General features: G+C 69.9%; 33 protein-coding genes (1 of these 33 running past the window's edge). 8 read left to right on the top strand and 25 right to left on the bottom strand.

Annotated elements, in window-relative coordinates; translation table 11 throughout:
• Positions 1 to 120 precede the first annotated feature (120 nt).
• Complete coding sequence (locus tag ACFVJX_RS02825) at positions 121 to 2,241, bottom strand: type IIA DNA topoisomerase subunit B (protein WP_384125168.1); 2,121 nt, start codon at positions 2,239 to 2,241, stop codon at positions 121 to 123.
• Positions 2,242 to 2,679: 438 nt separating this feature from the next.
• On the opposite strand from ACFVJX_RS02825, the gene ACFVJX_RS02820 reads away from it, so the two are divergent.
• Positions 2,680 to 2,913 (top strand): hypothetical protein, encoded by a 234-nt coding sequence (locus tag ACFVJX_RS02820; protein WP_024489001.1) that lies wholly within the window; start codon positions 2,680 to 2,682, stop codon positions 2,911 to 2,913.
• A gap of 103 nt (positions 2,914 to 3,016) precedes the next feature.
• Here ACFVJX_RS02820 and ACFVJX_RS02815 read toward each other — a convergent pair whose 3' ends face one another.
• From ACFVJX_RS02815 to ACFVJX_RS02785, 7 genes are all read right to left on the bottom strand, one after another.
• A complete protein-coding gene (locus ACFVJX_RS02815) occupies positions 3,017 to 3,847 on the bottom strand; it encodes a S1 family peptidase (protein ID WP_384125166.1) in 831 nt (276 codons plus the stop codon).
• A gap of 132 nt (positions 3,848 to 3,979) precedes the next feature.
• Positions 3,980 to 5,527, bottom strand: a complete 1,548-nt coding sequence (locus tag ACFVJX_RS02810) for an RNA polymerase sigma factor (protein ID WP_384134629.1) — start codon at positions 5,525 to 5,527, stop codon at positions 3,980 to 3,982.
• A 321-nt stretch (positions 5,528 to 5,848) separates the two neighbouring features.
• Positions 5,849 to 6,736, bottom strand: a complete 888-nt coding sequence (locus tag ACFVJX_RS02805) for a FadR/GntR family transcriptional regulator (RefSeq protein WP_384134627.1) — start codon at positions 6,734 to 6,736, stop codon at positions 5,849 to 5,851.
• A gap of 160 nt (positions 6,737 to 6,896) precedes the next feature.
• Positions 6,897 to 8,855 (bottom strand): ATP-binding cassette domain-containing protein, encoded by a 1,959-nt coding sequence (locus ACFVJX_RS02800; RefSeq protein WP_384134624.1) that lies wholly within the window; start codon positions 8,853 to 8,855, stop codon positions 6,897 to 6,899.
• Positions 8,856 to 9,065: 210 nt separating this feature from the next.
• Positions 9,066 to 9,830 carry an NUDIX domain-containing protein gene (locus tag ACFVJX_RS02795; protein WP_384134621.1) on the bottom strand — a complete coding sequence of 255 codons (765 nt, stop codon included), beginning with the start codon at positions 9,828 to 9,830 and terminating at the stop codon, positions 9,066 to 9,068.
• Between the two features lie 237 nt (positions 9,831 to 10,067).
• Positions 10,068 to 11,369: a DUF4192 domain-containing protein gene (locus ACFVJX_RS02790; RefSeq protein ID WP_384134618.1), complete on the bottom strand. Its 1,302-nt coding sequence runs from the start codon at positions 11,367 to 11,369 to the stop codon at positions 10,068 to 10,070.
• Between the two features lie 469 nt (positions 11,370 to 11,838).
• Entirely contained in the window at positions 11,839 to 12,462 is a 624-nt protein-coding gene (locus tag ACFVJX_RS02785) for a class I SAM-dependent methyltransferase (protein ID WP_384134615.1), read from the bottom strand.
• 62 nt (positions 12,463 to 12,524) lie between these two features.
• Between ACFVJX_RS02785 and ACFVJX_RS02780 the strand changes: the two genes are divergently transcribed.
• On the top strand, positions 12,525 to 13,187 hold the full coding sequence (locus tag ACFVJX_RS02780) for a TetR/AcrR family transcriptional regulator (RefSeq protein WP_384134612.1): 663 nt from the start codon (positions 12,525 to 12,527) through the stop codon (positions 13,185 to 13,187).
• Between the two features lie 221 nt (positions 13,188 to 13,408).
• Here ACFVJX_RS02780 and ACFVJX_RS02775 read toward each other — a convergent pair whose 3' ends face one another.
• Entirely contained in the window at positions 13,409 to 15,568 is a 2,160-nt protein-coding gene (locus tag ACFVJX_RS02775; RefSeq protein ID WP_384134610.1) for a RecQ family ATP-dependent DNA helicase, read from the bottom strand.
• A 496-nt stretch (positions 15,569 to 16,064) separates the two neighbouring features.
• Between ACFVJX_RS02775 and ACFVJX_RS02770 the strand changes: the two genes are divergently transcribed.
• On the top strand, positions 16,065 to 16,694 hold the full coding sequence (locus tag ACFVJX_RS02770) for a hypothetical protein (protein WP_384134607.1): 630 nt from the start codon (positions 16,065 to 16,067) through the stop codon (positions 16,692 to 16,694).
• A 129-nt stretch (positions 16,695 to 16,823) separates the two neighbouring features.
• Here the strand turns inward: ACFVJX_RS02770 and ACFVJX_RS02765 are convergent, their stop codons facing one another.
• From ACFVJX_RS02765 to ACFVJX_RS02755, 3 genes are all read right to left on the bottom strand, one after another.
• Positions 16,824 to 17,444 (bottom strand): hypothetical protein, encoded by a 621-nt coding sequence (locus ACFVJX_RS02765; RefSeq protein WP_384134604.1) that lies wholly within the window; start codon positions 17,442 to 17,444, stop codon positions 16,824 to 16,826.
• A 60-nt stretch (positions 17,445 to 17,504) separates the two neighbouring features.
• A complete protein-coding gene (locus tag ACFVJX_RS02760; RefSeq protein ID WP_384134601.1) occupies positions 17,505 to 18,215 on the bottom strand; it encodes a ribonuclease HII in 711 nt (236 codons plus the stop codon).
• Between the two features lie 220 nt (positions 18,216 to 18,435).
• Complete coding sequence (locus ACFVJX_RS02755) at positions 18,436 to 19,062, bottom strand: TetR/AcrR family transcriptional regulator (protein WP_384134598.1); 627 nt, start codon at positions 19,060 to 19,062, stop codon at positions 18,436 to 18,438.
• Between the two features lie 252 nt (positions 19,063 to 19,314).
• Here ACFVJX_RS02755 and ACFVJX_RS02750 point away from each other — a divergent pair, with 252 nt between their 5' ends.
• On the top strand, positions 19,315 to 20,868 hold the full coding sequence (locus ACFVJX_RS02750) for an MFS transporter (RefSeq protein WP_384134594.1): 1,554 nt from the start codon (positions 19,315 to 19,317) through the stop codon (positions 20,866 to 20,868).
• 154 nt (positions 20,869 to 21,022) lie between these two features.
• Here the strand turns inward: ACFVJX_RS02750 and ACFVJX_RS02745 are convergent, their stop codons facing one another.
• The 4 genes from ACFVJX_RS02745 to ACFVJX_RS02730 all read right to left on the bottom strand — a co-directional run bounded on the left by ACFVJX_RS02745 (position 21,023) and on the right by ACFVJX_RS02730 (position 25,292).
• Entirely contained in the window at positions 21,023 to 22,540 is a 1,518-nt protein-coding gene (locus ACFVJX_RS02745) for a DUF4153 domain-containing protein (protein ID WP_384134632.1), read from the bottom strand.
• Between the two features lie 487 nt (positions 22,541 to 23,027).
• Complete coding sequence (locus ACFVJX_RS02740; protein ID WP_384134591.1) at positions 23,028 to 23,924, bottom strand: ADP-ribosylglycohydrolase family protein; 897 nt, start codon at positions 23,922 to 23,924, stop codon at positions 23,028 to 23,030.
• A gap of 10 nt (positions 23,925 to 23,934) precedes the next feature.
• Positions 23,935 to 24,594, bottom strand: coding sequence for a histidine phosphatase family protein (locus ACFVJX_RS02735; protein ID WP_384134588.1), 660 nt, complete (start codon positions 24,592 to 24,594; stop codon positions 23,935 to 23,937).
• Between the two features lie 92 nt (positions 24,595 to 24,686).
• A complete protein-coding gene (locus tag ACFVJX_RS02730) occupies positions 24,687 to 25,292 on the bottom strand; it encodes a YdbC family protein (RefSeq protein WP_384134585.1) in 606 nt (201 codons plus the stop codon).
• A 240-nt stretch (positions 25,293 to 25,532) separates the two neighbouring features.
• On the opposite strand from ACFVJX_RS02730, the gene ACFVJX_RS02725 reads away from it, so the two are divergent.
• Positions 25,533 to 26,069: a TerD family protein gene (locus tag ACFVJX_RS02725; protein ID WP_384134583.1), complete on the top strand. Its 537-nt coding sequence runs from the start codon at positions 25,533 to 25,535 to the stop codon at positions 26,067 to 26,069.
• Positions 26,070 to 26,165: 96 nt separating this feature from the next.
• On the opposite strand, the gene ACFVJX_RS02720 is transcribed toward ACFVJX_RS02725, so the two are convergent.
• Positions 26,166 to 29,069 (bottom strand): vitamin B12-dependent ribonucleotide reductase, encoded by a 2,904-nt coding sequence (locus tag ACFVJX_RS02720; RefSeq protein ID WP_384134579.1) that lies wholly within the window; start codon positions 29,067 to 29,069, stop codon positions 26,166 to 26,168.
• Between the two features lie 160 nt (positions 29,070 to 29,229).
• Entirely contained in the window at positions 29,230 to 29,742 is a 513-nt protein-coding gene (nrdR, locus tag ACFVJX_RS02715; RefSeq protein ID WP_384134576.1) for a transcriptional regulator NrdR, read from the bottom strand.
• Positions 29,743 to 30,263: 521 nt separating this feature from the next.
• Here nrdR and lexA point away from each other — a divergent pair.
• Positions 30,264 to 31,058 (top strand): transcriptional repressor LexA, encoded by a 795-nt coding sequence (gene lexA, locus ACFVJX_RS02710; protein ID WP_123462787.1) that lies wholly within the window; start codon positions 30,264 to 30,266, stop codon positions 31,056 to 31,058.
• 84 nt (positions 31,059 to 31,142) lie between these two features.
• On the opposite strand, the gene ACFVJX_RS02705 is transcribed toward lexA, so the two are convergent.
• The 5 genes from ACFVJX_RS02705 to ACFVJX_RS02685 all read right to left on the bottom strand — a co-directional run bounded on the left by ACFVJX_RS02705 (position 31,143) and on the right by ACFVJX_RS02685 (position 39,400).
• A complete protein-coding gene (locus ACFVJX_RS02705) occupies positions 31,143 to 33,113 on the bottom strand; it encodes an ATP-dependent DNA helicase (protein WP_384134572.1) in 1,971 nt (656 codons plus the stop codon).
• Between the two features lie 50 nt (positions 33,114 to 33,163).
• Complete coding sequence (locus tag ACFVJX_RS02700; protein ID WP_384134569.1) at positions 33,164 to 35,188, bottom strand: IucA/IucC family protein; 2,025 nt, start codon at positions 35,186 to 35,188, stop codon at positions 33,164 to 33,166.
• A 60-nt stretch (positions 35,189 to 35,248) separates the two neighbouring features.
• Positions 35,249 to 35,974: a GNAT family N-acetyltransferase gene (locus tag ACFVJX_RS02695; protein ID WP_384134566.1), complete on the bottom strand. Its 726-nt coding sequence runs from the start codon at positions 35,972 to 35,974 to the stop codon at positions 35,249 to 35,251.
• A 124-nt stretch (positions 35,975 to 36,098) separates the two neighbouring features.
• Positions 36,099 to 37,991 (bottom strand): IucA/IucC family protein, encoded by a 1,893-nt coding sequence (locus tag ACFVJX_RS02690; protein WP_384134563.1) that lies wholly within the window; start codon positions 37,989 to 37,991, stop codon positions 36,099 to 36,101.
• 29 nt (positions 37,992 to 38,020) lie between these two features.
• Positions 38,021 to 39,400, bottom strand: coding sequence for a diaminobutyrate--2-oxoglutarate transaminase family protein (locus ACFVJX_RS02685; RefSeq protein ID WP_384134560.1), 1,380 nt, complete (start codon positions 39,398 to 39,400; stop codon positions 38,021 to 38,023).
• A gap of 372 nt (positions 39,401 to 39,772) precedes the next feature.
• Between ACFVJX_RS02685 and ACFVJX_RS02680 the strand changes: the two genes are divergently transcribed.
• A complete protein-coding gene (locus tag ACFVJX_RS02680; protein WP_384134557.1) occupies positions 39,773 to 40,996 on the top strand; it encodes a trypsin-like serine peptidase in 1,224 nt (407 codons plus the stop codon).
• A gap of 159 nt (positions 40,997 to 41,155) precedes the next feature.
• The gene (locus ACFVJX_RS02675; RefSeq protein ID WP_384134556.1) at positions 41,156 to 42,328 is read left to right on the top strand and encodes a trypsin-like serine peptidase; all 1,173 of its coding nucleotides are present in this window, start codon (positions 41,156 to 41,158) and stop codon (positions 42,326 to 42,328) included.
• Between the two features lie 102 nt (positions 42,329 to 42,430).
• Here the strand turns inward: ACFVJX_RS02675 and hflX are convergent, their stop codons facing one another.
• Both hflX and ACFVJX_RS02665 read right to left on the bottom strand, forming a co-directional pair.
• Positions 42,431 to 43,951 carry a GTPase HflX gene (gene hflX / locus ACFVJX_RS02670; RefSeq protein WP_384131300.1) on the bottom strand — a complete coding sequence of 507 codons (1,521 nt, stop codon included), beginning with the start codon at positions 43,949 to 43,951 and terminating at the stop codon, positions 42,431 to 42,433.
• A 133-nt stretch (positions 43,952 to 44,084) separates the two neighbouring features.
• Positions 44,085 to 44,774, bottom strand: partial view of a M1 family metallopeptidase gene (locus tag ACFVJX_RS02665; RefSeq protein ID WP_384131303.1) — the 3' end only. 774 nt of this gene lie beyond the right edge of the window; the window shows 690 of its 1,464 coding nt (coding positions 775-1,464); the start codon falls outside the window, past its right edge; it ends in the stop codon at positions 44,085 to 44,087.

Raw genomic sequence — 44,774 nt, 5'->3', positions numbered from 1 at the left:
TTGTTTATACGACACGGGGTCTGGGGTGGGGCTCGGGGGTTTCGGGGGGGGGGCGCCGCCGTCCCCCCCGGGGGGGGGAGCCCACGGCTCCGGTGTCCTGCGTGCCCGGCTGCCCGGGGCTCAGACGTCGATGCGCGAGCGGTCCAGCGTGGCGGCCGAGCTGGTGATGAACTCCTTGCGGGGCGCGACCTCGTTGCCCATCAGGAGATCGAAGATCTGCTCGGACGATTCCAGATCGCCGATGTTGATCCGCCGCAGGGTGCGGAAACGCGGATCCATCGTCGTCTCGGCCAGCTGGTCGGCGTCCATCTCGCCGAGGCCCTTGTAACGCTGGATCGAGTCCTTGTACCGGACGTTCTTGCGCTGGAGCTCCAGCAGACGCTGGCGCAGCTCGTTGTCCGAGTACGTGTAGATGTACTTGTCCTGGCCCTTCTTGGGCTGGACGAGCTCGATCCGGTGCAGCGGGGGCACCGCGGCGAAGACCCGACCCGCCTCGACCATGGGCCGCATGTACCGCTGGAAGAGCGTGAGCAGGAGGATGCGGATGTGGGCGCCGTCCACATCGGCGTCCACCAGCAGAACGATCTTGCCGTAGCGGGCGGCGTCGATGTCGAAGGTCCGGCCGGACCCCGCTCCTATGACCTGGATGATCGCGCCGCACTCGGCGTTCTTCAGCATGTCGGAGACGGATGCCTTCTGAACGTTGAGGATCTTGCCGCGGATCGGCAGCAGCGCCTGGAACTCACTGTTCCGGGCCAGCTTGGCGGTGCCGAGCGCGGAGTCGCCCTCGACGATGAACAGCTCGCTGCGCTCCACGTCGTCGCTGCGGCAGTCGGCGAGCTTCGCAGGCAGCGAGGAGGACTCCAGAGCCGTCTTGCGGCGCTGCGCGTCCTTGTGCTGCCGGGCCGCGATCCGGGTGCGGGCGGCTGCCACCGCCTTCTCCAGCACCGCCCTGGCCTGCGCCTTCGCGTCACGCTTGGTGGAGGTGAGCTGTGCCTTGAGCTCCTTGGCCACGACGGCTGCGACGATCCGGTTGGCCGCCGAGGTGCCGAGCACCTCCTTGGTCTGTCCCTCGAACTGCGGCTCCGCCAGCCGTACGGTCACGACCGCGGTGAGGCCCTCAAGCGCATCGTCCTTGACGATGTCGTCCTCCGCGACACGGAGCAGCTTCATGGAGCGGAGCACCTCGTTGACCGTCTTGGTCACGGAGCGTTCGAACCCGGTCACGTGGGTGCCGCCCTTGGGGGTGGCGATGATGTTGACGAAGGACTTGAGGTTGGTCTCGTACCCGGTGCCCCAGCGCATCGCGATGTCCACGGCCAGCTCACGGGTGACCTCGGTCGCCGTCATGTGACCGCGCTCGTCGAGTACGGGCACGGTCTCCTTGAAGGTTCCCTGGCCGGTCAGACGCATGACGTCGCAGACGGCCTTGTCCTGCGCGAGGTACTCGCAGAACTCGCTGATGCCGCCGTCGAAGCGGAAGGTCTCCTCGGTCTTGCCCTCGCCGTTCAGCCCCCGCTCGTCGCGTACGACGATGGTGAGGCCGGGGACGAGGAAGGCCGTCTGGCGTGCCCGCTGGTGGAGCGTGTCCAGATTGAGCTTGGCGTCCTTGAGGAAGATCTGCCGGTCGGCCCAGTACCGCACCCTTGTACCGGTACGCGTCTTCGGGACGCGCTTGCCCTTGAGCAGCCCGCTGGCCGGGTCGAAGGGGCTGTCCGGCCCCTGCTCGGTGAACATGCCGGGGACCCCGCGGCGGAAGCTGATCGAGTGGGTCGCACCGTGGAGGTCGACCTCCACGTCGAGCCGGGCGGAGAGGGCGTTGACGACGGAGGCGCCCACGCCGTGGAGACCGCCGGAGGCGGCGTACGCGCCACCGCCGAACTTGCCTCCGGCGTGCAGCTTGGTCATCACGACCTCGACGCCGGACAGGCCGGTCTTGGGCTCCGCGTCGACGGGGATGCCGCGGCCGTTGTCACGGACCTCGACGGAGTTGTCGTCGTGGAGGACGACCTCGATGTGGTCGCAGTAGCCGCCGAGGGCCTCGTCGACGGAATTGTCGATGATCTCCCAGAGGCAGTGCATGAGGCCGCGGCTGTCGGTGGACCCGATGTACATGCCGGGGCGCTTGCGTACCGCTTCGAGCCCCTCGAGTACGAGCAGATGCCGCGCGGTGTAGTTGGAACCGTCTCGGTCTGCTCCGGTCAGCAGCGCAGTGGACGGCACGGACGTATCGGCGGTCACGCGGTTCGCTCCTCGCTGAATTTCATTTGGGGCCCAGTGGGTAACGGGCTCGGCTTCGGTTGCCGCTGAGAGCGTACCGAGGCCTGGTAGAGCGGGTGTAACGCCACCCTCGGAGAACCCTCACACTAGTCCAGCCTCGCATGCGCGTTCGATCCTTCGTCGGAGTGACGTGCACATCACGTTCCCTTCCAGGCATGAACCATTTAGGCTCCGGGCACGTCCTCATGAACAAGCCGGCAAGCCAGCCGGGCGGACGGACCCACCAAGACAAGCAACGCGAAACCGTAGCGCCACGCAATACGGCACATTCGCCGCGAACCGGCAACAGACAGCCATCCCGAGAAGAAGTTTCGAAGAAAAGCCACGAGCGGGAACGTTTTCGGCCTGGTTGGATGTTGACCCTGGTACGACAGCTCGTCGAGCTAGAGAAGAGGCGACGTGACTACTGTTCTGACCCCCGCGAGCCCGCTGACCGCAGCAGACCGCTGTGACCGTTGCGGCGCCCAGGCCTACCTGCGCGTCGTCCTGATCAGTGGCGGTGAACTGCTCTTCTGCGCCCACCACGGTCGCAAGTTCGAGCCGGAACTCAAGAAGATCGCCGCGGAAATACAGGATGAGACGGACCGACTGACGGCCGTGCAGGCCCAAGCCGCCGAAGAGGAACAACACTGACACCTCGCATCCACGACGAGCCAGGGGCCGGTCCCGGACCGACCGACGGGCGGCTCCCTCCACAAGAGGGAGCCGCCCGTTCTCGTACCTGGATCAGGGACGCTCAGTCGGCGTCCGCCATCCACTCGACGGCGGCGGAGATCCGGGTGTAGACCCCGGGGCTCCCGGCGCGGCCGCAGCCGCTCCCCCAGGACACCAGCCCGACAAGCCGCCCCTGGGCCACCAGCGGCCCTCCGCTGTCGCCCTGGCATGCGTCGTACCCGCCCTCGGATTCGCCCGCACAGAGCATCGCAGAGGCCACGTACGTGCCACTGCTGCCTCCCGGGTAGGCCTGCTCGCACGAGCTGTCCGGAAGGATGCTCACTTTCGCGGACCGGAGTGACGAGGCGTAGTCGCCGCTACCCGTGGTGTCACCCCACCCGTAGACGACCGCGGCCGTACCGGCCCGGTACCCGGAGTCACCGGCTTCAGCCATCGGGATCACGCTCTGTTCGGGCAAGGCCTCGGCCAGCGTCAGCACCGCGACGTCCCCACTGTTGGTCGTGGCGTCGAACCCGGGGTTGACCCACGTACCGCTCACCGCGATCTCCTTGCCGTCGGAGCCGTTCAGCTCGTCCCGGCCGGAGATGATCCGCAGATCGCGCACCTGGCCGACATCGACACCGAGCGCCTCCCTGCTGAGGCAGTGCGCGGCCGTCAGCACTTTCTTCGGCCCCACCGCCACGGCTCCGCAGAACTGACCGGCACGGGCGCCTCCGAACCGGTCACGGCTGGAGAGCGCCACCACCCACGGACTGTCCTTGACGTGGGCGGGCTGTCCCCCGATGACGATGCTGTCCGCGACCGCCGGTACGGGGGACGCAAGCGGTATCACGGCCGCGGCGGCAGTAAGGGCGAGGGCCCCGCTCATGGTGCGGACGACGGTACGGGACATGCGTGCTCCTGACTCTGTGATGGACTGTGCCTACCCAGAGTTATTCCGCTGACGCGGATCCGCACCCGCACATGGAACGAGGGCCCGGAATCCCAGGGGATTCCGGGCCCTCGTTCCATGTGCGCCGGCGACCTAGTCGAGGTAGTCGCGCAGCACCTGCGAACGCGACGGGTGACGCAGCTTCGACATGGTCTTGGACTCGATCTGACGGATGCGCTCACGCGTCACGCCGTAGACCTTGCCGATCTCGTCGAGCGTCTTCGGCTGCCCGTCGGTGAGACCGAAGCGCATGGAGACCACGCCGGCCTCACGCTCGGACAGCGTGTCCAGCACCGAGTGCAGCTGCTCCTGGAGGAGCGTGAAGCTGACCGCGTCGGCCGGGACGACTGCCTCGGAGTCCTCGATGAGGTCACCGAACTCGCTGTCCCCGTCCTCACCCAGCGGGGTGTGGAGGGAGATCGGCTCGCGGCCGTACTTCTGGACCTCGATGACCTTCTCGGGGGTCATGTCGAGTTCCTTGGCCAGCTCCTCCGGAGTGGGCTCGCGGCCCAGGTCCTGGAGCATCTGGCGCTGCACTCGCGCGAGCTTGTTGATGACCTCGACCATGTGCACCGGGATACGGATGGTGCGGGCCTGGTCCGCCATGGCGCGGGTGATCGCCTGACGGATCCACCAGGTGGCGTACGTGGAGAACTTGTAGCCCTTGGTGTAGTCGAACTTCTCGACGGCACGGATCAGACCGAGGTTGCCCTCCTGGATCAGGTCCAGGAAGAGCATGCCGCGACCGGTGTACCGCTTGGCCAGCGAGACCACGAGACGGAGGTTGGCCTCCAGCAGGTGGTTCTTGGCGCGGCGGCCGTCCTCGGCGATGATCTCCAGCTCGCGCTTGAGCTTCGGGGCGAGCTTGTCCGCGTTCGCCAGCTTGTCCTCGGCGAACAGACCCGCCTCGATGCGCTTGGCGAGCTCGACCTCCTGCTCGGCGTTGAGCAGCGGGACCTTACCGATCTGCTTCAGGTAGTCCTTGACCGGGTCGGCCGTGGCGCCGGCGACGGCGACCTGCTGCGCAGGTGCGTCGTCCTCGTCGTCGTCGGAGAGGACGAAGCCCTTGTTCTCGCCCTCGCCCTCCTCTTCCTCACCCTTGCCGGCCTTGACTTCCTCAGTGGCGTCGTCGCCGTCGAGGGCTTCGTCGTCCTGCTTGCCGGCCTTCTTGGAGGCGGTCTTCTTGGCAGCCGTCTTCTTCACGGCGGTCTTCTTGGCAGCCGTCTTCTTGGCTGCGGCCTTCTTCGCAGGGGCGGCCGCGGCGGCTTCATCGGCCACCACGTCCACGGTCTCGGCCGACGGGGCGGCGGTGGCCGCGACGGTACGCGTCACGGTCGTCTTGGCCGCGACGGTCTTGGTGGCGGTGCGCTTGACCGGGCTCTTCGCTGCGACGCTCTTGCGGGCGCGCTTGGACGGCTCCGCGGCACTGACCATCAGCGTCACACCCTCTTCCTCGAGGATCTGGTTGAGGCTGCGCAGAACGTTCTTCCACTGGGTTGGCGGAATCTGGTCAGCCTCGAAGGCCCGACGCACGTCATCGCCGGCGATCTGCCCATCAGCCTTTCCCCGCTCGATGAGCGCCATCACAGATTCGGACTCGGCGATCTCCGGCGGGAGCGTACGGGATGTGCTGGCCGACACGAACAACCTCTCGGAACGATGGAAACGGCTTCCGGCCCGGCCCCGGAGAGGGCTGAACCGACGACCGTCGGCTGGGAGTGTGCCGACGGCGCGGGCTATGCCTCAGAACTGCACAGCGCACTTAATGGCTGCTGTATTCCTTCCGCGACGGTCACCTCTTAAGTCATCGCGCTGTTTCGAGGAGTGTTACGCCCAATCCGCGTGGCCCGAGTCACACCTCATATCCGACGAACGCGACCAGGGGCAACATCCCCCACAATTGTGCCGCCGGACCGCGGGGGCCCGGCGACACATGGCTCGTACGCCCCGTACCGTGCGCGCTCAGTGCTCGCGCGGCGCCGGTACCACTCGCTCCACCTCGAGGTGGACCACGAGCAGTTGGCGCATGGCCGCTTCGGCCCCCGCGGAGTCGCCGGACGCGAGGGCGTCGACGATCCGTGCGTGGTGGCCGAGCGATGCCTCATTGGGGCGGTCACAACCGGTGACCGGACCGCCCGAGACGTGCAGAGCGGCGGAAACGATGCCGGAGAGGTGTTCCAGCATCCGATTACCGGCGGCCTGGATGAGCAGGGCGTGGAACTCCGCATCGGCCCGGGCACAGGTGATCACGTCACCCTGTCCGAGCGCGTGACCCATGATCTCGACCATGTCGGCAAGACGCTGCTGAAGATCCTCGCGGCCATGGCCGGCGGCCAGGCTCGCGGCGAGCGGTTCGATCGTCCACCGGAGCTCGCTCAGCTCGCGGCGCTGATCGTCGCGCTGCGGGCCGAAGGCGCGCCATTCGATGATGTCGGGGTCGAGCAGATTCCAGTCACTGACCGGCCTGACCCGGGTCCCCACATTGGGCCGGGCACTGACCAGCCCCTTCGCCTCCAGCACGCGCAGCGACTCCCGCACGACGGTGCGGGAGACCTCGAAACGCTGACCGATCTCCTCCGGCACCAAAGGCCGGTCGGCACCCAGGTCACCGGAAACGATCATCTGTCCCAGCTGCTGAACAAGTTGGCCGTGCAGGCCTCGGCCGCGACTGGCCGATCCCCGACGGCCCGCCCTGCCGAGTTCGCCGTCGGTACCGTTCCAGGAGCGCCCGGCGGCACGCTCGCCGGCCGGCGCCTCCGCAAAGGGGTAGCGGTCTAGTTCGCCCGGGCCGGCGAGGCCGGAGTCGGCGGTGCGGGCGGCGGTCATCATGGTGTGCGCAAGGGTACTCACGCATCCTTTGTCGGCGCGGCTCAGCCGCCCCTTGAGGTCTTTGGTGAAAAGCACACGAAAGGGTGATCGGCACCCGCTTCCCAATTGACGCCTTATTGGTATAAAACGGGCATTCTCAATGGAGTTATGAGACTTACGGCTTCCCGTCACTCTCGCGTGATCACCAACGCACCCTCCCGCGAAGGCTGGTGAACAGATATGCGCAGATGAGGACTGACAACGACAGGGTCAGTGCAGTACCCACGGGATGCGCGACGACCCGCATCACGGCCAGCACCACCCCGTCCGTCTCGTGCGGCCACCGCAGCCAGGCCAGGTCGCGCAGCCGGCCCGGAAGTCCGCTCATCGAACGGGCGGTCGGCGCCTTCGGCATCCTCTCGACCAGTGGAACCATCAGCACCGGAACGGCGAGCACCGCGGCCACGCCTGCCGCCGTCACCCGGAAGATCCCGGCGGCCAGCAGTCCGGCCCAGGCGCAGCCGACGGTCAGCCCCGACCAACTCACGGCGAGTGACGTCACATTCGACGGCATGCTGATCAAGTCACCGCCGTACACAAGCCGAAGAGACGCCGCCGAGGCCAGTACGACGAGCAGGGCGAGCAGGAGGGCCACACCCGCGGACACCACGAGCTTGGCGAGGAGCAGCCCGAGTCGCCGGGGAACACCGCCCCGGCCGGCGGCGAGTGCGGGGTAACGGAACTCGTCACCGAAGGAGAGCGCCCCGAGCAGTCCCGCACCCAGCGCGGCGGGCGGCAGTGGGAGCAACGACGGCCAGGCGGCAAGCACGTTCGGCAGGGGGGTGCGGCCGTTCCGGGCCAGCAGGACGGAGAGCCCGGCTGAGGCGACCAGCGCGACGGCCATGATCAGCGTCGTGGTCCTGACCCCGAAGAGGCGGCGCAGCTCGTAACGGACCGGGCGCAGCGGGCCGCGGGCGGGGCGCCGCCTGATCGGCGGCGGAAGCTGCGGAAGATCCGGGTCGGGGGCGGGGCGCGGCACTGTGCCGGTCGAGGCGGAGCGCCGTGCGGTACCAGTCGAGGCGGGGCGCCGTGTCGCGCCGGTCGAGGCGGCGGTACCGGTCGCGGCGGGTCGCCTTGCGGTGCCGGTCGCGGATTCACCGCCCGCGAATTCACCGTCCGCGGGGGCGGACTCGTCGGCCGCCCCTGGTGTGACGGGGCCGCCGTCGGGGGCGGGGACGGCACCGAAGTCCGGGCCGGTGCGGGCACCGGCCACCGGGCCCGTATCGCCGGCCGCGCCGACCTCGTCGGCGAGCTGGTGGACGGGCAGCCCGTGCCGGAACGCCGTGTCACCGACCTCCGCGCAGCTGCTGCCGTACACGGAGAGACGGCTGCTGCTCGCCTCGGTGACGATCTCGACGGAGCGCCGGGCCGCGCGCGCCTCACGGCTCATGACCGCGGCGAGGCGGGCCGCGTGCGGGGTGCGGACCGCGACACGGGGGCGGAGACGGGTGCGGGAGAAGTCGGCGGCATCCTGGTCCGCGACGAGACGTCCACCGTCGATGGAGACCACTCGACCGGCCGACCGCGCCGCCTCCTTGGGGTCGCTGGTGGTGTACAGAACGACGCCGCCCCGCGCGGCGTGGGACCGCAGCACTCCGTGCAGCCAGTCGGCCTCACGCGTGGCGAGACCTTCCGTGGGCTCGTCGAGGATGAGGGCGTGCGGGTCACCGAGCAGCGCGGAGGCGAGGGCGAGTCTGCGGTCCATGCCCAGGGAGAGCGAGCCGATGCGCTGGTCCCCCAGTCCGGTGAGCCCGACGGTGTCGAGCAGTTCGTCGGCCCTGGACGCGGGTACCCCCGCCGCGGCGCAGAGCATGCGCAGCTGCCCTCGGGCGGTGCGAACCGGATGACCCGGCACGTCTCCGAGCAGTACCCCCACTTCCCGGGCGGGCTGCGGAACTCGGTGCAGTGGTCTGCCTCGGAAGTAGGTGATCCCCCGGCCCGGCTCGAGTTCGAGCATCAGCCGCAGGGCTGCGGTCTTGCCGGAGCCCGGTGCGCCCAGAAGTGCGGTGACGCAGCCGGAGCCGACTTCGAACGTGAGGTCGTCCACGGCGGGCGGAAGTCCGCGGTGGCGGGCGCTGGTGAGTCCGATGGCCTGGAGCATCGCTTCTCTCGCAGGAGGTGAGACCGCTCGACGGCAGTGGGTACCGCAGCAAGATAACCCGACATATCCGACTTTTTGCGCAGCACTGTATCTACGGGCGTTCCGACTCCCCCGCCCGCGGCCTGTCGGTGCCTGCCCCACACGACGTCCGGGCAGCGCCCGGCGCGCAACCACGTATGCCGCGCACGGGTGCCGGCTCCGTCGAGAGGCTCAGACCTCGGGCCGGAGCATCGGGGGATTGAGCACGGTGGCGGAGCCCGACCTGAAGAGCTGGGCGGGGCGGCCGCCCTGCCTGGTGGTCGTCCCGCCTGCGGGAACCAGGAAGCCGGGGGTGCCCGTCACCTTTCGGTGGAAGTTCCTCGGGTCGAGCACCACACCCCACACCGCTTCGTACACCCTTCGCAACTCGCCGACCGTGAACGCAGGCGGGCAGAAGGCCGTGGCCAGCGAGGAGTACTCGATCTTGGAGCGGGCCCGCTCCACACCGTCGGCGAGGATCTGCGCGTGGTCGAAGGCCAGCGGCGCCCGGTGCTCACCGTCCCGGCCGTACCCGCCCTCCGGCCCGAGCAGATCCTCCACAGGCGCCCAGCGGGCGCTGTTCGCGTCACCGCCCGCCCGGGGAGCCGGAAGATCAGGAGCCAGCGCGAGGTGGGCGACGCTGACGACCCTCATACGCGGATCACGCCGCGGGTCTCCGTAGGTGGCCAGCTGTTCGAGATGGGCGCCGTTACCGACAGCCGGAGCGGCCGGGTCCTGCGCGGACAGGCCCGTCTCCTCGGCGAGCTCGCGCGCCGCGGCGGCACCGAGGTCCTCATCGGCTTTGACGAAACCGCCGGGCAACGCCCACCTGCCCTGGAACGGTGACTCGCCTCGGCGCACCACGAGTGCACAGAGCGCGTGACGGCGCACCGTGAGCACGACCAGGTCGACGGTGACAGCGAAGGGCGGGAAGGTCGACGGGTCGTAGGGCGGCATGCCGTGATCATAGTCGTCTGCCTGACGATAAACACTCCCTTCGTCACGCTCTTGATCCGTCCCGATACCGGCTGCGAGCGTCACGCTCTTGATCCGTCACGTACCGGCTGCGCCCCTGGCATCGGCTGCGAGCCCCGCGCCGGCTGTGGCTCCGACTCGGCCGAGCCCCGACCGCCGCCTCGGCCTGTGCTGCGGGCCGCGCCCGGCCCGCATCCGGCCCGCGCCCCGTGGCTCACGTCATCGGTGGGACCTGGTCCCCCGGCCGCCCTGCATGCGCGACTGTCCGACCCGCCGCCGGCCCACTGTCGTTCCGGGCCTGGCGGATCCCCGCTGCGTCCCGCGCCGCCCGGCGGCCCGCGCCCGGCCGGAACGGGCCCCCGCGACCCGTCCCGCCCGATGGCCGCGCCGTACCGTCCGCGTGGTGCGCTCGCCGCGCAGGCAGCGTCGCAGCGTCTCCGGGTCGAGTCCCTGGTTGCATGCCTCGTGCAGCAGCTGAGCGAAGGTGTAGCCGGGATCCAGCCGCAGGGCGAGGCCCAGCGCGACCCGCGCGGCCGGCTCGTCGCCGGTGGACCACGCGACCCATCCCGCCAGGGTGAGCGGGGCAGCCGCGTGTTCCTCGTACGGTGCGACGCAGCGGCGCGCCAGCGCCCGCCACAGCCGCAGTGCGGACTCCGCCTCGGGGCCCTCCATCCATTCCGCGGCCTTGTCGCGGGTCTCCCGGTCCTGCAGACCGAGAATCACCGCGGCCGCCTCCTCGTGGCTGATGAGCCGGTCGTCGTTGAGGTCGGCGAGCGAGGGCATCACCGCCGGCACCTCCCCGAGGCGCGACATCAGTCGTCGGGCGAGCTCCAAGGTCGAGGCGCTGACCTCACCGCGGCCTTCCTTATCCAGCAGCTTCGGCAGCAGCTCGGCCCCCGCGGAGTCGAGCGCCAGCTGCTGCTCCGTACCCGCCGTGGCCGTCAGGGGCGTCAGCCGCGCCTCCATCTCACGCAGCGATCCCCGCACTTGGATACCTGCGTAGGTGGCGGCCGCCGCCATGACCGAGGTACCGGGCACCGCCATGGGGTTGCCCTCGGCGGGGCAGCACCGGGCGTCGGGGCAGCAATAGGACCAGTAGCGGTTGTCGGAGATGCAGAGCGCTTCGAGCACCGGCACGTCCAGTGCCCCGCACGCGGTGCGCAGCCGTTGGGCGAAGGGTCGCAGACGCTCCATGGTCCGATTGCCCGTCTCACCGTCTGCGGGATCCTGGCAGAGGAAGATGACGATCGCGTCGGGCCGGTCGCCGCGCCGTTCGCTCCCCTTGATCAGGCATTCGGCGAGCTGCTCGGCTACCGATGGCCATTCCTGCGCGGACTGCGGAATGCCGAGCCTGAGCCGCCCGCCGAAGCGGCCCCGGCCGCCGTGCAGGGCGACCATGACCACGCTGTCGTTCGGATGGAATCCCATGAGGTACGGAAGGGCGTCGGCCAGCTCCGCGGGGCCGCGCAGGGTGATCTGCTGCTCGTCGGACGGTCCGGTGGATTCGTGGTGCTTGTTCATGGCATGACCGTCTCGCGCCGGGCAAGAATCCGCGACCCCCTGTGGATAAGTTATCCACAGGCTCCGCTCCGGCAGACGTTGAGTGGGCCCCGGTCAGTACGGCATCTGCCGCGGCCGGGTGGCAGGGACGGGCGGTGGTGAGCGGGCGTACGGCGGATGTCTGTCCGCGCTGCGGGTGGATCCCTTGTGGTCAGGGTGGGATGTCCCGGGCGAAGGTCCGGCTGTCAGGCGCCGCGAAGGCGCTGATAGCAGCCACTTCCCGATGGCTGCGACCACCACCACGGCCTCGTAGCGGACGGCAAGCTTGTCGTATCTCGTGACGACCGCGCGATGTCCATTGAGGCGGTTGATCCCGCGCTCGACAGCACGGCGCTCGCGGTAGTCGGACGGATCGAAAAGCGGCGGTCGTGTACCGCGGGAGCCGCACAGGACGCCGAGGAGGGTGTCCAGATCGGTGTTCTGACGGCCCTCATGCCGCGGCGGTGCGGTGCAGCGTGAACCAGAAGGTCGGGACCGGGTTCGTGCCGGGCGTCACGTCGGTCAGCTGCCATCCGGTGAACCTGGTGCGGAGTTCGTCCGCGGTGACGCCGGAGATCGGGTCGCCGAAGGCCTCGGGTCCGTACCCGAACATCAGCAGCCGTGCGTCTGGGGCGGCACGCGTCGTGAGGCCTGCGGCGTAAGCGTCGCGTCGATGCGGCGGAATGCCGCAGTAGCAGCTCAGGTCGAAGAACAGGTCGTACGGTCCGGGCAGGCCCAACTCGTCGAGCCGGGTGGCGTCCCCGCACAGCACCGCGACGTCCACCCCCGCCGCATCGGCCTTCTCCCGTGCCTGCTTGGCCGCGCGGGCGACGAGGTCGACGGCTGCCACTCGCCAGCCGTGCCGGGCCAGGTACACCGCGTTGGTCCCGGTGCCGCAGTCGAGTTCGAGGACGCGTCCGGGCGCCAGGGCGTCCTCTCCCTCCACCAGGTTCTCCAGCTCGGGCGGCGTGACGCCGCTGTCCCACGGCGGTTCGCCGTCCATGTAGTAGTCCTCCAACGAGCGGCGCACGGCCGCCTCTTGGTCGAGCTCCGCCGCCGTCCGGGTTTCGCGCATCGCCAGCCTCCAAGAACCTAGAGTCGAACTCTAGTGTTGGACTCTAGATATAGGCTCGCGGCATGGACGTGGTCAAGGGATCCGGCAAGCAGCCCGGCAAGCGCCCCGACAAGCGGGCCGAGCGCTCGCGGCGCACCCGCGAGAAGATCGTCGCGGCGGCGCGGGAGTTGTTCGTGGCGCAGGGGTACGGGGCGACGAGCCTTCAGGAGGTCGCGGACCGCGCGGGCGTGGCCGTCCAGACCATCTACTTCGTCTTCGGCACCAAGCGTGCACTGTTCAAGGACGTCGTCGACACGTCCATCGCCGGCGACGCCGAGCCGGTCGCCACCATGGAACGCGACTGGTTCCGCGCGGCGTGCACCGAGCCGACCGCGGCCGGCCAACTCCTCGCCCACGTACAGGGCGTGCGCGAGATCCTGGGCCGGGTCGCCCCGATCATGCCGCTGATCGCGGCAGCCGCGGCCACCGACCCGGAGATCGCCACCCAGTGGCTGCCCGGCCCCGACCCGCGCTACACCGTCCAGCACGCCGCGGCGAAGGCTCTGGTCGCCAAGCCCGATGCCCGCCCCGGCATCGACGCCGCCCGCGCCGCCGACCTGCTGTACGGGCTGCTCAGCCCGGAGCTGTACCTGATCTTTGTCCGCGACCGCGGCTGGTCTCCCGACGCCTGGGAGGAATGGGCCCGCGAGGCTCTGACCGCTCACCTCTGCACCGACCGCGAGTAGGCCCCAACGGACCGACGACCACCGAGTTCCGAGCCGGCCGACCGAATCGTCGCCCAGCCGCTCCACATCTGCTTCAAGGTCGATGAGGACTGCTTCGAGGCCGATGAGGACTTGGACGTGGCCCAGGCCCGGCTACGGGAGTTGGATGCGGGCAAGCCGGGCCACCAGCCGCATGGCGACAACGCGGGTCATCACCGATCCGACTGGGCAGCTCTCAAGGGCTATCCGGCGAGCGCGAGGACGAGCGGGAGCACTTGGTCGGCGCCGGCTTGGCGCAGGAGGCGTGCGCCCACCGCGAGGGTCCAGCCCGAATCGGTGTAGTCGTCGACGAGCAGGACCGGGCCAGGAGTGGCGGCCAGAGCCGCGGCCAGTTCGGCGGGCACGGTGAAGGAGTCCGCCAGGGCACGCAGCCGCTGGGCCGAATTGCTGCGGTGTGCGGTGTGCTCGTCGGCGTGCGGGGTGTAGGCCAGGCTGCCCAGGAGCGGGAGCCGGCCGACCCTGGCCACTCCCTCGGCCAGCGAGCCGACCAGCTGAGGACGTGTGCGGGACGGCATGGCAACGACGCCGACGGGCCGGGTCACCGCGTCAGGAGTGCCACTGGCCCAGCCGCCCGGGGAACGGGCCCAGTCCGCCAGCACCGTCACAACAGCGTTCAGCACGTCGTCCGGGACAGGCTCGTCTGTTGCCTGCGCCGACAGGAGTGGGCGCAGCCGGTTGCCCCAGCCGATGTCCGACAGCCTCCCCAGCGCCCGCCCAGTCGTCGCCAACTGACCCGCCGCGATGCGGCCCTTGAGGTCCATGCCGACCGAGGCGAGGCCGGTCGGCCACATCTTGCGGGGCTCGACCTCGACGCCTGGCCGGTCCAGCTCGCCCGTCGCCGCCGCGAGAGCCGCGGACGAGACGGCCGGATCGAGCCAGGGGCCTGCGCAGTTGTCGCAGCGACCGCACGGGACCGCTTTCTCGTCATCGAGCTGCCGCTGCAGGAATTCCATCCGACAGCTGGTGGTCGCCACGTAGTCCCGCATGGCCTGCTGCTCCGCGGCCCGCTGCTTCGCCACCCAGGCGTACCGCTCCGCGTCGTACGCCCACGGCTGCCCTGTGGCAGTCCAGCCGCCCTTCACCCGCTTGACCACCCCGTCCACGTCCAGGACCTTCAGCATCGTCTCCAGACGCGAACGCCGGAGATCGACCAAAGGCTCCAGCGCCGGAAGCGACAACGGACGCCCCGCGCTCTCCAGGACATCCAGGGTGCGCCGCACCTGCTCCTCGGGCGGGAAACCCACCGAAGCGAAGTAGGCCCAGATCGCCTCGTCCTCCCGCCCCGGCAGCAGCAGGACATCCGCATGATCCACGCCACGCCCCGCACGCCCCACCTGCTGGTAATAAGCAATCGGGGACGAGGGCGAACCCAGATGGACGACGAAGCCGAGGTCCGGCTTGTCGAAGCCCATTCCAAGTGCAGACGTGGCCACCAGGGCCTTGACCCGGTTCGCCAGCAGATCCTCCTCCGCCTGCAACCGGTCGGCGTTCTCCGTCTTGCCTGTATACGAGGCCACCGGATATCCACGCTGCCGCAGGAACGCCGCGACCTCCTCAGCCGCCGCGACCGTCAGCGTGTAAATGATCCCGGAACCCTGCAGACCTCCAAGCCGCTCCCCCAGCCACGCGAGCCGGTGTGCGGCATTCGGCAGCTCCAGCACCCCCAGCCGAAGGCTTTCCCGGTCCAGCGGCCCCCGCAAGACCAAGGCATCCTTGCCACCGGTGCCCAACTGCTCCGCCACATCCGCGGTCACGCGGGCATTGGCGGTGGCCGTCGTGGCGAGCACGGGAACCCCCGCCGGGAGCTCCGCCAGCATGGTGCGCAGCCGCCGGTAGTCAGGACGGAAATCATGGCCCCAGTCGGAGATGCAGTGCGCCTCATCGACCACCAGGAGTCCGGTCGTCGCCGCGAGCTTCGGCAGCACCTGATCACGAAAGTCCACGGAGTTGAGACGCTCCGGGCTCACGAGGAGAACGTCGGTCTCACCGCGCTCCACCTCCCCGTAGATCGTCTCCCACTCTTCCGGATTCGCCGAGTTGATCGTGCGCGCCTGAATGCCCGCCCGCGCCGCGGCCTCGACCTGGTTGCGCATCAACGCCAACAGCGGCGAAATGATCACCGTGGGACCGGCACCACGCCGCCGCAGCAGAGCAGTGGCCACGAAATAGACTGCCGACTTCCCCCACCCGGTCCGCTGCACCACCAGCGCGCGACGACGCTCCTCGACGAGGGCCGCCACGGCCTGCCACTGGTCCTCCCGCAGCCGTGCCGACCCCGCGGGGGCCCCGACCAGCTCGGCGAGGACGGCGTCGGCTTCAGTGCGCAGCTCCAGGGTGTCCATGCCCCCATGCAACCCGATGGCACTGACAATCAGCGAATCCACGCACCGTGTCCGAGGGCTCACGACGAGTAGGTCCGCCACGCGGGTACCGAGAACGCCGAGGTGCTGCTGCCCGGCCCGTTCGCGCGGCCCGTGCTGTTCCCGGCCCGTTCGCGTGGCCCCGTGCCGCTCGTGGACGATCTCTCGGACACCGGCTGGACGCCGGCCGTGGCGGCTCGGCTGCTGAGGCGGGTCGGGGCGGACGCGGTGTTTCCGCTGGTCCTCGCTGTTCAGGCGTGACAGGTGGCGTCATCCGGGGCTCGACTGGGCAGGGATATCCGTGTCATTCCAGCTGATTACCGTCAGCTGTGCCAATTGCTCGTTGCCGCCCGCCGATACGCCAGGAAGAATTGGACTCGCTCCCCGCACGGTCCTTTCGCGGCCCGGAAGGGCTGTGCCGAGGCGCGCCCTCACCCGACCCTGCCCGCATCGTGGGCGCGTATGCGAAGGGAGGACCGTGACCTTCGGATTCGCTCCGTCCGCAGCCACTTCGATGTCGGCAGCCGCCGACTCCGCCAACCGCCTTGCCCGGATGCTGGAACCGGCCGAGTGGGCCGCGGCGGGCATACCGCTGCTGCGCAACCCGCGCGAGGTCGTCAGCGGCCTGCACGCCAGGCACCGGCCGACACCGGCGACCGCTGTCGTCGCCGTGCTCGATCACGAGGAACGCCTGACGGCCAGCGCCTCGTTCGCCCGTCGCTCGGTGACGGCGGACGGCTGGGAATTCCGTAACTCACTGCTGGCGCATCTGCGCCGGGTCATCCCGCATGATCTGCGACGGCGCACCCCCGTACGCACCGCGGTGCTGCTCTACTGCCGCGAGGGGGACGAGCGTTGGACGGAGGAGGACGGGGCGTGGATGTGGGGGCTGCGGGACGCCTGCACCCTGCACGGGCTGCGGTGCGGCGCGTACATCACGCTGACCCGCGGTGGCTGGCAGGTGCTGGGTGAGGGACGGAGCGGCCGTCGCCCCAGCTCCACGTCGCAGCCGGCTCCCCTCGCCGAGACCGCACTGGATCACGATCCGGCCCCGTCGCGTACCGGGGGCGGGGCGGCACAGGCCCTGCACCGCAGCGCTGCCCGCTGACCCCGAATCCCGCCGAAGCGGACGCGGGCCCGGCCGGATCCGGTGTCCCGCCGAAGCGGGCCCGGCCACCCTCGCGGGCAGCCGGGCAGCCGGGCAGCCGGTCGGCACGGACCGGCGCTGACGCTGCGGTCAGACGCCGGCGCCGAGCACCGCGTTGACCTGCTGCGGATCACCGCAGACGATCAGCAGGGCGCCGGCGCTGCGCTGCGCGGTGGACAGTGCGCGCGCAGCGGCGTCGTCCACGGCGCCGTTGACCGCGATGATCACCACCGGCCGGTGCTTCACCCGGTCCGCGGCAGCGGCTCCGGCGAAGAACACATCGTCGCCGGCGTCGTGTTGGGCCCAGTAGGCGGCCTCGCCGAAGGACAGCTCGTGCGTCGCCCACGGGTGCTGCTCACCCGTGGTGAGCACCAGGATGTCGCCGGGCGCCCGACCGGAGTCGAGCAGCAGGTCCACCGCCTCGTCGGCGGCAGCGAGCGCGCAGTCGGCCGGGGCCGGGATCAGCTGGAGCTGCGGCGCGGAACGATTCTCCGGCGGTGCGGCCTGGGGCCGGCCGGAGGTGGAGTGCGAGCGCTGCGCCGGGGGCGCTGGCCTCGCGGGGCCGGGACCCGGGCGACCGGGGCGCGGCGTGGCCGCTGTACGCGGGCCGGGTACGGGACGAGGGGTCGACGCGGTGCGGCCGGTGGCCGGAGTGACGCGGGGACCCTGGGCGCTCTCGTGAATCTGAGGCTCCTCGGGGATGAGAGGCATGGGTGATTGTCTATCAAACGCCGACGCAGAAGACATCAGCGGGTGGGTACGTATGTGCGATCAGAAGTCGAAGCCGAGCTGGCCCCCGCTTTCCAGTGCGGCCGCCTCGGCGGAGAAGCGGACCTTCTTGAGGTGCTGCCACCTGGGCAGCGCGTCGAGATAGGACCACGAGAGGCGGTGATGGGCCGTGGGCCCACGCTCCTCGAGTGCGGCCCTGTGCACGGGGGACGGATAGCCGGCGTTCGCGGCGAACGCGAAGTCCTCGTACTCGCCGGATTCGGCGCCGAGTTCGGCCATCAGGGCGTCCCGGCGGACCTTCGCGATCACCGACGCCGCCGCGACCGCGACGCAGGACTGGTCGCCCTTGATCACCGTACGGACCTGCCAGGGGCTGCCCAGGTAGTCGTGCTTGCCGTCCAGGATCACCACGTCGGGCCGCACCGGCAGCGCCTCCAGGGCGCGGACGGCGGCGAGCCGCAGAGCGGCGGTCATCCCGAGTTCGTCGATCTCCTGCGGCGAGGCGTCGCCGAGACCGTACGCGGTGACCCAGCGCTCCAGCAGCGGCGCGAGTTCCGCGCGGCGCTTGGGGCTGATCAGCTTCGAGTCGGTGAGCCCGGCGGGCGGCTTCCGGAGACCGGTGACGGCGGCACACACGGTGACCGGTCCCGCCCACGCTCCGCGCCCGACCTCGTCGACACCGGCGACGGTCCTGGCACCGGTGGTGGCGCGCAGTGAGCGCTCGACGGTGTGCGTGGGTGGTTCATACGGCATGGCGCCAGCAAGCGTACGCCGATGCGGCCGCCGACAACACCCCGGGGCGCACGTGGACCACCGCCGGCCGGCGTCGTACGGCGGAACGGATCACGGCGCCGCTGCCGGGAGGGCTTCCGGCAGCGGCCGGCCCGAACAGTCAGTGGACAACGGCCGGTCCGAACGGTCAGTGGACAGCGGCCGGGTCGAACGGACAGCGGACAGCGGCCGGTCCAAAGGGTCAGCAGGCGCCGGAGCGGTAGAACGGCATCGCGACCTGATCGATCAGCTCGGAGATGTCGCCGTCACTCCATTCGCTGCCGCACACCTTGCTGCGATACATCATCATCGCGGGGATCACGTCGAAGGACAGCCCGCGCAGCGCTTCGGGGCGGACCTCGCCCCGTTCCACCCCGCGGCTCACCACCTCCCGGATGAGATCCGTAGACGGGCCGATCACCCCGCTGAGGATCACCGACTGGAACCGTTCGGCGGTGCTCGCATCACATTCGTGAAGGACCGACCGCAGCGCGGAACCGGACTTGGAGAGCATGGCGTCACGCAGGGTGCGGCACAGCTGGTAGAGATCGTCACGGATATTGCCGGAGTTTGGCGCATCACCGATCGACGGCAGGGCGCTGCGCAGCGCGTCCGCGACCAGATCCTCCTTGGACGACCATCGCCGGTAGACCGCCGCCTTCCCGGTCTGGGCACCGGCCGCGACCCCCTCCATCGTGAGCCCGTTCCAGCCGACCGTGCTCAGCCCCTCCAGCGCGGCATCGAGGATCGCACGCTCCAGGACGGGGCCGCGGCGGCGAAGGGACTCCACCGGCGGCCGGGCGGCGGCTGCCGATCGCGAAGTAACCATGAGCTTCTCTCCATCGAACGGATTCGGCACGCCCGCACCGGCCCTGCCGGTGCTCGGGCCCGGACAGGCGCAGCGGAACAGGGCGCGGGGGGACCGGTCGGGAGCGAGCAGTTCCCGGCCGGACGGCGGATCCGGACCCACGGCCGCACAACAGTGGATTCAGTGAACGCTTGCGTTCACTGAAGGGGATTCACTACCGTTGACGGCACAGTGAACGGATCCGTTCACTAATTCACTTGTGGGGGACCCATAGTGACAACCTCTCAGTTAGAAGCGCGGAGCGCGCCGGGCCAGGCTCGCCGGCAAGGCCGCCCGGGCATTGCCCTGACCGTCATCGCCGCCTGTCAGTTGATGGTTGTGCTCGATGCCACGATCGTCAATATCGCGCTCCCGCACATCCAGAACGCTCTGAGTTTCTCGACCACCGATCTCTCCTGGGTCCTCAGCGCCTACACCCTCACGTTCGGCGGGCTGCTGCTGCTCGGCGGCCGTGCCGGGGACATCCTCGGCCGCCGCCGGGTATTCATGGCCGGAATCCTGATCTTCACGCTGGCCTCGCTGCTCGGTGGATTCGCCCAGGAGCCCTGGCAGTTGCTCGCGGCCCGTGCACTGCAGGGCATCGGCGGCGCGATCGCCTCACCGACCTCGCTCGCCCTGATCACCACCACGTTCCCGGAAGGACCCGAGCGCAATCGCGCCTTCGGAGTCTTCGCGGCCGTCTCCGCGGGCGGCGGTGCGATCGGCCTGCTGGCGGGCGGAATGCTCACCGAATGGCTGGACTGGCGATGGGTCTTCTTCGTCAACGTGCCGATCGGCGTGCTGATCGCCGTACTGGCCCCGATCTTCATCAATGAGTCGGAGAAGCATCCTGGCCGCTTCGACATATCCGGGGCACTGACTTCGACCCTCGGCATGGCCTCGCTCGTGTACGGGTTCATCAGGGCGTCCGAGGAAGGGTGGAGCGACTCCCTCACGCTGAGTTCGTTCGGCGCCGCAGTCGTACTGCTCGCCGCGTTCGTCCTCGTCGAGATGCGCGCCAGGGAGCCGATCACCCCACTGCGGATGTTCGCCGACCGCAACCGCTCCGGAACGTACGTGATCATGCTCAGCCTGGCCGCGGCCATGCTCGGCATGTTCTTCTTCATCGTGCTGTTCGTGCAGAACGTACTGGCCTACAGCCCGATCGAATCCGGCCTGGCATTCCTGCCGGTGGCCGTCGCGATCGCCGTCGGCGCGGGCGTCTCGCAGCGGTTCCTTCCGGTGCTCGGACCGAAACCCTTCATGGTCACCGGATCGGCGCTCACCGGTGTGGGTCTCGGCTGGCTCACCCTCATATCCTCCGACAGCTCCTATCTGCCGGGAGTCCTGGGCCCGATGCTGCTGTTCGGCATCGGCATGGGGCTGAACTTCGTGACGCTCACCCTCACCGCGGTCTCGGGCGTCGCCCTGCACGAGGCGGGGGCGGCATCCAGCCTGCTCAACGCGAGCCAGCAGGTGGGCGGTTCGCTGGGGCTCTCGATCCTGGTCACGGTCTTCGGCACGGCAAGCCGCAACGAGGCGGAGAAACAGGTTCCGCAGTTCCTGGCCCAGGCGTCGCCCGGACAGAAGGCGGAGTTCGCCCGGACCCGGGAGCTGCCGGGAAGCTGGGGGCACGAGGTTCTCGCCCAGGGCATCTCCACCGCGTTCATCGCGGCGGTCGCCATGGCCGCCCTCGCCCTGCTGACCGCGGCACTGGTCATCCGGGTACGCAAGAGCGATCTGGACGCGCTCAGCGGAAGGGCGTCGGCGGGAGGACCGGCCGTGTGAGGCCACCGCCCCGCGGCAGCATCCGTACGGACGAGAGGTAACGCCCGGTGGCTGAGGCCCGTCCTGCCCGGTACCCAGGTACCCAGAGGTACCGAGGGCCCGGGACAGGCCTCACCCACCGGAACGTACGGATCGCTGCGGACCGGAATCAGCGTCAGTACGGGTCGTACGGGTCGTACACATCGCTCCCGGCGCCGCCGCGCTCGCCGCCCTCGCGTCCCGACCCCACCCCCTGGCAGTTCCGCGCCCGGGAATCGGGATCCCGGTCACCGAGGATGTCCCGGGCCCGGGCCTCACCCCAACTCGTCGCGTACCAAGGCGCGTCCGAGTCCCTCAGCGTCAGCTGGATCTCGTAGAGGGCGCAGGAGCGCAGCGGTTCCGGCAGCGTGTCCAGAGCCGGCACCGCATCGGCGGAGAGGCCGCGCAGGTACTGGAGATCGATCGAATGATCGTTGCGGTACCGCTGGACGTTCTGCTCGGCGATCAGGCCGTCCGGGGAGACCAGCCCGAAAGCGAGGACGCCGACGGCCGCGCTCGCCGCGACGGCGCGCGGAAGCATCTTCGCGCCGAACACCCCGGCCGCCAGGATCAACAGGAGGACCACGCCCAGCCACAGCTCCACCGCCGCAACGGAAATGCGCAGCCGGGTCAGACCGTACGCATCCACGTACAGATCCATGCGCCGCAGCGCTGAAGCCACGACGACGAGCGTGAGCAGACACAGCGTGCCGAGCACGGACCGTACGAGGGTACGGTCGCGTGTTCCGCCGCGCGGTGCCCAGCGCAGCGCGACCGCGATGACCAGCAGCGTGAGCAGGGTGGCCCACAGCAGCTGCCAGAAACCCTCGCGGGCGTACTGGGCGTAGCTGAGATCGGTCTCGGCCATCACCTTGTCGTATCCGCCGAGCAGCACCGTGAGCTGGATGGCGAGGAAGACGGCGAAGAGCAGGTTCAGGACGATCAGTGGCAGTGCCCATTCCAGCCGCCCGCGCGCCTTGCCCGGCCGCACGGTCACCTCGTCCCAGCGCACCGGAGCGACCGCGGTGTACGCGGCGGCGAGCGCACCGACGAGCCCGAGCGCGCCGAGGAGCATCCGCCAGGGGCCCTCCCCCACGGAAACGTCCGGGATCAGGCTGCCGAGCACGTCGGCGAAAGCGGCATCGGCGCTCGCGAAGAGCGCTCCGAAGACGATGAGCAGCACCACCGCCGCGGCCGTGGACCGGAATGCGACGCCCCAGCGCCCGCGGGAACCGGCCATCCGGTCACGTACGCCACGGGCCGCCCAGCCCAGCGATCCGGCGACGGACGCGAAGATCCCCACCGAGCCGAGGAAGATGCCGAGCCAGCTGCGGCTGCCGTGCAGCGCGAGGGAGCTCAGAGCCACGGCGGACACAACGGCGAGGAAGACCGGCCAGCCCGCGTCCCGTAGAGCCGGGACGACGAGGAGCGCGAGTCCGCCGACGGCCCAGACGGCGGTCCACGGGCGCAGCCGTCGACCGGCCGCCCGTGCGGAGAAGTAGGCCGCGAGCGCCGCGGGAACCGCCACGACGAGCAGGTTCGAGCCGATCCCGTCACCGAGCAGCAGGACGCTGAGCAGTGCGGTGGCCACGACCGACCAGAGTGTCCCGGTGGGCACCGCCACCGGATCGGCGGGCCGGAGCCGTGTGAGCACGGAGGGCGGTTGCGGGCCTGTGTGGTGCCCCCACGGGGAGGGCTGCTGCTGGGCGTGGGCCCGCTGCGCGTAGGCCGGCACCGCAGGAGGCTCCGGCACGTGATCGCGCCCGGCCGCGGCGGGTTCGCCCTCGCCCGCGACGGCCGTCCGCGGCGCGTCGGACCGCGCGGGCTTGGATATCCGCACTCCGGCCGGCGCGGGCTCCGACCGTGGGGCCGCGGCCTGCGCAGGCTCGGGCGGCGGTGGTTCCGTGGCCCCCTCGGGCCGGGGTGGTTCTGGACTGTGATCGGACAACGGGACCCCTCCCCACCGAGGTCCGCCGCGCGGCCCTGGGCAGCGCGCGCCCCCCGGCGTCTCATTCGGTGCGCGCCCGTCGTAATGATCACCGCGGGCGGCGTGGCCGAAAGAGTAACCCCCCGTTATCACCGCCGGCCGAACAGGCAGGCGCTGTGGCAGTACCGTGACAGACGGGTACGGCGCGCCGCTTCTACCGTGCCGTCCAGCCGGGAAGCTGCTCCGTCTGCGCCGTCCACTCCGCCGGGGGCGCACCCGCCCCACCTGCGGCGACCACCCCGCCGACGATCGCACAGGTCGTGTCGACGTCCCCGCCCGCCTGTGCGGTCACCCAGAAGGCCTCCTCGAAGTCGCCGAGGCTGCGGGCCGCCGACCAGAGGGCGAACGGGACGGTGTCGTGTGCGCTGGTCCGACGGCCGTTGCCGAGGACGGCGGCGACCGTGCCGGCGTCGCGGTAGTCGAGCATGTCGCGGGCCCGGCGGAGTCCGGCACCGACCGCGCTGCGCGGTACGAGCGCGATGACGCCGTCCAGGAGGTCCGCCGGCTTCGGCGGGCCGGTGGGCGAGGCCGCGAGCGAGGCGGCCGCGGCCACGGCCATCGCGCCCACAACGGCTTCCCGGTGCTGATGGGTCGTGTACGAGGAGATCTCGGCCTGGTGCGTGGCCTGCTCGGGGTCGTCCGCGTACCAGGCTCCGAGCGGCGCGATGCGCATGGAGGAGCCGTTTCCCCACGACCCCTGGCCATTGAACAGCGCGGAGGCCAGCTCCCGCCAGTCGCCGCCCTCCCGGACCAGCCTGAGCAGCCGGTTCACGGCAGGGCCGTACCCCCGGTCGAAGTCGTGGTGCTCCGCGAAGGAGCGGGCGAGTGCGTCCTGGTCGATCCGGTCGTGCTCCCGGAGCACGGACAGTACGGAACAGGCCATCTCGGTGTCGTCGGTCCACTGCCAGGGTCCCGGGGGCAGGGAGCGGTCCTTCAGGAGCGGATAGTTGGCGGGCACGAAGAACTGGGAGCCCAGGGCGTCTCCCACGGAGAGGCCGCGCAGGCTGGCAAGGGCGCGGTCGAAGCGCTGGTCGGAAGCCGATTCGGTCATCGCTTCCACTCTATCCGGTGATGCCGTACGGCTCAGGGGTACGCCAGCGCTCGAACGGCCGGTCAAGGGTGTAGCGCCCGTCCGTGCCCAGCACCAGCGTGCGGGACTCCCCGTTGTCAGGATTCGAAAGAGATTCGAATTCGGCGACGGACCAGTGGAACCATCGCATGCAGAACAGCCGCATGGTCAGACCGTGCGTGACCAGCAGGACGTTGGGCGGGTGGTCCGGGGCCTCGAAACTCCGGTACAGGCTCTCCAGGAACGCTCCCACCCGGTCGTACACATCCGCTCCGGACTCGCCCTGCGCGAAGCGGTAGAAGAAGTGCCCGTAGGCATCCCGGTAGGCCTTCTGCAGCCGGACGTCGTCGCGGTCCTGCCAGTTCCCCCAGTCCTGCTCGCGCAGCCGCGGTTCCTCCCGGACCCGCACGGTCTCGTGGTCCAGGCCGAAGGACCTGAAGGTCTCGTGCGTACGGCGATAGGGCGATACGTACACGCTGACCCGCTCGCCGCCGAAGAGCTCACGCAGCCGCACGCCCGTCTCGCGGGCCTGCCGCAGCCCTGTCGCGGTGAGCCTCAGCGCATGGTCGGGCTCGCGCTCGTACACCGTGTCGTCGGCATTGCCCTCGGACTCGCCGTGGCGGACGAGGACAATGCGTTGCGGTCGTGCCATGTACCGACCCTAGATCGAGTCGCCGCCGTTCGAGCAGTTGTCCGGATCTCGACCCTCGCATGTCGCGGTCGAATCGCCGCCGGGCCGCGCTCTCACACCGTCCAGGACGGTTCGAGTTGCACGACGTCACCGGCGAGGGCCGCGACATCGTCCTCGGTCTGCGCCCGCTGCGAGAGCCGCTCGACGCTCCCCGCCCGGTACTTGCCCCGTTCGGCGCTCGACTGCCACATGGAAAGGACCAGGAACTCATGGCCGGGCGCCTCTCCGAACACCCCTCGCAGCATCCCGGGCGATCCGGCCATCGCCGGATTCCACACCCTCTGCTGCATGAGCGCGAAATGCTCCACCCGGTCCTCGTGCACCCGGCTGTGGGCCACCCTGAGGACGTCCGCGTCGGTGAACGCAGGTTCGAAACCGGTCTTCACGTCGAAGCGGTACTCGAACAGCTTGACCTGTATGTCGTTGCACGTACCGGACTGCGCGGCGGCCAGGGCATCGTGCCCGCGCGCCATGAACGAGTCGTAGAAGACCCGGTTCTCCCAGAACGCGAAGACATGCGCCACCTCCGGCCGGCCACGGCTCCAGCCGCCGCCCTGGCCCCTGAACCCCGGCTCACCCAGCAGCCCCGCCCATTTCCGCTGCCCACGCTCGAAACCTCGACGGTCCACCACACTGCAGCGAATCCACTTGACCAGCACGGCCCCATCGTACGGGTGCCGGACGTGGCGCGGGTCACGCTCCGCAGGAGTGGGTGGCGCACAACCGTCCCTGCCCCGACCGCATGGAGAACAACCACCCCGTACGTCACCGGGGCGCCGCGCGGCCAGTGGCCCGATTCAGCCGTCCGCACCCAAGGCGGTTGGTTCCACGGGCGGTTACGGACATGATCGGGTGACAGAACCGGAGCGACGGCCCCGCGCTCGAAGGAGGCAGGTTCGATGAGCACGCCCAACAAGGACATCGACAAGGTCGAGGTCAGACTCAAGTGGGACCCCAGTTCTCAGGGCGAGCCCCCCAACGACCTCGACATCATCGCGGCGACCTATGCGGCGGAGGAGCCGTACGGCAGCCCCGCGTACCTCGTGCACTTCGACAGCCGCGCACCCGACGGCACGATCACGCTGAACCGTGACAGCCGGACGGGTCAGGGCCTGGGCTTCGACGAGGTGATGACGCTGGAACTGGACCGGCTCTCGGAGTCGTACACCAGGGTGGTCGTCGGTGTGGCCATTCAGCAGCGCGACGGCCGCAAGACCTTCGCCGAGGTGGAGAACACCGAGGTGCAGATACTCGAGGGCTACAACAGCCTTTCCGAGGACGACTTCTCGACGGTCCCGACCGCGACCGCGGCGGTCGTCGCCGAGTTCGTCCGGGATTCCACGGGCGTCTGGCGGTTCCACGACACGGTGCGGGGCTTCGACGGGGACGCCGACGCGTTCGCCGCGACGATGGGAGCCCGCCCGCCCGGAGCGTGACGCTCCGGATACGGGACGGGGCGGGAAGGTCTCCGATGAGACCTTCCCGCCCCGCGGCCGCCGGCCGCTCAGCCGTTGTGCTTCAGGCCGCCGGGATCAGCTGCAGCCGCTGGTCGAGCCGCAGCCCTCGCAGATGTAGCAGGAGCCGGCGCGCTGCATCTTCGTGCCGCAGGAGAAGCAGAGCGGGGCGTCCGCGCTGATGCCCAGCTGCATCTCGACGAGCTCCGCCGAGGTGTGCGCCGTCTTCGGGGCCGGGGTACCGGCCTCCTTCACGGGTGCCACCGCCTTCAGCGGCTCCGTACGCACGGGAGCTGCCGGGGTCAGACTCTCGGCGGCCAGCTGCTCCTCCTCGAACGACGGCTCGTAGGAGCCGGTGTCGAGGTGGCGCTGACGCTCCTCGGCGGAGTGAATGCCGAGGGCCGAGCGGGTCTCGAAGGGCAGGAAGTCCAGCGCCAGACGACGGAAGATGTAGTCGACGATCGACTGCGCCATCCGCACGTCCGGGTCATCCGTCATACCGGCCGGCTCGAAGCGCATGTTGGTGAACTTCGAGACGTACGTCTCCAGCGGGACGCCGTACTGCAGACCGACCGAGACTGCGATGGAGAAGGCGTCCATCATGCCCGCGAGGGTCGAGCCCTGCTTGGACATCTTGAGGAAGACCTCGCCGAGACCGTCGTCCGGGTAGGAGTTGGCGGTCATGTAACCCTCGGCGCCGCCCACCGTGAAGGAGGTGGTGATGCCGGGACGGCCCTTGGGCAGGCGCTTGCGGACCGGACGGTACTCGACGACCTTCTCGACCGCGGTACGGATGGTGTCCTCGGCCTTGGCCGTGACCTCGTCCTTCTTCTCCTCCCACTTCTTGGTGGAGAGGGGCTGGCCGACCTTGCAGTTGTCGCGGTAGATCGCGAGCGCCTTGACGCCCAGCTTCCACGCCTCGAAGTAGACCTCCTCGACGTCCTCGACGGTGGCCGTCTCCGGCAGGTTCACCGTCTTGGAGAGCGCGCCGGAGATCCACGGCTGGATGGCCGCCATCATGCGCACGTGGCCCATCGCGGAGATGGAACGCTCGCCCATCGCGCAGTCGAAGACCTCGTAGTGCTCGCTCTTCAGGCCGGGGGCGTCAATCACGTTGCCGTTCTCGGCGATGTGATCGACGATCGCCTCGATCTGCTCCTCCTGGTAGCCCATGCGACGCAGGGCCTGCGGGACGGTGCCGTTGACGATCTGCATCGAGCCGCCGCCGACCAGCTTCTTGAACTTGACCAGGGCGAGGTCGGGCTCGAGGCCGGTGGTGTCGCAGGACATCGCGAGACCGATGGTGCCGGTGGGGGCGATGACCGAGGCCTGCGCGTTGCGGAACCCGTTCTTCGCGCCGAGGCGGATGACGTCCTGCCAGGCCTCCGTGGCGGCGGCCCAGATCGGGTTGTCCAGGTCGTCCGCGTGCACGGCCACCGCGTTGGCGTCGGCGTGCTGCTTCATGACGCGCTGGTGCGGCGTGGCGTTGCGGGCGTAGCCGTCGTACGGGCCGACGACCGCGGCCAGCTCGGCGGAGCGGCGGTACGAGGTGCCGGTCATCAGCGAGGTGATGGCTCCGGCGAGCGCGCGGCCGCCGTCGCTGTCGTACGCGTGGCCGGTCGCCATCAGCAGAGCGCCGAGGTTGGCGTAGCCGATGCCGAGCTGGCGGAACGCGCGGGTGTTCTCACCGATCTTCTCGGTCGGGAAGTCGGCGAAGCAGATGGAGATGTCCATCGCCGTGATGACCAGCTCGACGACCTTGGCGAAGCGCTCGGACTCGAAGGACTGGTTGCCCTTGCCGTCGTCCTTGAGGAACTTCATCAGGTTCAGCGAGGCCAGGTTGCACGAGGTGTTGTCCAGGTGCATGTACTCGCTGCACGGGTTCGAGCCGTTGATCCGGCCGGACTCGGGGCAGGTGTGCCACTGGTTGATCGTGTCGTCGTACTGGATGCCCGGGTCGGCACAGGCCCAGGCGGCCTCGGCCATCTTGCGGAAGAGGGACTTGGCCTCGACCTCTTCGATGACGTCACCGGTCATCCGGGCGCGGAGCCCGAACTTCCCGCCGGACTCGACGGCTTTCATGAACTCGTCGTTCACCCGGACCGAGTTGTTCGCGTTCTGGTACTGGACGGACGTGATGTCGTCGCCGCCCAGGTCCATGTCGAAGCCCGCGTCGCGCAGGGCGCGGATCTTCTCCTCCTCCTTCACCTTGGTCTCGATGAAGTTCTCGATGTCGGGGTGGTCGACGTCGAGGATGACCATCTTGGCCGCACGGCGGGTGGCGCCACCGGACTTGATCGTTCCGGCGGACGCGTCGGCGCCACGCATGAAGGAGACCGGGCCGGAGGCGTTGCCGCCGGAGGAGAGGAGCTCCTTGGAGGAGCGGATACGGGAGAGGTTCAGGCCGGCGCCCGAGCCGCCCTTGAAGATCATCCCCTCTTCCTTGTACCAGTCGAGGATCGACTCCATGGAGTCGTCGACGGCCAGGATGAAGCAGGCGGAGACCTGCTGCGGCTGGGGCGTGCCCACGTTGAACCAGACCGGCGAGTTGAAGCTGAAGATCTGGTGCAGGAGGGCGTACGCCAGCTCGTGCTCGAAGATCTCCGCGTCCGCAGGAGAGGTGAAGTAGTTGAAGTCCTCGCCGGCCTTCCGGTAGGTCTTCACGATCCGGTCGATGAGCTGTCGGAGACCGGTCTCCCGCTGCGGGGTGCCCACGGCACCGCGGAAGTACTTGCTGGTGACGATGTTGACCGCGTTCACCGACCAGAAGTCGGGGAACTCGACGCCACGCTGCTCGAAGTTGATCGAGCCGTCGCGCCAATTGGTCATGACGACGTCACGGCGCTCCCACGACACCTCGTCGTACGGATGCACGCCGGGGGTGGTGTGGATGCGCTCGATACGCAGGCCCTGCTTGGTCGCAGTCGACTTGGTTCCCTTACCTCGGGAACCTCGTGCCGGGCCGCTCGCCGTCTCTGTCATGCCGCCTCCCATATATGGGCAAAAACGCCCTGAAGTGCCGAGAACTTCCCCGAGCACAGTCTGTGTCTGGTACTTCGGACGCCGCGCAGGGCATCCGGAGCAGGTCTGTGGTGCCGCCCGGCCACGGGTCCGCGGACCCGTGGCGAGCGGACGGTGCCGCTCAGTCGGCGGCGACGACGGGAACGGGGACCTCGAGGGTCTCGCCGGTCCCGCTTCCTTCCGCGAGAGGCCGCTGTTCGCGGAGTTCCACGATCGCGGCCTCGAAGTCTTCGAGGCTGTTGAACGCCCGGTACACGGACGCGAACCGCAGGTAGGCGACCAGGTCGAGTTCCTGCAGGGGGCCGAGGATGGCCAGCCCGACGTCGTGCGTCGTCAGCTCGGCGCTGCCGGTGGCGCGCACCGCCTCCTCGACCCGCTGGCCGAGCTTGGCGAGGGCGTCCTCGGTGACCGGCCGCCCCTGGCACGCCTTGCGCACGCCGGAAATGACCTTGGTGCGGCTGAAGGGCTCGGTCACGCCGCTGCGCTTCACCACCATGAGCGAGCAGGTCTCCACCGTCGTGAAACGGCGGGAACAGTCGGGGCACTGACGGCGTCGGCGGATCGAGGTCCCGTCGTCGGTGGTGCGACTGTCGACGACCCGGCTGTCGGGGTGCCTGCAGAAGGGGCAGTGCATGGCTCCCAACCCTCCTTCACAGCACGACTGAATGGCCTCACCGGGCCCCGCGAGGGGCCTTCGAAAGCAGTCTCAAGCATAGGCGATGACCGCACCCCCGACAGACGGGGACCACAACTTCTGGGCGGCTGGAACAATCCAACCACTAGATCTTGGGTTTGGCCGCGCATTTGGCCCTACCGCGTGTCGCGCGGCCCGGGCGGCCGGAAGGCAGCGTACGACCGAGCAAGAGGGTACGGGAAGCATGCTGCCGCACCGATCGCGGGGCGGCGGCCCGCGGAGCGCGGGAGAGGCCGGACCGCGACCCCGGGCGGCGTCGTCGCAGCCGCGGACGCTAGCGTAATGATCCGAATTGCCGTTCGACCCAACAGCGGACAGCCCACCTCCCGGCTCCGCTCATACACCCAGCAGTGAACCCCCAGCGGGCTTTTATTTGTTTTTCACTCGAACGTGTGTTTGGCGCAACCTTTCGAAAGCTACTACCGTTGTGCAGCTAGGGAGACCATTCGAGAGGGGCCGACGTGACCACCACCGCAGACAGTGCCATCATCACTGCCCAGGACCGCTCCCAGAGCCGACTCGAGCCGGTGCATGCCATGAATGACTCAGTCACGAACACGGAGGGGCCGGAGCCCGCGCGCCCAGCGCGCTCGCTGCCCGGACGACCTCCTGGAATCCGGGCGGACAGCTCGGGGCTCACGGACCGGCAGCGGCGAGTGATCGAGGTCATCCGGGATTCCGTGCAGCGGCGGGGATACCCGCCGTCGATGCGGGAGATCGGTCAGGCGGTGGGTCTGTCCAGTACGTCCTCCGTCGCGCACCAGCTCATGGCCCTGGAGCGCAAGGGCTTCCTGCGCCGAGACCCTCACCGCCCCCGGGCGTACGAGGTGCGCGGTTCGGACCAGCCCAGCACACAGCCCACCGACACCACGGGAAAGCCCGCGGCGTCGTATGTGCCACTGGTCGGCCGGATCGCTGCCGGTGGTCCGATCCTCGCCGAGGAATCCGTCGAGGACGTCTTTCCGCTCCCCCGCCAACTGGTCGGTGACGGAGAGCTCTTCGTGCTGAAGGTCGTCGGCGACTCGATGATCGAAGCGGCGATCTGCGACGGCGACTGGGTCACCGTACGGCGCCAGCCCGTGGCGGAGAACGGCGACATCGTGGCCGCGATGCTGGAGGGCGAGGCCACGGTCAAGCGCTTCAAGCGGGAGGACGGCCATGTGTGGCTGCTCCCCCACAACTCCGCGTACCAGCCGATCCCCGGCGACGAGGCGACGATCCTCGGCAAGGTCGTGGCGGTGCTGCGGCGGGTGTGACCGCCTCTGCTGCTTCGGCGGGGCCCCGGGACCGGCTTGCACCGGCCCCGGGGCCCCGTTCGTGCGAACGGGGCCCGTCCGGGACTACTCCTCCGCTGCTTTCGCGGCGGCGTCGATCGCCGCGAGCGAGCGACGCGCCTGATTGCCGTCTGTCGTGTACCAGAAGTCGGGGAGCGAGGCGCGCAGATAGCTCCCGTACCGTGCGTTGGCGAGACGCGGGTCGAGCACCGCGACGACGCCCTTGTCACCCATGGCCCGGACGAGGCGGCCGGCGCCCTGTGCCATCAGCAGCGCGGCGTGCGTGGCCGCGACGGCCATGAAGCCGTTGCCCCCCGCCTCCTCGACCGCCTTCTGCCGTGCGCTCATCAGCGGGTCGTCGGGACGGGGGAAGGGGATGCGGTCCATGACCACCAGCTGGCAGCTGGCACCCGGAACATCCACGCCCTGCCAGAGTGAGAGTGTGCCGAAGAGACAGGTCTCGGGAGAGGCCGCGAAGTTCTTGATCAGCTCCCCCAGGGTCTCCTCGCCCTGGAGCAGGATCGGGCGCTCCAGTCGGCTCCGTAGCTCCTCGGCGGCCGCCTGAGCGGCCCGCATGGAGGAGAAAAGCCCGAGCGTACGACCGCCTGCGGCCTCCACCAGCTCGGCGAGCTCGTCCAGCATGTCGGTGCGGGAGCCCTCCCGGCCGGGGGTCGCCAGATGCCGGGCGACATACAGGATTCCCTGCTTCGGGTAGTCGAAGGGCGAGCCGACGTCGAGCCCCTTCCACTGCGGGATGTCGTCCCCGGCGGTGCCTTCGGGGGCGAGCCCGAGTGACGCACCCACGCCGTTGAAGTCCCCGCCGAGCTTCAGCGTGGCCGAGGTGAGGACGACGGACCGGTCGGCGAAGAGCTTCTCGCGCAGCAGCCCCGAGACGGAGAGCGGGGCGACCCGCACCGAGGCCCCGAAGCGGTCATGGCGTTCGTACCAGACGACGTCGTACTCGGACCCCTGCGTGATGCGTTCGGCGACGCCGTGGATCGTCTCCACCGAGGCCAGTGCCTGCTTGCGGACGGCGTCCTCGTCCTGGACGGACTTGTCCCGGGTGGATCCCATGGCGGAGATCACCGTACGCGCGGCGTCCCGCAACGCCATCAGCGCGTAGCCCAGGTCCTCCGGGACCTCCTCCAGGCGGCCGGGCAGTGCCAGCTCCATCACTCGTTCGAAACCCTCCGACGCGCTCTGCAGCGCATCGGCGGCCTTCTCGTTGACCAGCTTCGCCGCGCGGCGCACCGCACGGCTGACCTGGCCCGGGGTGAGCTCCCCGGTGGCCACGCCGGTGACCCTGGAGACCAGCTCATGGGCCTCGTCGACGATCAGCACCTCGTGCTGCGGGAGCACCGGGGCGCCCTCGATGGCGTCGATGGCCAGGAGCGCGTGGTTGGTGACCACCACATCGGCGAGCTTCGCCCGCTCCCGGGCCTGTTCTGCGAAGCACTCAGCCCCGTACGCGCATTTGCCGGCGCCCAGGCATTCGCGCGAGGAGACCGAGATCTGCGCCCACGCCCGGTCGGACACGCCCGGCGTGAGGTCGTCGCGATCGCCGGTCTCCGTCTCGTCCGACCAGTCCCGCATCCGCAGGAGGTCCTGGCCGAGCTTGCTCGACGGGGCCGCGGCCTCGAACTGGTCGAAGAGCCCCTCTTCCTCCTCCTGCGGCACCCCTTCGTGCAGGCGGTGCAGGCAGAGGTAGTTGGACCGGCCCTTGAGCATGGCGAACTGGGGACGCCGGCGCAGCAGCGGATGCAGGGCGTCGACCGTGCGCGGAAGGTCCCGCTCCACGAGCTGGCGCTGCAGGGCCAGGGTCGCCGTGGCCACCACGACACGCTCGCCGTGAGCCAGTGCGGGCACCAGGTAGCCGAGCGATTTGCCCGTGCCGGTACCGGCCTGGACCAGCAGGTGGGAATGGTCGTCCACGGCGTCGGCGACCGCGTCGGCCATGGCGGCCTGACCGGGCCGCTCCGTACCGCCGACGGCGGTCACGGCGGCGTGCAGGAGCTCGGGGAGGGATGGCTTCGTCATAGCCCGACCAGCCTACGGGGCGCCACTGACAACGGCGATCACTCCCGGCCTCACGCGGAGGGGCGGAGCGGGTTCGGCACCGTCCCGTGGACTGCGGCGTGCGGCCGCTCGGGCCGGTCGCGGTAGCCGTCCAGATGCAGGCGGTTGCGGTTCAGGCAGAGGCGTTCGATGCGCGGCGTCAGCATGTCGAACATCTCGAACCGTTCCTTCAGCTCGGGGAAACGGGCGTGGTGGCGCAGGATCTCCGCCCGGACGAGTGACCAGAATTCGGCCTCCGGGACGCCCAGCTGCTCCTCGCAGAGCGGCGACAGAAAGCGGAAGACTCCGGTGAACAGCCCGGAGTGGATGAACTGGGTGAGGAAGGCCGGCTCCTCGGTGAGCAGGATGCGGCGTACGTCCTGCGGCATGGTGTCGTGCTCGGGCAGCGGCCGGGCGCTGATGTTCACGTCGTCCACGAAGTCCTTGATCGCCAGGCGTACGGGGACGTCCTGGCCGTCGAAGACGACGATGGCGTTCTCGCCGTGCGGCGAGAACACGGTGCCGTAGCGGTAGAGGAAGTGCAGCAGCGGCGGAAGAATCGCGGCGAAGAGCCGGGTCAGCCAGGCGGTGGGGGTCAGCCCGGAGCGGGCCACCAGCTCGGCGGTGAAGGAGCGGCCCTGCGGATCGGTGAGCAGCAGTGAGGCGAGCGTGCGGGCGCGCTCGCCGGGCGCGAGCCGCGGGAGAAGGGGCTCGCGCCAGATCGCGCCGAGAATCTCCTTGAACTGGTACGGCGTCTCGGGGAGGTGGTCGTACAGCGGGTGCTCGACCGCGACCGACGCCACCTCGCCGAGCAGGATGACGCCGCAGGTGTCTCGCAGGAAGGGATCGCCGTCCCGAAGCCCCTGGACCCAGCCGGTGACGGCGGGGGCGGCGAGGGTTCGTTCGGTGGGCAGACCGCGCCAGACCAAGGTGTTGAGGATCGACAGCGGCAGTTTGACGGTGTGCCGGTCGGGCCGGTCCAGGTTGGCGAAGGTACGGATGGACTGCTGTGGCAGCCGCAGATCCGGGTCTGCGTGCAGGGGCACGATGTCACCGGCGGCGATGGCCGGGGCGAACAGCGGGACGATCCACTCGTCCCACTGCCAGGGATGGACGGGCAGACAGTAGTAGCCGTCCGGGTCGAGACCGCGGCTGCTCAGGGTGGTGTCGAAGGACTCGCGGACCGCGGGGTCGAGCTCCTGGGCGTAGAGCTGTCCGGCGGTGGCCAGCGAGGAGACGCCGCGGTAGGCGGCGATCCGGGAGGAGACCGCGATCCAGGGCAGCCTGACCGGCTTGCGGGCCTCGGGGGTGAAGAGGGACGCGTCGGTGGCGGAGAACCCGAGCCGCCCTTTGTTGGCGACGATCCAGGGGTGGCCCGTCTGGTGCCCTTCGAGTTCCGCGTAGTCGAGGTCGGCGAGCTCGGCGACCGCGAGTGCGCTGTGGTCGAGCCGGGCGTCGGCGGTGAGCGTGGTGGTGAGCTCGCGGACGAGGTGGCCGAGGGTGGCACCGTCGATTCCGAGAAGACGGCGCGCGCGGGCGAGGAAGAGGAGCGGGTCGCGGAAGGGGACCCCGGCGGGGACGCGGTCCCCGCGCTCGTCGGCGCCCCCGCCTGAGAGATCGGACTCGGCATCGGGCGCGGACGGTGCGTCGGGCGCGGATTCGGCATCGGGCGCGGGCAGGGCATCGGAGCCGGACTCGGCATCCGGCACGGACGCCGACTGCGTTCCGGCCCGGGGCGCGCCCAGTGCGTGTGCCTCGGTCTCGGCGGTGGTCGCCTCACGGATCGAGTCCGGGGCGACCCGCCAGCTGCCGTACACCCCCCGCCCCGCCGTGAAGATCAGGCTTCCCCCGTCGTCCAGGACGAGGGTGTACGTATCACCGCCGGCGGACCGCGGGACGGGCTGGATGATTTCCTCGTAGGCGAATTCGCCGAGCATCTTCGCAAGCATCCGGGCGGCGGCTCGGTCCCAGACCGCCCGGTTCAGTTCTGGAGTGCTGAGGAGCGCGGGCGACTCCGCCGAATCACGGTTCGCGGGATATGCAGGATATGTGGGCACGGGAACTCCTCGGGACGGAACCGATGGGCGTCGAGCGGTGCGGACAAGGCGGCGGTTGGTTCACAGCAGGGCACGGTCGGCTCGGTCGCGGACCATCAGCGCGGCCCGCTTGTCCGGGAGTTCGACCTCCGCGGAGCAACGGAATCCGGCGCTGAGGAACGCGGAGACGGAAGGGGTGTTGCGCAGGTCCGGTTCGGCGACGACGCGTGTGCACAGCGGACGGTTGTCGAACACCAGGTCGGAGGCGGCCCGCAGCAGCGTGGTGCCGACTCCGCGGCCACGATTGTTCACTTCACCGATGAGGAGGTGGATTCCGGTGTCGTGCGGACGGGCGGGATAGTGGCGCGCCAAGGGGTCGAGGTCCGCGCGGTAGATCTCCCAATAGCTCATGGGCACGCCTGACAGCACCCCCAGACAGGGGATGCTGCGTCCGTCGCCGTCGAGTTGGGGGCGCAGGTGCTCCGCCGTGACGGTTTCGGCTCCGGCGAGTTCCCAGAAGGCCGCGACCGCGGGGTCGTTCATCCAGCGGCTGATCACCGCGAGATCGCGTTCCATTCGTACGGGGACGAGTTGGAACACCCCGGCCGGTGTGGTGACGGGCTTCCATTCGGCCGGCCGGCCGAGCAGCTCGGAGGTGGGTGCGCAGTGCCCCGTGACGGTTGCGTCCTCCTCCAGGAATGCGAGGAGTTCATCGGTGAGTTGCGGATCCGGTGTGTCCTCGGGCCCCGTACCGGCCTGGGGAGCGGGGCCGGTATCGGGGTCGGTGTGCGCGTCGGTGGGAGGCACGGTGACGGACTCCTCTCTCAGCGGTTCGGTCGGCAGGTTTCCTGACGCCTGGGTCTGTGACGACGGGGTCCTGACGAAGGATTCCTGATGAAGGGGTTCCTCCGGGGCACACAGCGGGTTTTCCTCAGAGGCAGAGGGGGTTGGTGATAGTGACGTAGACGGACTGTGTGTCGACGGGACCGACGAGTTCGTCGAGTCCGTGCAGCCGGGTCAGCATGTTGGCCTTGCAGCGCAGCTGCGGAGTCTCCAACAGGTGTGCGGGGAGCGGGGACCCCAGCCGGGCCGCCGTTCCCAGGAACCGGCGGAAGGCTGCCAGGAGCATCTGTTCGTCGGCGAGGTGCTGAGCCCCGAATGCTCCGATCAGCCCGAACACGTTGTTGATGCCGAGGTAGTACGCGAAGCGTTCGTCGGTGACGGCATCGGTGACGAAGGTGTCGCTGACCGACCCGATGCCGGGGAGCCTGCGCTCGAGCGCCGTGCGGTGGGACTCCCTGAAGTAGTAGCCCTGGTTGTCGCGGTAGCGGCCGCCGACCGGCCAGCCGTCGGCGTCGAGCAGGACGAGGGTGTTCTGCTGATGGGCTTCCAGGGCGACACCGGCGTGGGCGTCGAGCCAGAGCACCGGCTGGACGACGCGGTCGAGGTAGCGCAGGAACCACTCGGCAGCGACGGCGGTCGTGGTCCGGCCGGTGCCGGCGGCGAGGCGGCAGACGATGTCGGCGAGGCGCGAGTGCATCCTCGTCCGGCCAGGCCAGGGGCGTGGGGCGGTGAGCCCGGCGATGCAGACGGCGTCGTCGTGCCGGTCGAACGGGTTGTGCCGCAGCATGACGTCGAAGCCGTGGACGGGTTGGCCGTCCGGGGTGTCGACCGCGAGCCAGGCGGGATCCCGGACGATGTCGAAACCGGGGTGGGCCCTGTGCAGCTCCGTGGCGAGTCCGCTCCGCAGCAGACGGTGGACCTCCACGCCCCGGTGGAGTTCCTTGCGGAGGTTCTCGCGACGGGAGTTGGTGATGCGCAGGCCGAGGGAGAGCTTCAGCATGGTGTCCACGCCGGGCCGGTGCACGGTTCGCACCGACGAGGTGGGGTGCCAGCGCGCGCCGTGGGGCCCGAGGTCGTGCACGAGTCCGGCGTCGAGCAGGGCGGCGACCTCGGGCCGGTGCCGCAGCTCTCGGGCCTGCCAGGGGTGGAGTGGGATCAGCGCGGTGTGCTCGGGGTGGCTCAGTCCCCCGGCGTGCCGGGCAACGAGTTCCGTCGCCGGTACCGGGCGGCCCTGGTCGGTCCATGCGGAGTCGGTGGCCAGTACGGACCGGTCGACGGCCATCCAGTGGAGGGGGAAGGAGCCGTGCGACTCGGGTGAGTAGAGGCGGGTCTCGGAGTCGGAGAGGCCTTCGCGGCTCTTGGGAGAGGGGTGGAGGGGATGGCCGAGGAGGAGTGACTGCTCGGCTGTGAGGAAGAGGTCGGCCTCGTCGGGTGCAGCGGGGTGGCGTCGTTGTCCGTCGATGAATCCGGCGGTCCGGCGCACCGAGTCGGCGACCCTGGCCACCATGTCGGCGCCCTCGTTGTGGTCGGCCTCGCGGCCCAGGAGAGCGGCGACGGTGACGGCGTCGGCGGTGGGTGCCCCCTCGGGTGCCTGTTCCAGGGCCGGAGCGCCGAACCGGTGCCATCCGGTGGCGGACCAGTGGATGACGGGGACCTGCAGGGCGGTGCCGCTAGCGGGCAGCGGGATGCGGAGGGTCTCTCCATCGGGGCGGGGCAGGTCGCATTCGCGGGCCCAGCAGCGCAGCAGGTTCTCGATACCGGCGGCGTCCGCGGCCTGGAGCGGGTCCGGATGGTCCAGCGGGTCGGAGGCCGGTGCCGGGGAGGCGAGCACGGTCCTGGAGGCGTACCAGAGACCGTGCGGCACCTCCTTCTGGCGCGGCACGGTCGTCGGCTCGACAGCGAGGTGACCGGATGTTCCGGCCTCTCCTCGGTGGTGGCTGGAGGGAGGGCCGTCGGCCTCGGGCGCGGGGGTGGGGTTCACGGCGGTCTTTCCTGTGATGGTGTCCGGGGTCAGCGGATCGACCCGGTCGCGGTCCGTCGGTGCGGTGAGCGCTCCGCGGCTGCCATGGCGTCGGCAAGGCGGTCGACGACCGCCGTTGCCTGTTCGTCGGTGAGCGTGAGGGGTGGTAGCAGGCGTACGACCGTGGAGTGCCGGCCGCCGAGTTCGACGATGAGGCCTCGGCGCAGGCACTCCTGCTGGACGGTGACGGCGAGGACGGGGTCGGGCGGCGCGGCGCTCCCTCCGTCCACGGGCGCGGATTCGGGGTCGACGAGTTCCAAGCCGATCATCAGGCCCCTGCCGCGGACATCGCCGATGCAGGGGTGGTCCTTGGCGAGCGCCCGCAGTTCGGCCAGCATCCGGTCGCCGAGGGCTCCGGCCCGTTCGGCGAGCCGGTTCTCCCGGACGTGGGCGAGGGTGGCCGTGCCTGCCGCCATCGCCAGTTGGTTGCCGCGGAAGGTGCCTGCGTGGGCGCCGGGCTGCCAGGTGTCCAGCTCGGAGCGGTAGACGATCACAGCGAGCGGGAGGGAGCCGCCGATGGCTTTGGAGAGCACCATCACGTCGGGCACGACCCCGCTGTGCCCGACGGCCCAGAAGGCACCGGTCCGGCCGACGCCGGTCTGGACCTCGTCGGCGATCAGGGGGATGGACCTGGACGCGGTGATCTCCCGCATCCGGCGCATCCAGCCGTCGGGGGCGGGGTTGACCCCGCCCTCTCCCTGCACCGGTTCGAGGATCATGCCGGCGGGCGCGGGCGTGCCGCTCTTGGGATCGTCGAGCACGCTCTCGGTCCACCGCGCGGAGATCTCCGATCCGCGCTCCCCTCCGATACCGAAGGGGCAGCGGTAGTCCTGGGGGAAGGGGAGGCGGGTCACGCGTACGTCCTCGGCGCCGCCGGATGCCGCGAGGGCTCCGGCCGTCATGCCGTGGTAGGCGCCGGTGAAGGCGAGCAGACCGCTGCGCCCGGTGGCGGCGCGGACCAGTTTGAACGCCGCTTCGACCGCGTCGGTGCCGGCCGGTCCGCAGAACTGGATGCGTGCGTCGTCCGCGAACTCGCGCGGCAGCGTGGCGAACAGCTCGGTCGTGAAGGCGTCCTTGACCGGGGTGGCCAGGTCGAGCATATGAAGAGGGGCGCCCGAATCGAGGACCTTCTTGATCGCTTCCAGGACCACCGGGTGGTTGTGCCCCAGGGCCAGTGTCCCGGCTCCGGACAGACAGTCGAGATAGCGCCGTCCGTCCGCCCCCTCGATGGTCAGCCCCCGCGCCCGGACCGGCACGATCGGCAGGGACCGGGCATAGGTGCGGGCGGCCGACTCCCGCATCGCCTGACGGCGCAGGATGCCCTCGTACGCTGCGGGCGGTGCCGCCGGAGCTGGTTCGGTCACGGCCACGGCTGGTGATCCTCCCGCTGTAACAGTTGCGTTGCACGTCAGCACGATTCCGCAGGGACGGAGTGCGGGGGTGAACCCTGTGCCTGTGTCCCCCGTACGTACCAACGACGCCGGACGCGGGGGATCACGGGTAGGTCCGAAGATCCTTGTGGGGCGGAACCATGCCCCTGCCGCGGACCGTCCACACCGGCACCGGCATAGTGGGGGACCGCGCCGAGCCTCCGGGAGAGCCTCCCGGCGGGCGCGACACCTGCGGAGCAGCCCGGGAAAGCCGTCCGGGAGCCCGGCCGGTGCGCCGTACGGAAGTCCGGTGCGCGGTGCGGAAGTGCAGTACAGAAGCGTTGAGTTACGAAGTCCCAGGGGGATCACCAGATGCGTCTCGTTCGACCAGCAGTCACCGCACGCCGCGGGAGGAGCGCCCGCCGCTCCCCCGTGCTCGCCACCGCGGCGGTCGCCGCCGTCCTCGCACTCACCGCGACCGCCTGCGGGCCGAGCGACGACGATGCGAGCTCCGAGCCGAGCAGCAGCTCGGCGGGCCAGACGTCGGACAACAAGATCACCGTCCCGGACGATCTGAAGGACCGGCTCAAGGAGCACGGGATCGACCTCGACCAGTGGAAGAACGGCGACTGGAAGAACTGGGACAGGGACAAGTGGCTGCGCGAGGCCAAGGACTTCATCAACCCTGTCATCGCGGGGCTCTGGGACCCGGACCGGATGCGCGACGCCGACAAGTCGCCCGAGAAGCCCGTCGACAACGACATCTCGGGTGACGAGGGCGTGACCGACCCGACCCCCGTACCCGTACGGGCCGTAGGCGTTCAGACGCCGTACCACGCCAACGCGGCCGAGTCCGGGAAGCTGTTCTTCGACGGCCCCGAGGGCTCGATGGTCTGTTCGGCGACCGTCGTGAAGGACCCGGCCCACCCGGGCAAGTCCAACATGGTGTGGACCGCGGGCCACTGCGTGCACGCGGGCAAGAAGGGCGGCTGGTACCGCAACATCGCCTTCGTACCGTCGTACAACGACAGCGGTCTGTCGACCGACGAGCTCCGTAACAACCCGCCCAAGGAGAAGGTCGCCCCGTACGGCGTGTGGTGGGGCGCGTGGGCACAGACCTCCGAGCAGTGGATCGACCAGGGGTCCTCGGTCGGCGGTCTGGGCGCGCCCTACGACTTCGCCGTGCTGCACGTGACGCCGGAGAAGGGCTCCAACGGCAAGTCCCTTGAGGAGACGGTCGGTTCGGCGCTGCCGGTCGAGTTCAACGCCCCGGCCGTGCCCAAGATCGCCGAAATGACGGCGACCGGCTTCCCGGCGGCTCCGCCGTACGACGGTCAGAAGCTCTTCCAGTGCGAGGACAAGCCGGGGCGGCTCTCCCTCACCAGGAACGACCCGACGATGTACCGCATCGGCTGCTCCATGACCGGCGGTTCGTCCGGTGGCGGCTGGGTCGCGGCGGGCCAGGACGGCAAGCCCGCGCTGGTCTCGAACACCTCCATCGGTCCGGTGACGGCCGGCTGGCTGGCCGGACCGCGCCTCGGCAAGGAGGCCAAGGGCGTCTACGACTCGGTCAGCAAGAAGTACGCGGGACAGTAGGGAATCCGGCCGTCACCCGTCCAGGCACGGGTGACGGCCGTGGCACGTACCCGGTTCCGGCCGTCATAAGGTGGTCCGCACACCATCCGCAGCCGGTACGACCGGCGTTATGCATGACACGCTCATGCCATTTTTAAGATTTCAGGGGGAGTCTTTTCCATGCGATCCATACGTCCGCTGCTCGCCGCCACCGGCCTCGCCGCCGCACTGGCGCTGACAGCCACGGCCTGTGGTCCGAGCGAGGACCAGGGGGCCGACAAGCCCGCGGCCACCGAAACCGCCAGTGGCAGCGGCTCCGACGGCGGTCTGTCCGCGGGTCTGGCCGACACGTTGAAGAAGCACGGTGTCGACCCGGAGAAGTGGAAGAGCGGCGAGTGGAAGAACTGGGACAAGGACAAGTGGCTGCGTGAGGCCAAGGACTTCGTGAACCCGGTCATCGAGGGGCTGTGGAAGCCCGACCGGATGAAGTCGGCCGAGGACCCGGCCAAGACCATGTCCGCGGGGGACCTCTCGGGCGCCCAGGGTGTGAGCGACCCCGAGCCCAAGCCGGTCGAGGCGGAGCGCGAGAAGACGCCGTACCACAACTACGCGGCCCCGGTCGGCAAGGTGTTCTTCGACTCCCCCGAGGGCCACATGGTCTGCTCGGGCACGGTGGTCAAGGATCCGAAGAACCCGGGCAGGTCCAACCTGGTGTGGACCGCCGGTCACTGCGTCCACGCCGGTGCCAAGGGCGGCTGGTACCGCAACATCGTCTTCGTGCCCGCGTACAACGACCAGGGCAAGGACGCCTCGGCGCTGAGGAACGCGCAGCCCCAGGAGATCGCCCCGTACGGCGCCTACTGGGCCGACTGGGCCACCACGTCCGGCGAGTGGCTGACCGACGGCGGCCCCACCGGCGGCGAGGGCGCCCCGTACGACTACGCGGTACTGCACGTGAAGCCGGAGAAGGGCACGAAGTCCCTGGAGGAGACCGTGGACAACGCCCTCGCGGTCGACTTCGACGCCCCGGAGGCGGCGCAGATCAGCGCGATGGGCGCCTGGGGCTACCCTGCCGCACCGCCCTACGACGGTCTGATCATGCACAAGTGCGTCGACCGCCCCGGCCGGCTCTCGATCAGCCCCAGCACTCCCACGATGTACCGCATCGGCTGCACCATGACCGGTGGTTCGTCCGGCGGCGGCTGGTTCAGCGAGGGTGACGACGGCAAGCTGGCACTGGTCTCCAACACGTCCATCGGCCCGGTGACGGCCGGCTGGCTGGCCGGACCCCACCTGGGCCGGGGCGCCGAGCAGATCTTCACGATGATGAGCGACAAGTTCGGCGGTCAGTGACCGCACACCGCGGAAGCCGGACGACCCCGTCCGGCGAAAGGCCGACGGCCCGCTCCCTCGTTCGGGGAGCGGGCCGTCGGCCTGTACGGTGCCGCGTCGCGGTCAGTGCACCGCGGGTACGAACGTGGAGAGCTCCGCAGCGAGCTCCTCGTGCACCAGTGCCTTGAGCAGGGTGCCCTCCGGCAGGTGCTCCTCGGAGATCACCTCGCCCTCGGCGTGCACCCGGGAGACGAGGCCGCCCTGGGTGTAGGGCACGAGCGCCTCGATCTCGACGGAAGGCCGGGGCAGTTCGCTGTCGATGAGCGCGAGCAGCTCGTCGATACCGGCACCGGTCCGCGCCGACACCGCGATGGCGTGCTTCTCGATGCGCAGCAGCCGCTGGAGCACCAGCGGATCCGCGGCGTCCGCCTTGTTGATCACCACGATCTCGGGTACGTCCACCGCACCCACCTCGCGGATCACCTCGCGCACGGCGGCCAGTTGCTCCTCCGGCACCGGGTGCGAGCCGTCCACCACGTGCAGGATGAGATCGGATTCGCCGACCTCCTCCATGGTGGAGCGGAAGGCCTCGACCAGGTGGTGCGGCAGATGCCGTACGAACCCGACGGTGTCGGCCAGGGTGTAGATCCGGCCGCTGGGCGTCTCGGCCCGGCGCACGGTCGGGTCGAGGGTGGCGAACAGCGAGTTCTCCACCAGTACACCCGCGCCGGTCAGCCGGTTGAGGAGCGAGGACTTGCCGGCGTTGGTGTAGCCGGCGATCGCGACCGAAGGCACCTTGTTGCGCTTGCGCTCCTGGCGCTTGATCTCGCGGCCGGTCTTCATCTCCGCGATCTCCCGGCGCATCTTCGCCATCTTCTCGCGGATCCGGCGCCGGTCCGTCTCGATCTTGGTCTCACCGGGACCACGCGTCGCCATGCCGCCACCGCCGCTGGAACCGCCGCCGCCCATCTGACGGGACAGCGACTGACCCCAGCCGCGCAGCCGCGGCAGCATGTACTGCATCTGTGCCAGCGAGACCTGCGCCTTGCCCTCACGGGACTTGGCGTGCTGGGCGAAGATGTCGAGGATCAGGGCGGTCCTGTCGACCACCTTGACCTTGACGACGTCCTCCAGGTGGATCAGCTGGCCGGGGCTGAGCTCACCGTCGCAGACGACGGTGTCGGCACCGGTCTCGAGGACGATGTCGCGCAGCTCCAGGGCCTTGCCGGAACCGATGTAGGTGGCCGGATCGGGCTTGTCGCGGCGCTGGAAGACGGCGTCGAGCACCTGCGCCCCGGCCGTCTCGGCGAGGGCCGCCAGCTCGGCGAGCGAGATCTCCGCGTCATGCACGGTCCCCGACGTCCAGACACCGACCAGCACCACACGCTCGAGGCGCAGCTGTCGGTACTCGACCTCGGTGACATCCTCGAGCTCGGTGGAGAGTCCCGCCACGCGCCGCAGGGCCGCGCGCTCGGAGCGGTCGAGCTGTTCGCCGTCCCGCTCTCCGTCGATCTCGTGGCTCCAGGCGACGTCCTCTTCCATCAGGGCGTCGGCCCGAAGGCTCTCGTTGAGGCTCTCGGTCACGTTCTCCGTGGCGCTCTGCGCGTCGTGCGCGTCCTGGGGAAGGGAAGAAGAGGAGGTCATTGGATCCTTACGTCGATAGGAGTGGTCCGTAACAGTCACAACGCGTGACCTCCCCGGATGATTCCCGCAGGGGGGATGCTCCGGTCCGGCCGCCGCGGCGACGTGTCGATAGTCGCATGGCCCGCCCGGACCGTCACGCGGGTTTACCGCCGCCCGCCGGTGCGGTGCTGTGCCAGTCCGGGTGGCCCGGCATGGGCGGCGTGGTCGTCCCGTACAGCCATCCGTCGAGGAACGTGCTCAGGTCGCGTCCCGCCACCCGGGAGGCCAGCGCCGTGAAGTCCGCGGTGGCGGCGTTGGAGTCGCGGTGTCCGCGCACCCAGAGCCTCTCCAGCCGGTCGAAGGCGCTGTGGCCGATCTCCTGGCGGAGCGCGTACAGGACCAGCGCGCTGCCGTCGTAGACCACCGGCCGGAACAGGCTGATCTTCTCGCCCGGGGCGGGCGCGGCGGGGCGTGCGGGCGGCCCTCCCTCGGCGCGCCAGCCGTCCGACCTGGTGTAGGCGTCGCGCATCCGGCTCTCCACCGGCCTGTCGCCGTGTTCCTCCGCGTAGCGGGCCTCGTACCAGCTGGCGTGTCCTTCGTTGAGCCAGAGATCGGACCAGGTCCGCGGCGAGACGCTGTCGCCGAACCACTGGTGCGCCAGCTCGTGGACCATGACCGAGTCGACGTACCACTCGGGGAAGCCGGGGTCGGTGAACAGGCGGCGCTCGAACAGCGACAGGGTCTGGGTCTCCAGCTCGAAGCCGGTCTCGGTGTCGGCGATCAGCACGCCGTAGTTCTCGAAGGGGTAGCGGCCGACCTGCTTCTCCATCCATTCCAGCTGACC

The organism is Streptomyces sp. NPDC127177 (assembly GCF_042672475.1).
Taxonomy (GTDB): Bacteria; Actinomycetota; Actinomycetes; order Streptomycetales; family Streptomycetaceae; genus Streptomyces.
This window is presented reverse-complemented; position numbering and strand designations above follow the sequence as displayed.

Excerpts from the sequence above, each read along its gene's own strand:
- ACFVJX_RS02795 (WP_384134621.1), bottom strand. The coding sequence starts at position 9,830 with ATGCCGCCCTACGACCCGTCGACCTTCCCGCCCTTCGCTGTCACCGTC.
- ACFVJX_RS02790 (WP_384134618.1), bottom strand. The coding sequence starts at position 11,369 with ATGAACAAGCACCACGAATCCACCGGACCGTCCGACGAGCAGCAGATC.
- nrdR (WP_384134576.1), bottom strand. The coding sequence starts at position 29,742 with ATGCACTGCCCCTTCTGCAGGCACCCCGACAGCCGGGTCGTCGACAGT.
- ACFVJX_RS02785 (WP_384134615.1), bottom strand. The coding sequence starts at position 12,462 with ATGCGCGAAACCCGGACGGCGGCGGAGCTCGACCAAGAGGCGGCCGTG.
- ACFVJX_RS02760 (WP_384134601.1), bottom strand. The coding sequence starts at position 18,215 with ATGCCGTATGAACCACCCACGCACACCGTCGAGCGCTCACTGCGCGCC.
- ACFVJX_RS02675 (WP_384134556.1), top strand. The coding sequence starts at position 41,156 with ATGCGATCCATACGTCCGCTGCTCGCCGCCACCGGCCTCGCCGCCGCA.
- hflX (WP_384131300.1), bottom strand. The coding sequence starts at position 43,951 with ATGACCTCCTCTTCTTCCCTTCCCCAGGACGCGCACGACGCGCAGAGC.
- ACFVJX_RS02800 (WP_384134624.1), bottom strand. The coding sequence starts at position 8,855 with ATGCTCCAGGCCATCGGACTCACCAGCGCCCGCCACCGCGGACTTCCG.
- ACFVJX_RS02705 (WP_384134572.1), bottom strand. The coding sequence starts at position 33,113 with ATGACGAAGCCATCCCTCCCCGAGCTCCTGCACGCCGCCGTGACCGCC.
- ACFVJX_RS02765 (WP_384134604.1), bottom strand. The coding sequence starts at position 17,444 with ATGCCTCTCATCCCCGAGGAGCCTCAGATTCACGAGAGCGCCCAGGGT.
- ACFVJX_RS02775 (WP_384134610.1), bottom strand. The coding sequence starts at position 15,568 with ATGGACACCCTGGAGCTGCGCACTGAAGCCGACGCCGTCCTCGCCGAG.
- ACFVJX_RS02740 (WP_384134591.1), bottom strand. The coding sequence starts at position 23,924 with ATGACCGAATCGGCTTCCGACCAGCGCTTCGACCGCGCCCTTGCCAGC.
- ACFVJX_RS02680 (WP_384134557.1), top strand. The coding sequence starts at position 39,773 with ATGCGTCTCGTTCGACCAGCAGTCACCGCACGCCGCGGGAGGAGCGCC.
- ACFVJX_RS02725 (WP_384134583.1), top strand. The coding sequence starts at position 25,533 with ATGAGCACGCCCAACAAGGACATCGACAAGGTCGAGGTCAGACTCAAG.
- ACFVJX_RS02735 (WP_384134588.1), bottom strand. The coding sequence starts at position 24,594 with ATGGCACGACCGCAACGCATTGTCCTCGTCCGCCACGGCGAGTCCGAG.
- ACFVJX_RS02720 (WP_384134579.1), bottom strand. The coding sequence starts at position 29,069 with ATGACAGAGACGGCGAGCGGCCCGGCACGAGGTTCCCGAGGTAAGGGA.
- ACFVJX_RS02780 (WP_384134612.1), top strand. The coding sequence starts at position 12,525 with ATGGACGTGGTCAAGGGATCCGGCAAGCAGCCCGGCAAGCGCCCCGAC.
- ACFVJX_RS02755 (WP_384134598.1), bottom strand. The coding sequence starts at position 19,062 with ATGGTTACTTCGCGATCGGCAGCCGCCGCCCGGCCGCCGGTGGAGTCC.
- ACFVJX_RS02815 (WP_384125166.1), bottom strand. The coding sequence starts at position 3,847 with ATGTCCCGTACCGTCGTCCGCACCATGAGCGGGGCCCTCGCCCTTACT.